Here is a 57,671-nt window from a genome sequence, read left to right as displayed (position 1 = left end):
GGCCCGGTGCCGAGCGGCACCGGCACGACCAGCAGCCGATCGAGGCCGCCGCCACCGCGGACGCCTGCGCCACGGCGGCCGCGGTCACCGGTGACGAACGCTGGGACGCGCCGCTGTTCCAGGCGATCGGGTGGTTCCTCGGCGACAACGACATCGGATCGGTGATGTACGACCCCGAGACTTGCGGTTGTTATGACGGATTGAAGGCTGATGGTCCTAATCTGAACCAAGGAGCCGAATCCACCCTCGCGCTGGTCTCCACGCTGCAGCATGCCCGCACGCTGGCGAACCGGAGCGCGACCCGACCGTCAGGCGGCCTAGCGTGACCGCAACCGTGAATACGCAAGACATCACCCGTCACAACATCACCATGGCGCCGGACGGCCGTCGCGTGGTGATCAAGCTGTTCGTTCCGGGCGAGGACGCGCACATCACCCACAACCGCGCCTCCTGCCTGATCGAACGTGTCCTCCAGCTCGACGAGTCGGACATCGGCACGCTGCTGGAGGACGTGCTGAGCCGCTTCGCCGGCCGGCATCACGACATCCTCGGCGTCTTCCAGCACCACTACGAGGTGGTGCAGCACCGGGTGCCGTCCGAGATCGAGCTGTCACCGGCGGCGCGGACCCTGATCGGGGCGTACTTCAGCCACGAGTTCTCGGTGGAGGCCGCGGCACTCTGCAACCCGTCGATCGTGCCGCACCCGGACCAGAGCGATCTGGCACCGGGCGAGCTGCGGGCCGCACTCAGCCTGCGGCAGATCGGCGAGGGGCACATCTCGTCGATCGGATTCTGCAGCGTGGTGCTCGGCCCGGGCGCGGCGATCCGGCTGGAGGAGCGGGACGGGCCACTCGGAATCGGCCAGCGGGTCGGCGCCAAACACATGAAACACCAGCTCTTCGCGGCACTCGGCGACGAGAACATCGACAACGAGGCTTCGGCGTACGTGCTGGGTGCTCTGCCGGAGCGCTACGACGACCAGGTGTTCGAGGACATCCTCGGCCATCTGCCGCCGGAGATCCTGGCCCGGCCCACCACCCCGATGACCCTCGAGTTGATCCGGCGGATCGTCGGCGACGACTACGCGGTGACCTATCCGCCCACCATGCCGCTGCACCAGCGGGTGATGTGGCCGGCCACCCCGTCGGAGAGCCGGGGCATGGAGGACGCCCGGTTCGTGCACGTGATCGACCCGGACGGGCGGCCGGCGTACCAGGCGACCTACACCGCCTACGACGGGTTCAACATCGCCGGGCGGGTCATCTACACCCGGGACCTGCGGCACTTCGAGGTGACCGCGCTGCACGGCCCGGCCGCCCGGAACAAGGGCATGGCGCTGTTCCCGCGCTACGTCAACGGGAAGAAGATGGCGCTCTGCCGCTCCGACGGCGAGACGCTCGGCCTGGCCGTCCGCGACGAACAGCACCGCTGGCAGCCGGCCGGCCCGCTGCTGGTCCCGCACCGCGGCTGGGACCTGATCCAGGTCGGCAACTGCGGCTCACCGATCGAGACCGAGGCCGGGTGGCTGGTGCTCACCCACGGCGTCGGCCCGATGCGCCGGTACGCGATCGGCGCCATGCTGCTCGACCTGGAGAATCCGGAGCGGGTCATCGCCGACCTGCCGGCCGGGCTCATCGACCCGGACGAGATCGAACGCGAGGGGTACGTGCCGAACGTGCTCTACTCCTGCGGTGGGCTCGTGCACGACGGGCGGTTCTGGTTGCCGTACGCCTCCAGTGACGTGCGGATCAGCTTTGCCAGCATGCCGCTGGACCGGCTCCTGCACCGGATGGTGCCGAGCACCTGACCGTTACCGGGCTTCTTTCCACGGCACCGCTTCCGGCTTTCCCGCCGGGTGCGGTGCCGCCTGGTTTCCACCGGTCACTGGACGACGCCGGCGACCACCCAGATGGTGAGCACGGCGAGGAACGTGCCGCTGGCACCGGCCGCCTCGACGCTGGCGAGCCACTCGTCGCGCAGGCCCGGCGGGGTCGCCCACGCCTCTTCCGGCACCCGCGGATTGACCATCGGCAGCACCACCGCGGCCGAGCCGGGAGTGTCGAAGAAACAGGTCACCGGCATCGCCTCGAGCCGATGGAGCCCCGCGGCGATCAGCCGGCGGCGCAGGGTCCGGCCCATGTCGAACTGCGGAGGCGTGAAGTTGCCGCGGGTGTGTGACACGACCATGTCGCCGAGGCCGGACGGCATCCCGTCGAAGGCGAGCGATGCCCAGTCGGTGTCGATCAGGCAGATCCGCCCGCCGGGGCGGGTCACCCGGACCAGCTCGGAGATCGCCTGGTCGGCGTCCTCGACGTGCTGCAGGACCCGCTCGCACCAGATCCCGTCCACCGAGTCGTCCGCCAGGTCGAGGCCGCAGACGTCGCCCGTCACGTAACGCACGCTGCTGCCGTCGTGCCGCCCGATCGCCGCCGCGGTGATCGCCGCGGAATGGTCGAGCGCGATCACCTCACCCCGCGGCCCCACCTCGGCGGCGAGCAGCCGGGCCACCTCACCGCCACCGGAACCCGCATCCATCAGGCGCTCGCCCGGCGCCGGTTGGAGCATGCCGAACGCGGCACCACGCACCCTCTGGATCTCCGGATGACGACTCATCTCGGTCAGCGCGTCCACCACGATCTCGGACATCTGCGCCGTCAGACCGTCGATGTCGGCAAACGGGGTCCGTTCCTTCTGTGCGGGCTCCATCGCTCGATTGTTCATCCACCGAACGTTTCCCGCCCGTCGACGTCATCCATCCGACATGCACACCCGCCGATCGCCCTATACACGTTGAGTAGTGGGGCGTGCATCACATGTAACGGTGAGGATCGTGTGCAACAGGACGGCAACCGATGTGAAAAACTTCCGGACATGATCGAGCGGGTTAGGTTCGGGCTGGTCGGCTACGGCACCGGCGGACGGGTGTTCCACGCGCCGCTGATCGCGTCGGCGGAGAACATCGATTTCGCCGGCGTGGTCACCACGTCGGAAGAGCGCCGTGCCCAGGTGACGGCACAGTTGCCAGGGGTCTCGACCTACGACTCGATCGCCGCGCTCGCCGCCGACGGCGTCCAGGCCGTGACGATCTCCACGCCGGCCGCGACCCACGCCACCCTGGCACGCGAGGCGCTCGCCCTCGGCCTGGCCGTGGTCGTCGACAAGCCGTTCGCGCTGGAGGCCGAGACAGCACGCCAGGTGGTCACCGAGGCCGAGGCGGCGGGCGTGCCGCTCACCGTCTACCAGAACCGGCGCTGGGACTCCGACCTGCTCACCATCCGCAACCTGATGGACAAGGGCTCGCTCGGTGAGATCCGGCGCTTCGAGTCCCGGATGGAACGCTGGGCGCCCGACCGCACCCCGAAGGCCGCCGGCGGTGGCACCCTGCTCGACTTCGGCTCCCACCTGGTGGACCAGGCACTCCAGCTACACGGCCCGGCCACCCGGGTCTACGCGGAGATGCGCGGCGAGCCCCTCGACGACGACTTCTTCGTCGCCCTGCACCACGCCAACGGCGTCGAGTCGCACCTGTGGGGCAGCTGGCGCCAGGCCGGCCCCGGCCCCCGCTTCCGGGTGACCGGCTCGGCGGGCACGTTCATCTCCCCCGAGCTGGACTTCCAGGAAACCCTCCTGAAGAACGGCAAGTCGCCGGCCTCACTCGGTGACCGGTGGGGTGTGGAGCCGGAGCACCGGTGGGGCCACCTCTTCCGCGGCTCGACCGGCGCCCGCGTGGAAAGCTGCCGCGGCCGCTGGGACTCCTTCTACCCGGCGTTCGCCGCGGCAGTCCTGGGCGACGGCCCCCTGCCGGTCGACCCCTGGGACTCGGTACGCGCCATGCAGGTCCTCGACGCCGCCCGCCGCAGCGCCACAACCGGCACCGCCCTCCCCCTCTAACCCCCGCCCCGCTCCCACCCGCCCGACGCCCCGCCCGCACTCCGCTCTAGCGGGGTGGCCAGCTGGCACTCAGCGGTGCCCCGCGCCCGTTTCGCACCCGCCCAGCGCCAGCCGGATCAGCCCGCCCGGCCCGGCTGGCACTCAGCGGTGCCCCGCGCCCGTTCCGCGCCCGCCCAGCGCCAGCCGCCCGGCCCAGCTGGCACTCAGCGGTGCCCCGCGCCCGTTTTGCGCCCGCCCAGCGCCAGCCGCCCGGCCCAGCTGGCACTCAGCGGTGCCCCGCGCCCGTTTCGCACCCGCTCAGCGCCAGCCGGATCAGCCCGGCTGGCCCAGCTGGCACTCAGCGGTGCCCCGCACCCGTTTTGCGCCCGCTCAGTGCCAGCCGGATCGGCGGCGCGGTGATAGGTGCGCACGTCGGGGCGGCGGGGTCGCAGTGGTTAGGGGTGGCGGGGGTTTACTGCGTCGTCGACTACTCGGGCGGTGGCCAGGAGGTCGGCGAAGGGGGCGGGGGTGAGGTCGAGGCCGCTCGGGAGCCAGCAGATCTCGGAGCTATCGGTTTCGGTCATGGCGGTGAGGATCTGGGTGGGGTCGAGGCCGGCTGACTGGAGTGCCCGGATCTCGCGGGGGTTGACGGCGGGTGGGAGGGGGCCGTTGCCGAGGTCGGTGCCGTAGCGGACAGTTCCGCCGTACTCGAGAAAGCGCCGCAGGTTGCCGACGGCGATCTCGTGGGCGGGGGTCGGATCTCCCCAGCCGTGGATGTCGAGGGTGCTGAGCCAGGTCATGCGGGCGGCGCAGGCGCGCAGCAACGCGTCATCGAGTGGCTCTGTCCAGGGGGTATGGGCCAGTATGTCGGCTCCGGCGGTGTAGGCCGCGGCCACCGTTCCGGGGCCCTCGGCGTGCACGACGACGGGGAGTCCGGCCGTGTGCGCGGCGTCGACGAGGGCGCGCATCGTGGGCTCGGGCAGTTGCGGGCCGGCGGCGTTCGCGGTGACTTTGATGAGGGTGGCACCGGCGGATCGGGCTTCGGTCACGGCGGCACCGGCGTCGGCCGGGGAAACGATCTCGCGCCAGCTTCCGGCGGGCGCCCAGGGCCGGTCGCTGGGATAGCCGCCGGGGGCGATCAGGAATGGACCGGCATAACGGAGGCGGGGAAGTTTCGAGCCGTACCGCCGGGATCGTGCCGCGAGATCTTCGAGCGCTGAGGGTACGCCGCCGAGGTCCCACACGGCCGCGATCCCGCCCGCGCGCACGGTGCCGAGATCAACGAGCGCGGAGTGCACGTGGGCGTCGACGAGTCCGGGAAGCAGAGTTCCCGGAAAGTGACGGCTGTCCCCGGCGGGTGCGATCTCGGCCGGTACCGGTTTGACCGCACCATCGTGACCGACACGCAGCGCGACTCCGCTCCGGAGTCGCCCGCCCCACCACACCGAGTCACCGATAAGCCAGTCGATACGCGCCGTAGCGGTCCCCCGAGCCCCCGAACCCGACGACAACACCCCACACGACCGCGATCCCGCCAGCCCACACCCGGCCGACGACCCACCACAGCACCCACCAACCGGCCGCGCCCCGCCCGCGGGAACGCCTCCGGGAGCCGCATCGGACCCAGGAGCAGCATCGGACTCAGGAATGGGAGAACCCGCGCTCACCGGTGCTTCTCGACCAGGTCACGCAGAACTGACAGCCCCTGATAGACCTCGGCAAAGCTGGTGCTCAACGGCGCCGGCCCGATCCGCAACCCGTCCGGTCGCCGATAGTCCGGAATCACCCCGCTGTCCCACAACGGCTCCAAAAACTGCTCGAACCCGGCCCGCCGCAACGTCACATGCCCACCCCGCCGCTCAGCCTCCCGCGGGCTCACCACCTCGACACCGTGCGGCGCCAGCCACGCGTCAGCGATCTCGAGCACGTACCCGGTCAGCAGCAGGGACTTCGCTCGCACCGCCTCGATTCCCGCCTCGGCGAGCATGTCCAGGTTGGCGTGCAGCGGAACCATCGCGAGGATCGGAGGCGTCCCGCTGAGCATCCCGCGGATTCCGCTCGCCGCCTCGTACCCATGACCCATCTCGAAGGAAGCCCGGTGCCCCATCCATCCTTGAATGGGCTGGCGCACCGAATCCTGCAGCTCCCGCCGCAGGTAGGCGAAGGCCGGCGCCCCCGGCCCACCGTTGAGGTATTTGTAGGTGCAGCCGACCGCGAGGTCGACGCCCCAATCGTCGAGGGAGATCGGCACCGAGCCGGCCGAGTGGCACAGGTCCCACATGGTCAGCGCGCCGGCCTCGTGCGCGATCCGGTTGATTTCGGCGACGTCGGCCAGCCAGCCGGAGCGGTAGGCGACGTGCGAGAAGAGGACGAGCGCGGTGTCCTCGTCGATCACGTCGGCGACCTGTGACGGCTGGATGCCGGTCCCGGGGTCGGTGGAGATCCAGGTCAGGGTGAGGTCGTGCGAGGCGGCGATGCCTTCGAGCACGTAGCGGTCGGTGGGGAAGTTGTCGGTGTCCAGCACGACCTTGCGGCGGCCGGGGCGGGCGTCGACGGCGGCCCGGGCCAGCTTGTAGATCAGGACCGTGGTGGAGTCGGCGATCACGGTCTGGCCGGCGGCCGCGCCGAGGGCCACGGCACCGAGCCGGTCGCCGAGGGTGAGTGGCCATTCGAGCCAGCCGTCGGTCCAGCCGCGGATCAGCCGGCCGCCCCACTGGTCGCGGATGAACTCGTCCATCAGGCGGGCGGTCGCCTCCAGCGGACGGCCGAGCGAGTTGCCGTCCAGGTAGGAGAGCAGGTCGCTGCCTTCGGGGGTGATGAATCGGTCCCGGTGCTGCGCGAGGGGGTCGGCCGCGTCGAGGGCGGCGGCGCGCGCGAGCAGAAGGTCGCTCAACGGGGCACTCCAATTTCGGTACGGACGGCGTAGAGCTCGGGGAAGAATGTCAGATCGAGGGCCGCCCTGAGGAAGGAGACCCCGCTCGATCCGCCGGTGCCGCGCTTGAAGCCGATGGTGCGTTCCACCGTCTTGAGGTGGCGGAAACGCCAGAGCTGGAAGTTCTCCTCCAGGTCGACGAGTTCCTCGCACGCCTCGTAGAGGTCCCAGTTCTGCTCGGCGTTCTCGTAGATCTCCTGGAAGACCGGCACCAGGTCGGCCTGGTACTCGTACGGCTGGGTGACGTCACGCTGGAGGATCTCGATCGGCACCTGGTGACCGCGCCGGGCCAGGAAGTGCAGGAACTCGTCGTAGACGCTGGGTGCGCCGAGCGCGTCCTCGAGCAGGGCACGGGCCGACGGGTGGTCGTCGAAGATCTTCAGCATCCGGCGGTCCTTGTTGCCGAGCAGGAATTCGACCACCCGGTATTGATAGGACTGGAAGCCGGAGGACGTGCCGAGGAAGCTGCGGAACTCCGCGTACTCACTGGGAGTGAGGGTGGCCAGCACGGACCACTGCTCGGTGAGGGTGCGCTGGATGTGCTTGACCCGGGCCAGTCCCTTGAGCGCCGGGCGCAGCTCGTCCTTGGACAGGTGCTCCTGCACCGCCCGCAGCTCATGGATGATCAGTTTCAGCCAGAGCTCCGACGTCTGATGCTGGAGGATGAACAGCAGCTCGTCGTGGTGCTCCGGCACGCTCACCGGGTGCTGGGCGTTCAGGATCTCGTCGAGGTGCAGATAGTCACCGTACGAGAGATTGACCTTGAAGTCGGAGACGATGCCGTCCTCGAGGGGCCGTTGTGCAGACATGGCTACTTCCTCACCGCTGGGGACCCCAATACACCCATTGACCGTCATGGCGGACGAACCGGCTGTTCTCCTCCATGATCCCTGGAGTGCCGCCGTCACGGTAATGTGCCCGGAACTCGACCGTACCCTCGGCTTCGAAGAGTCCGCCGCCGCTTGTCCCCAGCACTTCCAGCCGGGTCCAGCGCAGGCCGGGGTCGTTCGCGACGGACTCCGGGCGGGTCTGCGGGTGCCAGGTGCGCAGCACGTGGTCGGCGCGGTCGAGGGCGAACGCGCTGAAGCGCGATCGCATCAGGGCTTCCGGGTCCGCCGCCGGCTTTCCGTCGTGGATCGGGCCACAACATTGGGCGTACGCCTGGAGCCCACAAGGGCAGACGGGAGAAACGTTCCGGGGTCCCCGCTTACGAGCCATGTGCCCCAGTCTTCCTCAGCAGCCGATCGCTCGGCACCGAGCCGGCCGGCTGACAGCCGCGGGAGAACTCAGCCGGCCTGCTGCTCCACGACGATCCCGCTGATCACCTTCTGGCAGCGGTCCAGTTCCTCGATCAGGCCCTGCATCTCCTCGATCGCCGAGACCGCGTTCTGAGTGTCCGCCCGGATGCCGCCGACCTGCGTACCGATCTCGCTCGTCGCCGTCGCGGTCTCGTTCGCCAGGTCCTTGACCTCGCTGGCGACCACCGCGAAGCCGCGGCCCGCCTCACCAGCTCGCGCCGCCTCGATCGTCGCGTTCAGCGCCAGCAGGTTCGTCTGCTTCGCGATGGTGGCGATGAGCTGCACGACCTTGCCGATCTCGGTGCTGCTCGCCTCGAGCCGCTGGATCACCTGGACCGCCGTCTCGGCAGCGGTCACGGCCGCCTGCGTGGCGGTCGCCATGTCGTTGCTGACGTTGGCGAGCCGGTACGCCGAGTCCCGCCGGCGGTCCTGCGCCGACGAGTCACCCTGGCCGCCATCTCCGGCCGACCAGTCCTGCTGGTCCCCGGACGACCACTCGTTCTGCTCCCAGTCCGACATGTGGTGACGACCCCTTTCTCCCAGTCGTCTCAAAACATCCCATCCCGCCCGCACACCGGGGAGCGTTTTGCGTGATCCGCCGCCTGCAACCGCGGTGCAAGCCGTGCAGGACGGAAAGTTGCGGTGAGCGACGACTTAACCGCTTCACGGCGGCCTCCTCTCTACGCCGCGTGCACCACGCCGCCGACCTGAGGCCGGGGTCACGACGAGAGCCCGCAAGCGGGTGAAAGGGCAGACAAGAGATTCGATCACGTACGCACGCACCGGTTCAGTTCTTGCAAGGATCTGACGTAGGATTCCGTCGTGACCAAACGTCTTGCCGAGGTGGCGAAGAAGGCCGGGGTCAGTGAGGCGACCGTCAGCCGGGTCCTCAACGGGCGCAGCGGCGTCTCCGAGGCCACCCGCACCTCGGTCCTCACCGCCCTCGACGTCCTGGGCTATGAGCGCCCCACGAAGCTGCGCGGTGAGCGCGGCCGGCTGGTCGGCCTCGTGCTGCCCGAGCTGCAGAACCCGATCTTCCCGGCGCTGGCCGAGGTGGTGACCGCCTCGCTGGCGCAGCGCGGCTTCACCCCCGCGCTCTGCGCCCGCACGATCGGCGGTGTCCCCGAGCGCGACTACATCGAGATGCTCCTCGATCACCAGGTCAGCGGCGTGGTGTTCGCCGGCGGGGCCTATGCGCTGGCCAACGCCGAGCACGCGCACTACCGGGCGCTGACCGAGCGGGGCATGCCCGTCGTGATGGTGAACGCGGGTGTCGACGTCGGCTTCCCGCACATCTCCACCGACGACGCCGTCGCCGTCGAGCAGGCCTACGGGCACCTGCGCTCGCTGGGCCACGAGCGGATCGGCATGGTGATGGGCCCCGAGGACCACATGCCGTCGCGCCGCAAGCTGGAGGCGCTCGCCAAGTTCGCCGACGGCCAGTGGCTGGTGGAGCGGACCACGTTCTCGATGGAAAGCGCCCGGCTGGCCGCGAGCAAGCTGATCGAGCGCGGCGCGACCGGCCTGATCTGCGCGAGCGACGTGCTGGCGCTCGGTGCGATCCGGGCGGCCCGCCGGCTCGGGCTGGACGTGCCGGCCGACGTCTCGGTGGTGGGCTTCGACGACTCGGCGCTGATGACCTGCACCGATCCACCGCTGACCACGGTGCGCCAGCCGATAGAGACGATGGGGCAGGCCGCCGTCGACCTGCTGGTCAACCAGATCGAGGGCTCCGGTGCGGAGCCGGACGAGTTGCTCTTCGAGCCGGAGCTCGTGGTCCGCGGATCGACGGGACCGGCGCCGCAGAGGAGCTGAGCGGGAACAACTCACCGAGGGACGAGCCGTCTGGCTCGTCCCTTTTGCGTTTTCCGGGGCTGTCGCAATTTTTCTTGCTTCCGTTCTGTTCTTGCGCGACCCGCGCTTGTCTTTGTATCGTCACAGCCACGAAACATGCGAGAGCCAGATCACATCTGGCTCCATCCCATAGGCGCGCGTCTCATGGAAGGGCGTCCTCTCACCATGTTCGACACCAGAAAAGCGCTCGGCCTCCTGCTCGTTTCCGGGCTGGGGATCGGCCTCACCGCCTGCTCCACCAAGAGCGACGACAGCGGGACGGACGCCGGCGGCAAGGTCACCATCACCGTCGACTGCCAGCCGGTCGGCGCACAGAAGGAACTGCTCCAGAACTGGAACGAGGACGTCGCCGCGTTCCAGCAGGCGAACCCGGACATCATCATCAAGAGCGTCAGCGTCGGGGAGCAGTGCAACAACCCGCCGGACTTCACCGCCCGCCTGGCCGGCGGCACCGTGACCGACGTCTTCTACGGCTACATGACCGACCTCCAGCAGGTGCTGGACTCCGGTCAGGCGATGGACATCACCAGCCTCGTCAGCAAGGACACCATCCCGACCTGGGACAGCGTCGACCCGGCGCTCAAGGAGGTCTTCACCGACGGCGGCAAGCTCTACGCCGTACCGGTGAAGAACTACTCGATGGGCCTGGTCTACAACAAGACCCTCTTCGCGAAGGCCGGCCTGGACGCGAACAACCCGCCGAAGACCTGGCCCGAGGTGCGTACCGCGGCCAAGAAGATCGCCGGGCTCGGCGGCGGCATCGCCGGCTACTCGGAGTACAGCGCCGGCAACACCGGTGGCTGGCACTTCACCTCGCTGCTCTACTCGCAGGGCGGCCAGGTCCTCAGCGAGGACGGCAAGAAGGCCGACTTCAACAACGCACAGGGCAAGCAGGTTCTGCAGAACCTCAAGGACATGCGGTACGGCGACAACAGCATGGGCAGCCGCCAGCTGCTCCAGTGGGGTGACCTGCTGACCAACGCCGGCGCCGGCAAGGTGGGCATGTTCATCGGCGCACCGGACAGCACCCAGGCGATCGTCAGCCAGTTCCAGGGCAAGTACGAGGACTGGGCGATGGCTCCCCTGCCCGGCCAGGACGGCGCGGCCAAGGGCACGCTCGGCGGCGGCGAGGGCTACTTCTTCAAGAAGGACCTCTCCCCGGAGCAGGTCAAGGCCGGTCTGAAGTGGCTGGCGTACCAGAAACTGACCCCGGGCAAGGGCCAGTTCGACTACGCGCGGGCCAAGCCGCAGAACTATCCGGTGGGCCTGCCGCAGCCGTTGCTGTTCACCAACGGCAGCGACGCGCAGAAGCAGGAGCTCGACCTGCGCAAGGCGAACGCCAACGTGGACACCGCCAACTTCGCGCTCTTCGAGGCGACCCCGGTTCCGATCAAGGGTGAGCCGCGCAACGCGCAGGCGGTCTACGCGGTGCTCGACTCGGCGATGTCCGGGGTCCTGACCGACCCGAACGCGAACATCGACGCGCTGCTCAAGACGGCCGAGGAAAAGGTCAACCAGCTGCTGGCCGCCGGTAGCTGACCCGGTGGGTGCGGGGGCCGGGCGACCGGCCTCCGCACCGCGGAGAACAGGGAGTCATTCTCTTGGCGATCCTCACTGCCCCGGCACCGCCCCGGCAGACGCCCCCCGCAAGCCCGGCCGCGGCCCGGCGCGGCCGCAAGATCCGGGACAACCTCACCGGGCACACGTTCCTGATCGGTGCGGTCGTCTGCTTCGCCCTCTTCATGTGGTACCCGATGATCCGCGGCCTCGTGATGAGCTTCCAGCGCACCCGGCGCGGTGAGACCAGCTGGGTCGGCTGGGACAACTACATTCGGATCGTGGCCGATCCGAGCTTCTGGGTCGCCTGGCAGAACACCTTCTACTTCACCGCCCTGGCCCTGGTCCTCGGCTTCGCGGTGCCGTTCTTCGTGGCGATCCTGCTCAACGAGTTCCGGCACGCCAAGGGTTATCTGCGGATTCTGGTCTACCTGCCGGTGATGCTGCCGCCGGCGTCCGCGCTGTTCCTCTTCAAGTTCTACGCGTACGACCCGAGCGAGGCCGGCCTCTTCAACGCGCTGCTCACCGCGGTGGGGCTGCCGACCTCGGAGTGGATGCAGTCACCGGGCATGACGATTCCGGCCATGGTGCTCGCCTCGACCTGGATGAACATGGGCGGCGCGGTGCTGATCTACCTCGCCTCGCTGCAGAACATCCCGGGCGAGCTGTACGAGGCGGCCGAACTCGACGGAGCCGGCATCTGGAAGCGGATCCTGCACGTGACGATCCCGCAGACCCGGCTGATCCTCGCGCTGCTGGCGATGCTGCAGATCGTGGCCACCATGCAGCTCTTCATCGAGCCGCTGATCCTGGCCAACGGCGCCGGTACGCAGGACTCGGCCACCTCGGTCGCGTACCTCATCTACCAGCACGGCTTCTTCCAGAACGACCTCAACGGCGCCGCCGCGCTCGGCGTGATCATGCTCGTGGTGCTGGCCGCCTTCTCCGCCGTCTACGTACGCCTGACGACGAAACAGGACTGACGACATGACCCGCACCCTCATCTCCCACTCCCAGCTCAGCCGGGGCCGCGGCAAGGTCATCTACTGGACGCTGCTGGTTCTGGTCGTCACGGTGTTCACCCTGGTCTTCCTCGGACCGCTGTACTGGATGGTCACCGGCGCCCTCAAGTCGGGCCAGGAGATCGCGCAGACACCGCCCTCGCTGTTCCCGAGGGACCCGCAGTTCCAGAACTACATCGACGCGTGGAACAACCTGAACCTGTCCAAGCTGCTGTTCAACACGTTCTACTACGCGGCGGGCGCGGTGCTCTTCCAGCTCGTCCTGGACACCGCCGCGGCCTATTCGCTGTCGAAACTCCGTCCGGTCTTCGGCAACGTGATCCTCGGCCTGATGCTGGCGACGCTGATGATCCCGGCGATGGTGCTGATCGTCCCGCAGTACGTCACCGTGATCGACCTGCCGATCCTGCACATCAACCTGCTGGACTCGCCGTTCGCGATCTGGCTGCCGCTGGTCGCCAACGCGTTCAACATCTTCCTGCTCAAGCGGTTCTTCGACTCGATCCCCGAGGAGCTGATGGCCGCCGCGTTCGTGGACGGCGCGACGCCGCTGCGCACGCTCTGGTCGATCATCCTGCCGATGTCGCGCCCGATCCTCGGCGTGGTCTCGATCTTCGCGGTAACGGCGGTCTGGAAGGACTTCCTCTGGCCGAAGCTGGTCATGCCGTCACCGGAGACCCGCACGGTCAGCGTCGGCATCTACGCCTTCGCCGGCGGCACACCGCAGAACGTGGTGATCGCCGCCTCGGTCATCGCCGCGCTGCCGACCGTCGTCATCTTCCTGATCTTCCAGCGGAACATCATGTCCGGCCTGACCTCGGGCAGCCTCAAGGGCTGAGGTGCCCGTCCGGCACCAGGGCCCGTTCCACAGCGCCAACGTATCTACGTATCGACAGAAAGCAGGTGCTCGTGTCCACAGCAGACGCCAGTCCGTGGTGGCGAGACGCGGTGATCTACCAGGTGTACCCGCGGAGTTTCGCCGACGCCGACGGTGACGGTGTCGGGGACATCGACGGCATCCGCGCCCACCTGAGCCACCTGCGCGACCTCGGCGTCGACGCGATCTGGATGAGCCCCTGGTACCCGTCGCCGATGGCGGACGCCGGCTACGACGTGGCGGACTTCCGCGACATCGACCCGGTCTTCGGGTCCCTGGCCGGTGCGGAGGCGCTGATCGCCGAGGCGCACGCGGCCGGCATCCGGATGATCGTCGACATCGTCCCGAACCACATCTCCAGCGAGCACCCGTGGTTCAAGGCGGCGCTCGCCTCACCGGACGCGCCGGAACGGGAGTACTTCTGGTTCCGCCCCGGCCGGGGCGAGCGGATGCCGACCGACTGGACCGGTGAGTTCGGCGGCACCACGTGGACCCAGGCACCGGACGGCGACTGGTACCTGCACCTGTTCACCCCGGAGCAGCCGGACCTGAACTGGGAGCACCCGGTCGTGCAGGCCGAGTTCTCCGACATCCTGCGGTTCTGGTTCGACCGTGGCGTCGACGGCATCCGGATCGACTCGGCGGCGCTGCTGCACAAGGACGCGGCACTGCCCGAGGTCAGCGACGGCAGCCCGCACCCGTTCCACGACCTCGACCGGGTGCACGACGTCTACCGGTCGTGGCGGCGGATCGCCGACGAGTACCCGGATCGGGCGCTCATCGGCGAGGTGTGGATGCCCGAGGTCGACCGGTTCACCAACTACCTGCGCGCCGACGAGTTGCACGCCGCCTTCAACTTCGACTTCCTCGGGTGCGCGTGGGACCCGTACCTCATGAAGGCCTGCATCGACCGCACGCTGGAGGCGCACGCCGGAGTCGGCGCACCACCCACCTGGGTGCTCTCCAACCACGACGTCACCCGCCACGTCACCCGGTACGGCCGGGCCGACACCACCTTCAGCTTCGACAACAACCTCGACGGCACCCCTGTCGACCTGGAGCTCGGCACCCGCCGGGCCCGGGCCGCCGCGCTGCTCTCGCTCTCGCTGCCCGGCGCCGCCTACGTCTATCAGGGCGAGGAGCTCGGCCTCTGGGAGAACGAGAACATCCCGGTCGAGGAGATCCAGGACCCGATGTACGGCCGCCGCGGCCACACCCGCGACGGGTGCCGGGTGCCGCTGCCCTGGTCCGGCGACGAGCAGCCGTTCGGCTTCAGCACCGCCACGCCCTGGCTACCCCAGCCCGCGGAGTGGAAGGACCGGACCGTCCAGGCGCAGACCGGCGACCCCAACTCGATGCTCGAGCTCTACCGGTCGGCGATCCGGCTGCGCCACGACGAGCCCGGCCTGCACGGCGACGCCATGCAGTGGACCGACGGCGATCCGGGGGTGCTCTCCTACACCCGCGGACCGGACTTCGCCTGCGTCCTCAACCTCTCCGGCACATCGATCCCCCTGCCGGCGCACGAAACCGTTCTGCTCGCCAGCGGTCCGCTCGACGGTGACCTCATCCCCCAGGACACCGCCGTCTGGTTGCGTCTCTGAACGTCCGGGCGCCCCCTCGTGACGAGGGGGCGCCCGAAAAGAGCAGAAGGAAATCGGGGGCTGGCCTAAGACCAAGGAAGGGACCCATGGCCAACCGCACCGCCCCACTATCGGTATTGATCGGCGCGGCCGTCCTCGCGGCCACCGTCATCGCCACCGTGAGCCCGGCACAGGCCGCCGGCATCTCACCCTTCGACATCCCCGGGCGCGGCGCCACCGTGCCGTTCGCCGAGATCGAGGCCGAGAAGGCGGCACACAACGGCACCTCCACCGGCACCAGCCGGCTCTACGGCACGCTCTCCTCCGAGGCGTCCGGCCGGGAGGCGATCACCCTCGACGCGGCGGGTGAGTACGTCGAGTTCACCCTCACCAAGCCGGCGAACGCGGTGACGTTCCGGTACAGCATCCCGGACGGGCGGAACGCCACACTCGATCTGCGTACCGGCTCGACGCTGATCAAGACGGTGCCGGTGACCTCGAAGTACGCCTGGTACTACGGCTACTACCCGTTCACCAACAACCCCGGCGACGGGCGGCCGCACCACTTCTACGACGAGGCGCGGGCACTGTTCGGGACCACCTACCAGGCCGGTACGAAGATCCGCCTCCAGGTGAGCTCGACAGCGCAGTCACCCAGCTTCACCATCGACCTGGCCGACTTCGAGAACGTGCCGGGACCGGTCGGCAAACCGTCCGGCGCCATCGACGTGGTGGCCGACTACGGCGCGGACCCCTCCGGCGCCACCGACTCCACCGCCAGGTTCCAGGCCGCGGTGAACGCCGGCGCCTCGTCCGGCCGTGTCGTCTACGTGCCGCAGGGCAACTTCACGCTCTGGAGCCACGTGATCGTCGACCGGGTCACGCTGGCCGGCGCCGGCCCCTGGTACTCCGTGCTCGGCGGGCGGCACCCCACCCAGCGCAACCTGGCTGCCGGCCTCTACGGCAAGTACGTCAACGAGGGCGGCCCGAGCCAGAACGTCACGGTCCGCGACCTGGCGATCATCGGAGACATCCAGGAACGGGTCGACGAGCACCAGGTCAACGCGTTCGGCGGGGCCATGTCGAACTCGGTGATCGACAACGTCTGGATGCAGCACACCAAGGTCGGCGCGTGGATGGACGGGCCGATGGACCGGTTCACGATCCGCAACAGCCGGATCCTGGACCAGACCGCGGACGGCGTGAACTTCCACATCGGCGTCACCAACTCGGCGGTCACCAACACGTTCGTCCGCAACACCGGTGACGACGGCCTGGCGATGTGGGCGGAGAACGTGCCGAACGTCGGCAACTCGTTCACCCGCAACACGGTTGTCGCGCCGATCCTGGCGAACAACATCGTCAGCTACGGCGGGCGCGACATCACCATCAGCGACAACGTGGTGAGCGAGACGGTGACCAACGGCGGCGGTCTGCACGTGGGCAACCGCTATCCGGGTGTCACCGGGCCGACCGCGGTGGCCGGCACCTGGACGCTCGCCCGCAACACGCTGATCCGGGCGGGCAACTCCGACTACAACTGGAACTTCGGTGTCGGTGCGCTCTGGTTCTGGCCGGACCAGGGTGCGATCACCGGTGCGACGATCAACGTGACCGACACCGACATCCTGGACAGCTCGTACGCCGCGATTCAGTGGATCGGCAACCAGACGACCGGGCTGAACCTGACGAACGTGAACATCGTCGGTGCGGGGACGTTCGCGTTGCAGGCGCAGGCGCAGGCTTCGGCACGGTTCACCAACGTGCGGGCCAGCGGGATCGCGCAGAACCCGACGGTCTACAACTGCGCGGGCTCTGGGCTGGCGATCACCGACGGGGGCGGGAACTCGGGCTGGCAGACGGCGAACACGTATTGCGGGCCGTGGCCGGCGCCGCAGTGGGGAAATACGCCGACTACGCCGCCCACCACCACGCCGCCTACTACTACGCCGCCTCCCACCAGCGGGAACCTGGCCGCGGGCCGGCCGGTTACCGCGACCAGTCAGACCCAGTCCTACACCCCCGCGAACGTCACTGACGGCAACACGGGCACGTACTGGGAGAGCGCCAACAACGCCTTCCCGCAGTCGATCACCGTCGATCTGGGTCAGAGCCGTCAGGTCTCCCGGGTCGTGGTGAAGCTGCCGCCGGCGGCCGCCTGGGCCACCCGTACCCAAACTCTTTCTGTTCTGGGAAGCACTGACGGCTCCAGCTTCACCACCGTCAAGGCCGGCGCCGGTTACACGTTCAACCCGGCGTCGGGCAACACGGCCACCGCGAGCTTCACCGCGGCCAACGCCCGATTCCTCCGGCTCACCTTCACCGGCAACACCGGCTGGCCGGCGGGTCAGCTCTCCGAGTTCGAGGTCTACACCTCCTGATCCCCACGCGGGCCGCGTCCCACCGATCGCGGCCCGCGTGGTTCTGAAGAGTTCGACGAAAGGTGCGCTCCCACCATGTCCAAATTGAGGCGAAAAGTCCTAGCGGTGACCGCCGCTGCGGGCGTCATCGCCGCCCTCGTCCACGCCCCCGCCGCCCAGGCCGCCGGTCCCAACCTCGCCGTCGGCAAGACCTTCAGCGCCAGCAGCTTCACCGACGTCTACTCGGCCGGCAACGCCGGTGACGGCAACGCGAACACCTACTGGGAGAGCAACAACAACGCCTTCCCGCAGTGGCTCCAGGTCGACCTCGGCACCGCCACCCAGGTCAACCAGGCCGTCCTCAAGCTGCCGCCGGCCGCCGCCTGGGCCACCCGCACCGAGACGCTGACCGTCCAGGGCAGCACGAACGGCACGTCGTTCAGCACCCTCAAGGCGAGCGCCGGCTACACCTTCAACCCCGCCTCGGGCAACACGGTGACGGTCGACTTCACCGCGGCGAGCGCGCGTTTCGTCCGGCTCAACTTCACCGGCAACACCGGCTGGGGAGCGGGCCAGCTCTCCGAACTGGAGATCTACGGTCCGGTGTCCGGTGACAGCCAGGCGCCGAGCGCGCCCGGCAGCCTCGCCTACACCCAGCCGGCGAGCGGGCAGGTCCGCCTCACCTGGAACGCGTCGACCGACAACGTCGGTGTGACCGGTTATGACATCTTTGCCAACGGCCAGCTCCGCACCTCGGTCGCCGGGAACGTCCTGACGTACACCGACAACCAGCCTGACAGCGCGACTGTTGCCTACTACGTCCGCGCCAAGGACGCGGCCGGGAACGTGTCGGCGAACAGCAACACGGTGACCAGAAACGGCGCCTCTGGCGACACTCAGGCTCCGAGCACGCCGGGGACGCTGTCCTACACTCAGCCGGCATCCGGGCAGATCCGCCTCGCCTGGGGAGCGTCCACCGACAACGTGGGGGTGACCGGCTACAACGTCTACGCCAACGGGTCCCTGAAGACCACTGTCACCGGGCTGACCTACACCGACAGCCAGCCGGACAGCGCCACCGTTGCCTACTACGTCAAGGCGCGCGACGCGGCCGGCAACGAGTCGGCGGCCACCAACACGGTCACCCGGACCGGCAACCCCGGCACCGGGACGAACATCGCGGTCGGCAAGCCGATCGAGGCGTCGTCGACCATTCACACGTTCGTAGCCACCAACGCGAACGACAACGACACCGCCACCTACTGGGAGGGGAGCGCATATCCGGCGAACCTGACCGTCAAGCTGGGCGCCAACGCCAGCGTGTCGTCCGTGGTGGTCAAGCTCAACCCGGCCTCCGACTGGGGCACCCGCCAGCAGACCTTCGCGATCCTCGGACGTGAGCAGTCGGCCTCCGGCTTCTCCACGATCGTGGGCTCCACGTCGTACACCTTCAACCCGGCCTCGGGCAACACGGTGACCGTCCCGGTGAGCGCGACCGCCGCGGACCTGCGCCTGTCCTTCACCGCCAACAGCGGCGCGCCGAGCGGTCAGGTCGCCGAGTTCCAGATCATCGGCACTCCGGCGCCGAACCCGGACCTCACGGTCACCGCCATGTCCTTCGCTCCGGCTTCGCCGGTCGAGACCGACGCGATCACGGTGTCGGCCACGGTGCGCAACGCGGGCACAGCCGCATCACCGGCCTCCAACGTCAACATCTACTTGGGTACGGTCAAAGCCGGCACCGCCACGGTCTCCGCCCTGGCCGCCGGCGCATCGACGACGGTCTCCGCTTCGATCGGCGCGCGGGATGCGGGCAGCTACCCGCTGTCGGCGAAGGTGGACGAGGCGAACACGGTCACCGAGACCAACGACGCCAACAACTCCTACGCCAACCCGTCGAACCTCGTCGTGGCACCGGTTAGCAGCTCGGACCTGGTCGCCTCGGCGGTCAGCTGGTCACCGGGCAATCCGGCGGCCGGCAACACGGTCACCTTCTCGGTCGTGCTGCGCAACCAGGGCTCGGCCGCCACGACCGGGGGCGCACACGGTGTGACTCTCACCCTGTTGTCCGGCACCACGGTGGTGCGGACCCTCACCGGCTCGTGGACCGGAACGCTCGCCGCCGGCGCGTCCTCGCCGGCGATCAACCTGGGCACCTGGACCGCGGCGAACGGCCGGTACACGGTCCGGACCGTGGTCGCGGTCGACGGCAACGAGCTGGCGGTCAAGCAGGCCAACAACACCAGCGAGAAGCCGTTCTACGTGGGTCGCGGCGCGAACATGCCGTACGACATGTACGAGGCCGAGGACGGTCAGACCGGCGGCGGTGCGGCGACGGTCGGCCCGAACCGGACGGTCGGCGATCTGGCCGGCGAGGCGTCCGGACGCCGGGCGGTCACGCTGAACCAGACCGGGTCGTACGTGCAGTGGACGACCCGGGCGGCGACGAACACCGTGGTGGCCCGCTTCTCCATCCCGGACGGCACCACCAGCTCGATCAACGTCTACGTCAACGGGTCGCTCAACAAGACCCTGCCGCTGACGTCTCGGTTCGCGTGGCTGTACGGCAACGAGACCGCACCGCAGAACTCGGGTACCGGTCCGCGCCACATCTACGACGAGGCGAACATCATGCTGACCGGGTCGTTCCCGGCGGGCAGCACGATCAAGCTCCAGAAGGACTCCGGTAACTCGGGCAACATCGCGATCGACTTCATCAACACCGAGCAAGTGTCTATTTTGAGTAATCCGGATCCCGCCCGTTATGTCGTTCCGACCGGATTCGACCAGCAGTCGGTGCAGAACGCGCTGGACACCGCTCGCCAGGACACCACCAAGATCGGTGTCTACCTGCCGGCCGGTGACTACCAGACGTCCAACAAGTTCCAGGTGTACGGCAAGGCCCTCCGGGTCGTCGGCGCCGGCCCCTGGTACACCCGGTTCCACACCCCGTCCACACAGACCGAGACGGACGCCGGCTTCCGGGCCGACGCCACCGCCAACGGGTCGACGTTCGCGAACTTCGCGTTCTTCGGCAACTACACGATCCGCATCGACGGCCCCGGCAAGGTCTTCGACTTCGCCAACGTCGCCGACGTCACGATCGACAACATCTGGGCCGAGCACACGGTGTGCCTCTTCTGGGGCGCCAACACCGACCGGATGAAGATCACCAACAACCGGATCCGGAACACGTTCGCCGACGGCGTCAACATGACCAACGGCAGCACCGACAACCTGGTCGACAACAACGACGCCCGGGCCACCGGTGACGACAGCTTCGCGCTGTTCTCCGCCATCGACGCCGGCGGCTCCGACGAGATCAACAACGTCTACTCCAACCTGACGTCGACGCTGACCTGGCGCGCCGCGGGCCTCGCGGTCTACGGCGGGTACGCCAACACCTTCAAGAACATCTACATCGCGGACACCCTGGTCTACTCGGGCATCACGATCAGCTCGCTCGACTTCGGCTACCCGATGAACGGTTTCGGCGCCAACCCGCCCACCGTGTTCGACAACATCTCGATCGTCCGGGCCGGCGGCCACTTCTGGGGCAGCCAGGTCTTCCCGGCGATCTGGGTGTTCAGCGCGTCGAAGGTCTTCCAGGGCATCCGGGTGTCGAACGTCGACATCGTCGACCCGACCTACTCGGGCATCATGTTCCAGACCAACTACGTGGGCAACCAGCCGCAGAACCCGATCAAGGACACCGTCTTCACCAACGTGACGATCAGCGGTGCCCGCAAGAGCGGGGACGCGTACGACGCCAAGTCCGGCTACGGCATCTGGGCCAACCCGATGCCGGAGACCGGCCAGGGCCCCGCCGTCGGTACGGCGACCTTCAACAACCTCCAGTTCAGCAACAACTTCCGCGACATCGAGAACCCGACAACCACCTTCACCATCGTCCGCAACTGACCGTTCTGGTCACCTGAGGGCCCGCGCTCGCTGCGCGGGCCCTCACCCATTGGCGTGCGCCGATTACTCTGACGCCATGTTGTGGGTGCTGTGCGTAGCTCTTCTGCTCGGTTCAGGCTTCATCCTCTACAAGGCTCTCGCCCCGTTCCGCCGCATCTGGAGCGGTGAGGCCGCGGCTGCCGCCGAACTGCCCAGCCAGTTCGGCCCCGTCCCGGCTCGCAACTACCTCGCCTATCTGCTCTGGGTGACACCCGCCGCTCTCGCCGGAACGCTGGTCAGCCTCGGCCTCCTCCTCAACCTGATCACCGGCTCGTGGACGGGCCTCGCCGTGATCCCCCGAACCGGCTTCGTCCTGTTCCTCGTCTCCCTGCCGCTGACCCTGCTCCACGTTCTGGTCAGCGCCACGAACCGCCCCAGCTTCCTGGTCCCTCCGCCCTACCGCGACCAGCCGGGCGCCATCACCGCAGCCCGCAACCGCCGCACCCCCGCCTCCCCGTCAAGCAGCTCCCAACCCAACCCCCAGCTGGCACTGAGCGGGGCCAAACAGCCACCAAGTCACCCCTGACGACCAGCCGACAAACCCAGCTGGCACTGAGCGGGGCCAAACCGCCACCAAGACACCCCTGACGACCAGCCGACAAACCCAGCTGGCACCGAGCGGGGCCAAACCGCCACCAAGACACCCCTGACGACCAGCCGACAAACCCAGCTGGCACTGAGCGGGCCGCCGGGCAGGCTGGACGGGCCGTCGCGGTCGGGGCGGGGCGGGCCGAAGGTGGGGACGGGCGGGGGTCAGGCGGCGGGTTGGGTGGATATGGGGTGGGAGGCGCCGTGGACGGGGTCGACGCTGTACATGCGGGCCTGGGCCAGGTCGAAGTACATGCCGGTGAGGTGGAGGCGGCCGGCGGACTCGGCCGCGCGCACCGCGGGATAGGTGCGCAGGTTGGTCAGCTGGCTGAGGACGTTGTCGGTGCAGCAGCGTTCCTCGTCGGAGGTGTCGGTGAACCGTACGCCGGAGAAGGCCAGCCAATCCCCCAGCGCCGAGCCGGGACGCGCGGCGCCGGTCATCAGGGCGCGGACCGCGCCGCAGCCGGAGTGGCCGCACACGGTGATCGTGGTGACGCCGAGGACGTCGACGGCGTATTCGACGGCGGCGCCGACTGAGGAGTCGCCCGCGGAGTGCGGCGGGACGATGTTGCCGACGTTGCGGACGCAGAAGAGGTCGCCGGGGCCGCTCGCGGTGATCAGGTTCGGGACCAGGCGGGAGTCCGCGCAGGTGATGAAGAGCTGCTGCGGATTCTGGCCGTCGCGGGCCAGGTCGGCGAGGTGGGGGCGGACCAGGGGCGCGACCGTACGCTCGAACTCGGCGATCCCGGCCGCCATCGCGTCACGCCGCTGCTGGTCCATGTTCTGCCAGCGTGACCAGGACCCGACCACCCGGGGCGTACGTTTGCCGCCGCCCAGCCGCCCGGACGTGGCCTGGTGGAACCAGGAGTCGTGCACCTCCCGGATCCGGACGCTGCCACCGGACCGCTCGTAGCCTTCCCGCCAGTCCCGGATCGTCTCGAAGGCGCCGTGGTCCAGGTAGTCCAGGTGCAGTTCGACGTCGACGTCGGCGCCCGCCGGCAGGGCTCCGAGCTCCCGTGTCAGCCGGGCGGATTCGACGAACGCGAGGGTGCCGTTGATGGTGACCTGCCACTGGCCGGGTGCCCGTTCCACCCGGCGGATCTCGCAGCGGGTGAGGCGCCACAGGATCAGCAGGGCGGCGCTGACCATGCCGAGCGCCACGCCGGTGAGCAGGTCGGTGAAGACGACGCCGAGCGCGGTGATCAGGTAGGTGGGCAGTTCCCGGTGCCGGGCGTACGTGCGCATCTGGGCCAGGCTGACCAGGCGCAACCCGACCACGATGAGCACGCCGGCCAGGACCGCCATCGGGATGGTCTCCAGCAGGCCGGCCCAGAGCAGGACGAACACCGCGATCCAGAGGCCGTGCAGGATGGCTGAGGCACGGGTACGCGCACCGGCCGCCACGTTCGTGGAGCTGCGCACGATCACCCCGGTCACTGGCAGGCCACCGAGCAGGCCGGAGGCGGTGTTCGCCGCGCCCTGTGCGACGAGTTCCCGGTTCAGGTTGGCCCGGGGACCTTCGTGGAGCCGGTCCACGGCCACCGCCGACAGCAGCGACTCCACGCTCGCCACCAGCGCGATCGTCAGGGCGGCCACGGCGATCTCGCGCAGCGGGGCGTCCGGCCAGGCGGGACGGATCAGCCCGGCGAGCGGCTCGTCGGGCAGTTGGACGCGTGTCACGTCGGCGCCGAGGAACGAGGCGAGCGCCGTCACCGCGACGACGGCGACCAGGGCGGCGGGGAGCAGGGAGATGCGGACGAGGCGTGGCCAGATCAGCAGGATGGCGACGGTGAGCGCGCCGAGCAGGGCGGCCACGCCGTGGTGGGTGGCGATCTGTGCGGGCAGGTCGCGCAGGTTGTGCCAGGCGGAGCTCCGGGCTGTGCCGCCGAGCATCACGTGCACCTGGCTGAGCGCGATGACCAGGCCGATGCCGGCGAGCATGCCGTGCACGACGGCGGGTGAGAGGGCCAGGGCGGCGCGGCCGAGACGGGAGGCGCCGAGGACGATCTGGATCAGGCCGGCGACGGCGACGACGGCTGCGGTTCCGGCGAAGCCGAAGTCGGCGACCGCTCCGGCCACGATCACGGTCAGGCCGGCGGCGGGGCCGCTGACCTGGAGCGGGGCGCCGCCGAGGGCACCGGCGACGATGCCGCCGACGACCGCGGCGACCAGCCCGGCGAGCAGTGGGGCACCGGAGGCTGCGGCGATGCCGAGGGACAAGGGGATGGCGATCAGGAACACGACGATGGACGCCGGCAAGTCCCGGCGCAAAAGCTGCGTCAAGTCGGACATTTCATAAAAATACGGGACTTCGGTTACCGAAGCATTACGCGACGTGGCACTGAGCGGCAAGACACAGCAACTTGCCAGTGAGACCCCGGACAGCAGGAAGGCCGTGCGACCGGAGGGTCACGCGGCCTCACCGACCGGAAAGGTCAGGCCTTCCAGATGTCCTTGTTCGACTCGTAGATCTCCCGCAGGATCGCCGGCACGTCGTACGTCAGCTTCCAGTCCGGGTAGTGCTCCTCGAACCGCGCGGTGCTGCTGATCCACCACTGGTGGTCACCGGCCCGGTTCTCCTCGACATACTCGGTGCGCGCCTCCAGCCCGGTGATCTCCGACGCGATGCTGAAGGCCTCGATGTGGCTGCAGTTGGAGAACCGGCCACCACCGATGTTGTAGATCTCAGCGACGCGCGGCGCGCGGTGGAACGCCTCGAACGCCGAGACCAGGTCGTGCGAGTGGATGGCGTCGCGGACCATCTTCCCCTTGTAGCCGAAGATCCGGTAAAGGCGCTGTTCCATGACACACCGCATGACGTACGCCAAAAAGCCGTGCAACTCAGCGGCAGAGTGCCCGGGCCCGGTCAGAGTCCCACCCCGGAACACCGCCGTAGGCATACCGAAGTAGCGCCCGTACTCCTGCACCATCACGTCGGCGGCGACCTTGCTGGCCCCGAAGATCGAGTGCATGCTGCTGTCGATCGTCATGGTCTCGTCGATGCCGCCGTACCACTGGTGGTCCTCGGGCAGCTCCCAGCGGGTCTCCTGCTCGACGAGCGGCAGCGAGTTGGGCGTGTCGCCGTAGACCTTGTTGGTCGACGTGAAGATGAACGGCGCCTCGACAGCATGCCGGCGGGTCGCCTCGAGCATGTTGATCGTGCCGACCGCGTTGACGTCGAAGTCGGTGAACGGCTCACGGGCGGCCCAGTCATGGCTCGGCTGCGCCGCACAGTGAATCACCAGCCCGACGTTGCCGCCCAGGCCGGCGAAGAGCCGGTCCAGACCGTCCCGGTCGCGGATGTCGATGCTGTGGTGGGTGTAGCGCTCGCCGACCTCCTTGGTCAGCCGCTGCAGGTTCCACTGGGTGGAGCCGTCGGCACCGAAGAAGTAGCCGCGCATGTCGTTGTCGACCCCGACCACGTCCATGCCGAGCGCGGCGAAGTGCCGCACCGCCTCGGAGCCGATCAGGCCGGCCGAGCCGGTGATTACGACGACGCTGCTCATCACGACCTCCGCGGGGTGTCGGTCACCACGGGGCGAGACTACCGGTGGGCCGCACCTCGTCCGTGTCCCGGGCCGGGGTGTCGCGATCGTCATGCTTGACGAGCGTCTGAAACGGGCACGACACAGGTTCGCTACATCAGATGGGAAGGCTCCGCCGGGTACGGACCTTTGCCGAACGGATTTGCGAAGGCGGTCGCGATGACGGAGTCACTGCAAGCCCCCAATCCCCATGTCCCCGATCAGGCCGCACTCACCCTCGGCGTCGAGGAGGAGTTGCATGTCGTCGATCTGGCGACGCGCGAACTCGTACCCCGTGCTCCAGAGATCTTGGATCGCCTCGACAGCGCGCACTTCTCCGCCGAGCTGCACCGATCGGTGGTCGAGACCAACACACCGGTGAGCGCGACCCTCGACGACCTGCGCGAAGGTGTCGCGGAGCGGCGCCGGACAGCGATCGGTGTCGCCGAGTCCCTGGGTCTCGGCCTGGTCGCCGCCGGGACCGTGCCCCTCGTCGACCTGGACTCGCTGCCGGTCACGCCCACCTCGCGCTACCAGCGGATGCTGCACGAGTACCAGATGCTGGTTCGCGAGCAGCTGATCTGCGGCGCCCAGGTGCACGTCGGCGTGCCGGACCGCGACGAGGCGGTGGCGATCGCCCAGCGCGTCGCGCCGGTCCTGCCGGCGCTGCTCGCCCTCTCCACCAGTTCGCCCTACTGGCTGGGTGAGGACTCCGGGTACGCCAGCGCCCGCTCCCTGGTCTGGATGCGCTGGCCGACAGCCGGCGACAGCGGCCCGCTCGGCTCCGCCGCCGAGCACGAGGCGCTGGTGAACGACCTGATCGCCTCCGGCACCATCAGCGACCCGAAGATGGTCTATTTCGACGTGCGGCCCTCCGCCCACGTGCCGACCGTGGAGCTGCGGGTCACCGACTCCAGCCCGGACGTCGAGACGGTCATCCTGCTGGCCGGGGTCTTCCGCGCTCTGGTGCTGCGGGCCCGCGAGGAGCACCGGGCCGGCCTGCCGATGCCCCTCGCCCGGCCGCCGCTGCACCGGGCCGCGATGTGGCGGGCGGCCCGGTCCGGCCTGGAGGGCGACCTGCTCGACCTGCCGCGCTCCCCCGTCCCGATTCCGGCGCCGCTCGCCGTCGAGCGGCTGATCGGCGAGCTGCGCCCACAGCTCGAACAGCTGGGCGACTGGGACCAGGTCTACGACCTCTCGCTGCGGGCGCTGAGCCAGGGCAGTTCGTCGGCACGCCAGCGCCGGGTGCTCGCCCGCCGCGGCCGGCTCTCCGACGTGGTCGACATGCTGGTCACGGACACCCGGGGCGGGGTCACCGCGGCCGGACCGGCCGGTACGCCGGCGCCGGCCCTGATCGAGGCCTACGTCACCGAGGGCGACGAGGCCTTCCCCGGCGGCCGGGTGTCGCCCGCCTACGCCGGGATCCTGCCGGTGCTGACCTCGCTCGGTGCCACCGGGCTCCGCCACCGCGAGGACGCGCGGGACGACGAGCAGCGGGCCCGGGGCATCACGTTCAGCGTCGCCGGCGAGGCGGCCACCCGGCTGTTCCCGTTCGACCTGGTGCCCCGGATCGTGCCGACCACGGACTGGACCCACCTGCGCGAGGGACTCACCCAGCGGGTCAAGGCCCTCGACGCGTTCCTCAACGACGTCTACACCGAGCGGCAGATCGTGGCCGACGGGAAGATCCCGGAATGGGTGATCAACGGGTCGCCGGAGTTGCGGGCCAGCGGTGCGCTGATCCGCCGCCGCGCCGTACGGGCCCAGGTCGCGGGCGTGGACCTGGTCCGTGACGGCGAGGGCCACTGGTGCGTGCTCGAGGACAACCTGCGGGTGCCCTCCGGTATCGCGTACGCCATTCAGAACCGCCGCCTGACCTGGAGCGTGCTGCCCGAGCTGCCCCGGCCTGGCGCCCTGCTGTCGGTGGAGGACACCCCGAAGCTGCTCAAGCAGGCACTGCTGGAGGCGGCCGGACCGGCGGCCGGCGACGAACCGGCGATCGTCGTGCTCAGCCAGGGGCCGGACGACTCGGCGTGGTTCGAGCACAGGATGCTGGCGGAGGCGATGGGCGTACCGGTGGTGCGCAGCACGGAGCTGTTCGTCGACGAGGGCCGGGTGTGGCGGCTCAGCGGCGGGCACCGGAGCCCGGTCGACGTGATCTACCTGCGGATGGGCGAGGACAGCCTGGTGCACTCGCCGGGCGCGGACGGCATGCCGCTGGGACCGAGCCTGGTCTCCGCGTTGCACGCGGACAGCGTCGTGCTGGCGAACGCTCTGGGCAACGGTATCGGTGACGACAAGGCGGTGTACGCCTACGTGCCCCGCATGATCGAGTACTACCTCGGCGAGAAACCGCTGCTCGCCGACGTGCCCACCTACCTGTGCGGCATCCCGGACCAGCGGGTCGAGGTGCTCTCCCGCCTCGACGAACTGGTCTGCAAGCCGGTGGACGGTTACGGCGGCGACCGGATCGTGATCGGCCCCCACGCCACCGCCGACGAGCTCGACGCGCTCCGGCGGCAGATCCAGACCGCACCGCATCGCTGGGTGGCCCAGGAGCTGGTCAACCTCTCCACCCACCCGGTCTTCGACGGCCACCGGCTCGCGCCGCGGCACGTGGACCTGCGGGCGTTCGTGTTCACCGGAAGCAACTCGGTTGTCGCGCCGGCGGCGCTGACCCGGGTCGCACCCGCCGGGAGCATGATCGTCAACTCTTCGCGGGGCGGCGGATCGAAGGACACCTGGTTGCTCGGCTGAGGAGGTTGCAATGTGTGGAATCGCCGGTGAACTGCGGTACGGCGATCGGCCCGCGGACACCGAGGCGGTCCGGCGGATGCTGCCCTGCATGGAGTCACGGGGGCCGGACGGCGACGGGCTGTGGGATCACGGCCGGATCGCCTTCGGGCACCGGCGGCTGAAGATCATCGACCTGTCGGAGAACGGCCGGCAGCCGATGACCGACGAGCAGCTCGGGCTGACAGTGGTGTTCAACGGGTGTATCTACAACTACCAGCAGCTGCGGGACGAGCTTCGCGGGTACGGGTACACCTTCTTCTCCACGTCGGACACCGAGGTGATCCTGAAGGCGTACCACCGGTGGGGTGCCGACTGTGTCACGCACTTCCTCGGCATGTTCGCCTTCGCGATCGCGGAGCACGCGACCGGCACCGTCACGCTGGCCCGGGACCGGCTCGGGATCAAGCCGCTCTACCTGGCCGAGTCGCCGGGCCGGCTGCGCTTCGCGTCGACCCTGCCGGCCCTGCTGGCGGCGGGCGGCGTGGACACCACCATCGACGCGGTGGCGCTCCAGCACTACATGACGTTCCACTCGGTGGTGCCGGCACCGCGCACCATCCTCTCCGGTGTCCGCAAGCTCCCGCCGGCCACCGTGCGGATCGTCCAGGCGGACGGGACGTCGACCGAGCGGGTCTACTGGGAGGCGTCGTTCACCCGGACCCGGGACCTGAGCCGGGGCGAGTGGGCCGAGGCGGTCAGGGACACGCTGCGGATCGCTGTGGAACGGCGGATGGTCGCGGACGTGCCGGTGGGTGTGCTGCTCTCCGGCGGGCTGGACTCCAGCTTCATCGTGGCGCTGCTCGCCGAGCAGGGGCAGCACGGTCTCACCACGTTCAGCATCGGGTTCGAGTCGGGCGGCGGGGAGAGCGGCGACGAGTTCGAGTACTCGGACCTGATCGCCAAGCAGTTCGACACCGAGCACCACCAGATCCGGATCGGACACGACCGGTTCCTGCCGGCGGTGGAGCGGACGGTGGCGGCGATGAGCGAGCCGATGGTGAGCCACGACTGCATCGCGTTCAACCTCCTCAGCGAAGATGTTGCGAAGCAGGTCAAGGTCGTGCAATCTGGGCAGGGAGCGGACGAGATCCTCGCCGGTTACAGCTGGTACCCACCCCTCGCCGGAGTGCCCCGGGAGCACGCCGTCGACGCGTACGCGAAGGAGTTCTTCGACCGGCCGCACGCCGAACTGGCCCGGCAGCTGAACCCGCAATGGCTGCTCGAGGCCGACGTCAGCCGTGATTTCGTCGCCGCGAGCTTCGGGCGTCCCGGAGCCACCGAAGCCGTCGACGCGGCCCTGCGCCTGGACTCTCAGGTGATGCTCGTCGACGACCCGGTCAAACGGGTCGACAACATGACTATGGCGTGGGGGCTGGAAGCCCGCGTACCGTTCCTGGATCACGAGCTTGTGGAGCTCGCGGCGGCCTGCCCGCCCGAGTACAAACTGGCTCAGGACGGTAAGGGAGTTCTCAAGGACGCGGCCCGCGGCCTCGTTCCCGACGCGGTCATCGACCGGCCGAAAGGCTACTTCCCGGTGCCCGGCATCCGGCACCTGGAAGGCCCGATGCTGGAGAAGGTGCGCGACGCGCTGCACGCATCGGCAGCCAGGGACCGGGCGCTGTTCCGGCCGGAGTATGTCGAGGCGCTCCTCGCCGACCCGAACACCCCGCGCACCACGCTCGGGGCGAATCAGTTGTGGCAGCTCGCGCTGCTGGAGATGTGGTTGCAGGACAAGGGGGTCTAGATAGATGGAAGGTCAGCTCCATCGCATCGACGTGACCGTGCTGCCGGCCGGCTGGCGGTCCGTCCCGTCGGAGGTGGCGGGCACGTGGTCGCCCACCCTCTCGCCGGACGGACGGCACATGGCCTACGTCTCCGACCGCGGCGGCGTACCCGGGGTCTGGGTGCAGCCGGTCGGCAGCGAGCTGGCCTTCCGCGTCGACACCGGCCCCGAGCCGGTCTCCGCCGTGCGGTGGTCGTCCGGCGGAGGCTGGCTCGCCTGCCAGACCGCCCCCGGCGGTGCGCCCCGGCAGGAGATCTGGCTGATCCGCCCGGACGGGTCCGACCTGCACCAGGTCGCCGGCTACGGCACCGACACCGCGGACAACATGCGCTGGCTGCCCGGCCGCCCGCTGCTCGCGCTCACCGAGAACCTGACCACCGCCGTCATCGTCGACGTCGTGGCGGGCGAACGGCGGGTGGTCGCGCAGGGCGACCTTCTCTCGCTCCTCGACGTGGATCCGGGTGGGCGCTTCGCGCTTCTTCGGTACGGGCCACGCGGCGCCCGCTACATCATGCTTCGTGATCTCTCCACCGGCACCGAGAAGCCGATCACCAGCGGCGAACAGGCGATCTTCAGCCCGGGTGGCGGGTGTGTCTACGCGCTCAGCCAGGACGGCGAGTTCCCGTCCCTGGTCCGAATCGCCGGCGACGCCACCGAAATCCTGGCCGCCTCCCCCACGACCGTCGCCCTCACGACCGCCTCCCCCACCGCCGTTGCTCCCGCTTCGCCCGCGGCCGTGTTCGGGACTGCGGGCGCGACCACCGACCCGGGCGGCGGCGCCCTGTCGGCCTCGGCCACCGCGCAGGCCGTAGCAGCGACGGGTGGAGAGGTGGAGGACTTCGCAGTGACGGCCGACGGCCGTACCGCTGCAGTTCTGTGGAATGTGCGCGGCGGAGAGTCGGAGGTCGCGCTGCTCGACCTCGACCACGACGGAGACCGCGTCCCGGCGGCCATCTCGCCATTGCCCGGCCCGGTGGTCGGCGGACTGACGTGGAGCTTCGACGGATCGACACTGGGTTTCACGGCCGAGGGACCGGGACAGCCGCACGGAGTCTGGGTGTGGTCGCAGGGTGATGTGCAGGCCGTTTCCGCCCATCCCGCGGCACCGGACGCGGTCCGGCCGACGCTGGAGAGCTTCCCCGCCCACGACGGCCTGGCCCTGACCGGGTGGCTCTTCGCACCCTCGGCGCCGGGGCCGCACCCGACAGTATTGTGGCTGCACGGCGGACCGGAAGCTCAGGAACGACCCGGGCACGGACCGCTGTTCCAGGCGCTGGTGCAGCGGGGCATCGCGGTGTTCGCGGCGAACGTGCGCGGATCGTCGGGATTCGGCCGATCATTTGTGGACGCGGACAACGTCGGCCTGCGGTACGCGGCGATTGAAGACGTCAGGTCCTGCGTCACGCATCTGCGGGAGCGCGGGATCACCGGGCGCGTCGGCGTGATGGGGCGGTCCTACGGCGGATATCTCACGCTGGCGGCCCTGACCACGTTCCCCGACCTGTTCGACGTCGGCATCGACGTGTGCGGCATGTCCAACTTCGCCACGTTCTATCAGCACACCGAGCCGTGGATCGCCGCTGCCGCGGTGAGCAAATACGGACATCCGGTACGCGACGCCGACCTGCTCCGGGACCTGTCACCGATCACCCGGATCGACCGGCTGCGCGCCCCTCTGATGGTGGTGCACGGCGAGAACGACAGCAACGTACCGGTCATCGAGGCGGAGCAGGTGGTAGCGGCCCTCGCCGCGCGCGGCGCGCCACACCGCTACCTGCTGTTCCCCGGCGAGGGCCACGAGCTGCTGCACCGCTCCTCCCGCGCCGAATACCTGAAGGCGACAATCGAGTGGCTGGAGCAGCACCTCCTCAACTCACCGGCACGTATGAGTTCGCCCGCGTGACCCAGGTGGCGGTCTGCGGGCCGGCTACCTGCTCACCGGAAGAGGCGACGTGGGCGCATCAGGTCGGTGCGCTGCTCGCCGAGCGGGGTGTCGTCGTGCTCTGCGGCGGTGGCACCGGGGTGATGGCCGCCGCCGCGTCCGGAGCCCGCTCCGCCGGCGGCGTGGTGATCGGTGTCCTGCCGGACGACGGCCCTCCCCTCGCCGACGTGACGGCCTACCTCGCCACCGGAATGGGTGAGGGGCGCAACGCCGTCCTGGTGCGCAGCGCCGACGCGGTGATCGCGATCGGCGGCTCCTGGGGAACGCTCAGCGAGATCGCGCTGGCTCTCCGCCGAGCCACCATCCCGGTGATCGTCCTCGGCGGATGGCAACTGCCCGCCTCCTCCCCTCACCTGTTCCCCGCCACCTCCCCCGCCCAAGCCGTCTCCCTGGCCCTCCCCTAACCAGCCCCCACACCAGCTGGCTCCCAGCGGCCCCTCCAAGCCCAAAAACCCCCACTCACGCCCAGCCGACCCACCCAGCTGGCCGTCAGCGGGGCCTCCAAGCCCGAAAACCCCCGCTGAGCGCCAGCCGACCCACCCAGCTGGCCGCCAGCGGGCCCTCCGAGCCCGAAAACCCCCACTGAGCGCCAGCCGACCCACCCAGCTGGCCGTCAGCGGGCCCTCCGAGCCCGAAAACCACCGCTGAGCGCCAGCCGGAACAGCAAGGGGCGGGAACAGGGACCGGGTCACCCGCACGAGGAGGGTGAGGAGACGCACGTTGCAGGTAGGAGGCCTGCGAGAAAGGGTTGAAGCATGCCCATGCCCTTACCTGCCCGAGCCCGGGCGTGGGCGGTCTGGTCCGCCGGTCTCGCCGCGTACGTCATAGCCGTCCTCCACCGCACCTCCCTGGGTGTAGCCGGTCTGGACGCCCAGGAGCGGTTCGGTATCGGTGCCAGCGCCCTGGCCACCTTCGCCGTGTTGCAGCTCCTCGTCTACGCCGGCCTCCAGATCCCGGTCGGCCTGCTGCTCGACCGTTTCGGATCACTGCGGCTGGTGCTGACCGGCGCGCTGCTGATGGTGGCCGGCCAGACGCTGATGGCGGTCGCCGACGACATGAGCGGGGCGATCACCGCCCGGATCCTGGTGGGCGCCGGTGACGCGATGACGTTCATCAGCGTGTTGCGCCTGGTGCCACAATGGTTCCCGGCGAAGCGGGTGCCGGTGCTGAGCCAGTTGACCGGCATCGCGGGCCAGTTGGGGCAGGTGCTGTCGGCCGTACCCCTGGCTGCACTGCTGGCCGGTCCTGGATGGACCACCGCTTTTCTCGGCGCCGCCGGTGCCGGTGTGTTCGTGTCGCTCGTGGCGGTGGCCGCGCTGCGTGACACGCCGGAGGCGAAGGTCAGCAGCGGCCGGACGCTCTCCTGGCAGCAGCTCGGCACCGATCTGGGTGGCGCGTGGCGGCATCCGGGCACGCGGCTGGGGCTGTGGACGCATTTCACGACCCAGTTCACCGGTACGGTCTTCGCGCTCATGTGGGGCATCCCTTTCCTGATCGCCGGTGAGGGCCTGAGCCGGGGTGCCGCGAGCTCGCTGCTGCTGCTGTTCGTGGTGACCGGCATGGCGTCCGGGCCGGTGCTGGGGATGCTCACCCAGCGGCACCCGTTGCGCCGCTCCTGGCTGGTGCTGGGCATCGTGAGCGCGAACATGCTCGCCTGGGCGGTCGTCATCGCCTGGCCGGGCCGGGCGCCGATGGCACTGCTGACCGTCCTGGTGATCGCTCTCGGACTCGGCGGGCCGGGTTCGATGATCGGGTTCGACTACGCCCGTACCTTCAACCCGCCCAGCCGCCTGGGCACCGCGACCGGTGTGGTGAACGTGGGCGGCTTCGTGGCGTCGCTGCTGACCATCGAGCTGATCGGGTTGATCCTGGACGCCCGGACCGGCGGCAGTGCCGACTATCACATCTCCGATTTCCGGCTGGCGATGTCGGTGCAGTTCCTGGTGGCCGCGGTCGGCCTGGCTGGCATTCTGCGGACCCGGCGGCTCACCCGGCGCCGGATCACCGAGGAGGAGGGGATCGTGTTCCGTCCCCTTCGCGACGTGGTGGCCGGTTTAGCAAACGGCCGAACGGTAAAAGCCAAAAGCTGGCGCTAATGAGAGGGGGCACATGAGTGACCACGCGCAAACCCGGTTCTGGTCCGGCATCGACGTCCCGAAGATGCTCGCCGGCACGCTCGCCGCGGTCTCGGCCGCGGTGGTCGGCTCGTTTCTGGGGGTCGCCGGCACGCTGATCGGTGCGGCCGTGGCGAGTGTGATCAGTTCGATCGGCACCGAGGTCTACCACCGGTCCATCAACCGGGGCGCGAAGACTTTGCAGTCCGCGTTCGTGACGGCACCGGCCGCTGTCGGTACGCCGGACGTGGCAGCCACGCACGAGCCGCCGTCCGAAGTGCCGGAGGTTCCGGAGGACACCGAGAAGAAGCGGCTCCACTGGAAGCGCATCAGCCTGGTGGCGGCGGCACTGTTCGTCATCGCCCTGGGCAGCCTGACCGCCGTCGAGCTGATGGCGGGCAAGACCGCGGCCGACGCGGTGAGCGGCCGCGACGGCGGCAGCCCGACTCTCCTCAACTTCTCCGACAAGTCGGACAACGAGGAGGAGACCCCGGCGACGGAGCAGAGCGCTCCCGCAACCGAGGCACCCCAGGACGGCGATACCGACGCGACGACCGGGCCGAGCACCGCACCGGAGACGGCCGAGCCGACCGCAACGGCACCGGCGGGCGAGCCCACCGGCGAGCCGGCCCCGACGCCGGCAACGGGCGGCGACACCGGCGGCGACACGGGCGAGGAGCCTCCGGCCGGCGACAAGTCCGGGCAGGATGAGGGCGGCACGCAGGAGCTGCAACAGGAGGGCACCGACAGTGGACGCTAAGGGCATCCTCGAAGACGCGTACGGCCGGCTTCCCGAGCTCATCGAGTCCGCCGTCGACGGCCTGACCCCGGAACAGCTCCGCCGCGCACCCAAGGCCGGCACGAACTCGATCGGCTGGCTGGTCTGGCACCTCACCCGGGTCCAGGACAGCCACATCGCCGACCTGACGGGCGAGGACCAGATCTACGTCACCGGCGACTGGGCACCGCGCTTCGGCCTGAAGCCCGACCCGTCGGACACCGGTTACGGCCACACCGCCGAGCAGGTCGCGTCGGTCGCTCCGGAGAGCGCACAGGCCCTGCTCGACTACTACCGCGCCGTGCACGACCGCAGCCTGGGCTATCTCCGCGGCCTCTCCGCCGCAGACCTCGACCGGGTGGTCGACGACGCCTGGGACCCACCGGTCACGCTCGGCGTCCGCCTGGTCAGCGTCTACGACGACGACGCCCAGCACGCTGGTCAGGCAGCCTACGTCCGCGGCCTGCTCTGAGCGCGTTTTTCCTTGGGTACGCACGAAGCCCGGTCCTCCACCGCCGAGGGCCGGGCCGCGTCGTACTCAGGACGAGGGTGGCTCGCTGAGGGGTAGGCGTACCAGGAACCTGGTGTCCCCCGGTTGCGACTCCACGCTGATGTCACCACCGTGACCGTTGACCACGATCCGGTACGAGATGTCCAGCCCCAGCCCGGTGCCCTCACCGACCGCCTTGGTGGTGAAGAACGGCTCGAAGACCCGTTTGCGCACCTCGGGCGGCATCCCGGGGCCGTCGTCCGCGATCGACACCACCAGCCGGTCGTCCTCGGCGTAGGTGTGGATCGTCAGCGTCCCCCGCCCGCCCATCGCCTGGACCGCGTTGTCGATCAGGTTGGTCCAGACCTGGTTGAGCTCGGCCGGGTGCGCCGGTACCTGCGGGAGCGAACGGTCGTACTGCTTGACCACCCGGACGTTGTCGCCGATCTTGTGGGTGAGCATCACCAGGGTGCTGTCCAGGCCGCTGTGGATGTCGATCCACTGGTGTGCGGCCCGGTCCAGGTGCGAGTACTGCTTGGCGGCGTTCACCAGGTTCGACACCCGGCCGGTGGCGTCCTCGATGTCGCTCATCAGCTGCTCGGTCTCCAGCGCGTACCCGATCCAGTGGAGCGCCTGGTCGAGCAGCTCGGGTGAGTCGAGCCGGGACTGGAGGTCGGCGAGGCAGCTGGTGTCGATGCCGCCCTGCGCGAAGACCGGTGCGACGTCCCAGCCGTTGGTGATGTCGTGCTCGTCCATCCAGTCGCCGAGTTCGTCCTCCAGGTCGGCGGTCTGCATCGCGGTCAGCACCGGTGCCTTCGCGGCCCGCTCGATCACCTCCTCCTGGAGTTCGAGGAGGGCGACGAGCCGGTCCGGGGCGACCTTGCCGGCGGCGAGCTTGCCGAGTTTCATCCGCATCGCGGCGACCCGCTCACGCAGCGCGCCGGTGGCCCGGGAGGCGGCGGCGGCCGGGTTGTTCAGCTCGTGCATCAGGCCGGCCGACAGCGCGCCGAGGGCGGCGAGCCGCTGCCGCTCGCCGATCGCCGCCTGCATGCTGCGCTGCCCCAGGGTCAGCCCCTCCAGCAGGTGGATGGCCATCGGGAACCACTCGCGCATCAGCCGGCCGAAGTCGGTGGCCGACAGCATGAAGAACTCGCTGTCGGAGAGGGCCCGCATCGACGCCATGTACTTGCGGGGGACGCCGTCGTCGCGCAGGTAGGCGTTCGTGGCGCCCATGTAGACGCCGCGCTGCTCGGTCCGGGTGGTGGTGACCTCGTCCTGGCCGACCCGGCGGGTCAGCGAGATCGTGCCGCTGAGCAGCACGAAGAACGACTCCGCCGGGTCACCCTCGCGCAGGACCAGGCCGCCGGCCGGCACCCGCATGGTGCAGCCGTGTTCGGCGATCCAGGCGAGCTGCTCGTCGGTCAGCTTCTCGAACAGGAACAGGCTCTTCAGCTCGGCTGCCGTCAGCGCGCCGGGCTCGCACGGTTCCAGCCGGATCTCTTCGGTGTCGGTCATGGCTTACTGCGCCTCCAGGTAGCGATGCACCAGCGTGACGGCCATCGCGCCCTCGCCGACCGCCGAGGCCACCCGTTTCACCGAGTTGGCCCGGACGTCGCCGGCGGCGAAGATGCCGGGAACACTGCACTCCAAGTAGAACGGATCGCGCTCCCGATCCCATCCCCGCGGGCGCTCCCCGTTCGCGAGCAGATCCGGGCCGGTCCTGATGAACCCCCGCCCGTCCCGGGTCACCGCGTCACCCAGCCAGTCGGTCCGCGGTTCCGCGCCGATGAAGACGAACAGGTAACCGCACTCCACGGTCATCTTCGTGCCGTCCTTGCTGTCACAGATCGTGATCGCCTGGAGGTGGCCCTCGCCGTGCGCGCCGATCACCTCGCACCGCGTCCGCACGGTGATGTTCGGGACCTGGGCGAGCTGCTGGATCAGGTAGTACGACATCGACGCCTCGAGCGAGGCGCCTCGGACCAGCAGGGTGACGCTTCGGGCGTACGCCGAGAAGAAGAGCGCTGCCTGCCCCGCGGAGTTCGCACCGCCGACGATGTAGACGTCGGTGCCGGCGCAGGCCGGCCCCTCGGTGGAGGCCGAGCCGTAGTAGACGCCCGAGCCGGTCAGGCTGTCGACGCCGTCGGCGGTGAGCGGCCGGTAGGAGACGCCGGTGGCGAGCACGATCGAGTGGGCGGAGACCTCTCCGCCGTCGGCGAAGGCGAGGGTACGGGCGGAGCCGTCCGCCCTGAGCCCGACCACCTCACGGGTGTTCAGGGTCTCGGCGGAGAACTTGCCGGCCTGGCGCCGGGCCCGGTCGGTCAGCTGCGCACCGGAGATGCCGTCCGGAAAGCCGAGGTAGTTCTCGATGCGCGAGCTCTGCCCGGCCTGCCCGCCGACCGCCTGCCGCTCGACGAGCAACGTCTTGAGGCCCTCGGAGGCGCCGTAGACAGCGGCTCCGAGACCGGCCGGGCCGCCGCCCACGATGATCAGGTCGTAGAAGTCGCGGTCGGGTGCGGTGGAGAGGCCCGCCGCCTCGGCGACGTCCTGCACGCTCGGCCGCGGCAGCGCCCGCCCGTCGGCGGTCACCACCAGCGGGACCGCCTCCGGCCCGGCGTCGGCCGCCTCCAGCAGGCGGCGGCCCTCCGGCTCGTCGGCGCCGAAGTATTTGTACGGCACGAGGTTGCGGGCCAGGAAGTCGCGGATCTGGAAGGACGGCTCGCTCCACCGGTGACCGACCACCCGGAGGTCGGGCAGCTCCGTGTCACCGGTCGCCTGCCACGCGTCGAGCAGCGCGTCCAGTACCGGATAGAGCTTCTCCTCCGGCGGGTCCCAGGGCTTGAGCAGGTAGTGGTCGACGTCGACCACGTTGATCGCCTGGATGGCGGCGTCGGTGTCCGCGTACGCGGTGAGCAGCGCCCGCCGTGCGTGCGGGAACAGGTCCATCGCCTGCTCCAGGAACTCGATGCCGTTCATCTGCGGCATCCGGTAGTCGGCGAGGATCACGGCGACCCGGCCGCCGCGCAGCTTCAGCTCGCGCAGCGCTTCGAGGGCCTCGGCGGCCGACGAGGCGCGAACGATCCGGTACTTGTCGCCGTAGTGGCGTCGCAGGTCGCGCGCGATGGCGCGGGAGACCGAGGGGTCGTCGTCGACCGTGAGGATGGCGGCTTGGCCCATGTGTCGTTGTCCTCAGCTCTCGTTTTCGGGGTGCCGTTCGAGGTATCCGGCGACGAAGGGGCAGGTGGCGACGACCGGGGTGGATCGGGACCGGGCGTCGGTCAGTGCCGCGGCGGCGAGCCGGCCGGCCAGTCCGCGCCCGGAGAAGGCCTGGTCGACCTCGGTGTGCAGCAGTTCGATGCGGTCGGCGTGGCGGCGGTAGTGCAGCATGCCGGCGACCTCACCGCCCAGCACCACTTCGTAGCGCTGATGCTCGAAGCTGTCCACCACGATCGCGTCGGCGGCGTTCGCGTTGCCGGCCTGGGCGCTGCCCTCGACCCGCAGCTTGCGGCGGGCCCGCTCGTAGAACGAGGTGCGGCCGAAACGGATCACCTGGGCGGCGTCCGGCAGTGGCTCGACGTCCAGGCAGGCACCGGGCTCGGCGTAACCCTCGATGATGCCGTCCACCTCGATCGCCAGCCGCCCACTCGTCGGCAGCACCTCCAGGGCGACACGCTCGGAGGTGTCCAGCACCAGCGACCGGTTGAACGAGGAGTGCGCGGCGGCGGCGCTCACGATCAGCCCCCGCACGTTCGGCGAGACGATCGGGCCGCCCGCCGAGAAGCTGTACGCCGTCGAGCCGGTCGGCGTGGCGACGATCACCGCGTCGGCCGCGTAGTTGACGAAGTTGCTGCCCTCCACCCGGATACCGACTGCTGCCAGGCCGTGACCCGGTACCCGTACCAGAGCGATGTCGTTGAACGCGGTCACCTGGCGGCCGTCGGGCAGCGTGGTGCGCACCGCCGTCCGGGGCTCGACGGTGTACCGATGGTCGTCGATCGCGGAGAGCGACTCACCCAGATCCGGCAGGTCCACTTCGGCCAGGAACCCGAGGCGGCCGACGTTGACACCGAGAACCGGCGTCTTGCGCCCCTCCACCAGCCGCATCGTGCGCAGCATCGTGCCGTCACCGCCGAGGCTGACCAGCAGCCCGGCCCGCTCCACCATCTCCTCCACCGGAACCGGCACCGCGCTGCACGCGATCCGGGTGATCTCGTCGGGCAGGCCGAGCACGGTGACACCCCGCTCGGCGGCCCAGTTGACGATCGCGTCGACCGCCGAACCGCAGTCCCGCCGCGGATGCAGCACCAGACCGACGACCTTCACCATGCCCATGGCCGCTTCCCCGCTCTCCCTGGCAAACCCTATGCAGCCTTGCACGCCCGGACCCGGATCGGCGAACACGCCGGTTTCCGCCGCGTTACCGCTGGGGTCGCTGCTGGTTCTGCCGTCAGGTGCGGTCGGCGAGGGCCAGGAAGCGCTCGGGGACGTCCTCGTAACCGCGCAGCCGCCACCCCGACCCGGCCAGCAGCGGCCCCAGCCGTTCCTCGCTCAGCGGCTCGTTCTCGCGCAGCGTCCGGCCGTGCCGGGCGGCCAGCTGCGCCCGCCCGGTCGGGTGGAAGATCGCCAGCACCCCGCCCGGACGTGTCACCCGGGCCAGCTCCACCAGGCCGGCAACCGGGTCCGGCAGGTGATGGACCAGCCCCGCCGCGAAGATCACGTCCGCCGCGGCGTCGGCCACCGGCAGGCGGCGGGCGTCGGCCAGGACCAGCGCCGCGCAGTCACCACGGCCGGCCTTCCTCGCCTCGGTGAGCATGTCCGGGGTGAAGTCGAGCCCGACCACCCGGCCGGCCAGCCCGACGGCGGCGGACAGGGCCGGCAGTGCGCGGCCGGTGCCGCAGCCGACGTCGAGGACGACCTGACCGGGACGCACACCGGCGAGCCGGACGGCCTCGGTGTAGCGCGGGATGTCGTCGCCGAACTTGCTGTCCCAGTCGGCGGCCCGGGCGGCGAAGAAGGCCCGGCTCTCCGACAGGTACCACCGGTCGGGGTCGGCCAGGTCCGGGTGGATCTGGCGGATCACCGGCCACTCGGGGTCGCGGTGGTCGATCACGACCTGGGCGCGGCGCTCACCGTCGCCCTCGGCGAAGCGGTGCCGGGGACCGCCGCGCAGGAAGACCAGGATGCGGTCGGTGGCCGGCTCCAGCACGTTGAGCGCCGAGTCGGAGACGCTCCCGCCGGGACCGGTCAGGCCGAGGACGGCGTCGACGCTCCAGGCCCGGGAGGCGGACGGGAAGGCGGCGGCGAGGCGAGCGGCGAACGTGGCCGCGGCGCCGGGATCGCCGCCGTCGACGATCACGGTGAGCGGGGCACGCGGCGCCAGCACCTCGGCGAGCAGGGCGGTGACTTCGGCGATGCGTTCCGGCACGCCACCAGCATGACGGGGTGGGTGTGACACGCGCAACGCCCCCCAGGCTGAGCAGTTTGCGACACTTTGTCATCCAGGGGTGTGACCGGCCGATGTCAGCTGACACAGTGACACCCATGAGGAGAGCCCTGCTGGCCGCCGCGGCCGCACTCACGCTCGCGGGATGCGGCGCTCCGGCCACGAGCAACGACGGCACCGGCGGCACCGGGACCGGCGCCTCCCAGGAGGGCCCCGGCTCGACGGGTGTCCAGCAGATCCGGGTGCTGGCCGACGAGTCGCTGCGGAAGGCGTTCGACCAGGTGGAGACCAGCTTCGAGCAGCGCAATCCGCAGGCGGAAGTCGTCCTCACGTACGGTGAGGGTATTGATCTGGCTCGTCAGATCACCGACGGCCAACCGGCCGAGGTGTTCGTCACCGAGGACCCGTCAGCGATGGCGACGGTGACCGGGTTCGGCAAGGCAGCCGGCGAGGCCGAGACGTTCGCCGGCGGCCTGCTGCGGATCGTCGCGGTCAGCGACGCCGGTGCGTCCTTTGTCACGTTCGTGCGCGAGGGTGACGGCCTCCGCGTGCTCACCGACACCGGTGTCCTGCGCCCCTGACCGGCCGGTGATCGCTAGCGTTACCGGTCATGGAGGCACTTGAACTCGCCGATTTCCGTGCGGCCGTGGCCCGGATGTACCTCGATGTCACACCGCTGGCCGACTTCCGCGGGCAACGCGACGAGCTGTTCGCCACCCACCCGCAGTCGCCCATCCCCACCGCCGACCGGCCGGGCTTCACCGGCCTGCGGTACTTCCCGGAGAACACCGCGGCGGTCGTCGAGGTGCGGTTGCGACCGGAGCCCGGCTCGCTCGAGGTGGACACCGGCGGACCGGACGGGGTGATCAGTTACCGCCGGGCGGGTGTCCTGGAGACGCCCTTCGGCGAGCTCTCGCTCTGGTGGATCGAAGCCTACGGCGGCGGGCTCTTCCTGCCCGTCCGCGACGCCACCTGCGGCGGCGCGAGTTACGGCGGCGGGCGCTATCTCACCGACACCGTGAAGGGTACGCACGGACGCGGCCTCACCCGGCTGGACGGCGACCGGGTCCGGCTCGACTTCAACTACCTCTACAACCCGAGCTGCGCCTACGACCCCGCGTGGGCCTGCCCGCTCGCACCGCCGGAGAACCGGGTGACCGCGCCGATCGAAGCCGGCGAACTCACCTACCCCTGAGGTCACGCCCCTCCGGCGACACGATCCGACCAGGAGCGGCGGGTGGCGAGGTTGACCGCACCGCCCTCGAGGACGGCCCGATGGACGGCGCGGGCCAGCGGTGCGCCCCAGCGCGAGCGCGGGCCGCCGTAGGCCGCGACCGGTCCGTCCATCGGGCACAGGACGCAGATCGCGTCGGTGGCCGTCCCGGTGGCGGTGAGGCCGAGTTCGGCGAGGGCCTGGGCCTTCGCCTCGGTGGCCGTCGCGACCGCGTTGATCAGGGCGCCGTCGCCGAGCCGCTGCGGTGTCCAGGCCACGATGTTGACGGTGCCCGGCTGATGACCGAACCCGATCGCTGACGGGTCGGCCGCGAGGATCGGCGCGCCCAGGCCGACGGTGGCGTAGACCTGCACCCCGTCGTCGTCGGCGGCCACCACGTCGGCCACGTCGACCCCGGTGAGCAGGCCGACGCCGGTGCCGGTGAGGCCGAGGTGCGCCGCCAGTTCGGCCAGGTGGGCGTCCGGGTCAGGGCGGGCGTACGACATGGCGACGCTCGCGTTGACCAGCCACTCCCGGGGGCCGACCCCGCCGCCGAGGACCGCGCTGGAGACGGCCAGCAACGGCTCCGGGAAACGCCAGAGCAGCAGCGGTACGTCGTGGCCGCCCTCCCTGCGATGGGTCAGCGACGGTTCGGCGAACATCGCGGTGTTACGTCCATTCCGGTGCCAGGACGGCCCAGATCTCAGTGTCCCGGCGGATGCCCTGCCACGGGTACGACTGCCGTTTCTGTCCCTCCCGGGTCATCCCGAGCCGGCGGGCGACGTTCGAGCTGGCCACGTTGTTGGGGTCGCAGAGCCACTCGACCCGGTGCATGCCACGGGTACGGAACGCCCAGCCGATCAGCTCCCGGACAGCCTTGGTGATCAGGCCGCGGCCGGTCGCGGACGGCTCCAGCCAGCAGCCGACCTCGCAGTTGCCGCCGGCGGCGTCGAACGCCACGAACATCGTGCCGCCCACCAGCGTCCCGTCGAGCCAGATGCCGAACAGGCGCCCGGTGTCGGCGGCGGCCCGGTCCGCGTACCTCTGGAGGGTTGCGGTGGCACTCGCCAGGTCGGTGCTGATGCTGGCCCAGGGAATCCACGGATCCACGGTGGCGCGGGCCCGGTCCATGTGCGCCAGGAACTCTTCGGCCTGCCACGGTTCGAGGGGCCGGAGCTGCGCCCCGTCGCCCAAATCAATCGAGAACACCGAGGCAGCGTAACGAGGGTAGGGTCTTTGGTCCGTACCCGGGACCCGGCAATTCGGGCACCATGGGGGTATGAGCGAAGACGACGTCACGCGAGCACTGGTGCAGGCGGCCGACGCCGCCCGTTTCGCCCCGTCGATCCACAACACTCAGCCCTGGCGCTGGGTGGTCCGGGGCGGCCGTCTGGAGCTGTTCGGGGTCGCCGAGCGGCAGCTGCACGAGCAGGACCCGGCCGGGCACATGCTGTTGCTGAGCTGCGGCACCGCCCTGCACCACGCGCAGGTCGCGCTGACCGCGGAGGGCTGGCGCTACGAGGTGGAGCGGCCGTCCGCAGAGCCCCTCGCCACGCTGCGGCCGATCGAGCGGGAGGCGATCCACCCGGAGGCGACCCGGCACCTCCAGATGCTGCAGGTGCGGCGGACCGACCGGCGGACGGTGACCGACGAGGCCGTGCCCGAGGACACCCTGCGGCACCTGGTCAAGCAGACCGAGGAGGGCGGGGCCCGGCTGCACGTGCTCGGCCGTGACCAGGTGATCGAGCTGGCCGTGGCGGTGGAGCACGCGCAGAAGGCGGCGGACACCGACGAGCGCCTGCGCGCCGAGACGGCGAAGTGGGCAGGCGGCGAGCGCACCGACGGCACCGGCATCCCGGCCTCGGCCCTGCCCGAGGAGGTTCCGCTGACCACCGTCGCGGAACGCGACTTCCAGACCCGGGGCACCCTGGCCGCGGGAAGCGGTCACGACCAGGCCGCGACCTACGCGGTCCTCTACGGTACGGGCGACGCCGCGACCGACTGGCTCCGAGCGGGCGAGGCCCTGAGCCGCCTGTGGCTGGCCGCCGCCGAGCAGGCGGTGAGCCTGCTGCCCCTGAGCGGCCCGGTCGAGATCCCCTCCACCCGGCACACCCTGCGCCGCATGCTCGGCGGAACCGGCCACCCCTTCCTCGCCGTACGCCTCGGCACGCTGGACCCGGCACACTCGGCCCCGCCCAAAACCCCCCGCCTCCCCGCCGGCCAGGTCATCGAGGTCGTCCCCGGCTAATGCGGGTCGCCTTCGGGGCCGTAAGCGGCGAAGAAGCGGTCCCGGAAGGTGTCCATCCGCCAGTTCGGCGCGTCGGTGGCGGGCTTCAGGCCGGCGGTCCAGCCCCACGGGGCGATCCGCTCGAAGACCTTCGGGTCCTTGGCCACGATGGTGATCGGCACGTCGCGGGTGGCGTTCTGACCGACCACGACCGGTGCCGGCTGGTGGTCGCCGAGGAACACCATGACCAGGTCGTCGTCGGCGTACTTCTCGACGTAGGAGAGCAGGCTGTCGATCGAGTAGGCGACGGACCGGCCGTACTCGTTCCGGATCTTCTTGTCGTCCTTCCACACGGTCTGCGGTGACTCCGCGGCCGCCTCCATCGGGCCGTAGACGCTGCCGTCGCCGAGCGCCTCCCAGTCGAGCATGGTCGGCACCGGCGCCCACGGGGTGTGGCTGGAGGTCAGCGTGATCTCGGCGAGCAGCGAGCCACGGTCCTTCTTCGCGTACTCCAGCTTCTGGAAGGCCGACATCACGAACTGGTCGGGCATCGTGGACCAGCTGAACGCGGGTCCGTGATAGCCCAGCATGTGCGCGTCGTAGATGTGGTCGTACCCGTAGAACCGCCCCTCCGGCCAGGCGAAGGTGATGCCCGGTTGGACGCCGACCGTACGGTGCCCTGCCTTGCCGAAGGCGCTGGTGAGGGTCAGCCGATCGGTCGCGACGAGGCTGCGGTAACGCTGCTCGTTGTCGATCCAGAGGCCGGACAGGAAGGTGGCGTGCGCCAGCCAGCTGCCGCCGCCCGCGGTGGACGAGGTGAGCCACCCGCTGCGGGACGCGAACCCGGCCTTGGCCAGTTTGTCGCCGTTCGTGGCGAGCGTCTGCTGGACCGCGCCGTTGAACTCCGGGTTCTCCAGGGCGTCCCGTCCGTAGCTCTCCACGAACGAGATGATCACGTCCTTGTCCTTCAGCGCGGTGAGCATCTGATCGCCCGGCCGGTCCCGGTACGCGTCGACCGTCACCTCCTGGGCGAACTGCTTGCGGTCGCGCAGGTCGTTCGGCAGCGCCAGGGCGGTGTGCGCGGCGAGGTCGGCCGCGGTGTGCGAGGCGACCGGGATACCGCCGATCAGCTGGAAGCCGATCGCGGCCAGGGCCGCCCAGGCGACACCCACCGTGCCCAGGCCCCGCCAGGCCCAGGCACGGTGGGCGATCAGGATGCCGCTCAGCCGCAGGACCGCCCAGGTCATCCCGGCGATCAGGGCGGCGGCGAGGGCGAGCGCGCCGACGGCGATGCCGATGGCGGCGGGCCGTCCCAGTGAGTCGCTCATGAAGTTGAAGCCGTCGTCGAAGAGCGCCCAGTCCAGAACCGGGTCGAAGCGGCGAGCCAGCACGGCGAAGAAGCCGATGTCCACGAACTTCACCACGGTCAGCACGCCGAGCAGCACGCCGAGCCCCGCGGCGATCGGCCGCCGCGCCCGGCCGAGACGCCCCCGTTCCGGCAGCAGGAGCAGGAGTGCTCCGGCCACGAGCGCTTCGACCGGGATGCGCAGCAGCGCGGTGGAGACCGAGTTGCCGGGCGGCAGGCGGAAGATCTGATTCGGCACGATCAGTGCCAGGAACACCAGGATCGCGGCGAATGCCGTGGTCAGATGCCGCAGGACTCGGCGGTAGGACTTTGCTTGGCTCACGCTCTGTTCATACGCCGGGGCGCCGCGCGCGGTTCGACGGCCCCCACCCATGACAAAAGTCAGTGGATGAGTGAGCGCTCGCTCATTAGGGTGGGCCGCATGGAATCTCGACGCCGGCGCGTCCCGGCGATGGCACCGGACGAGCGGCGCGCCGCGCTCATCGCGGCGACCATCCCGCTGCTGCACGAGCACGGCCTGGATGTCAGCACCCGCCAGATCGCCCACGCGGCAGGCGTCGCCGAGGGGACGATCTTCGGGGTGTTCGACAGCAAGACCCAGCTGGTGGTCTGCTCGGTGGTCAAGGCACTCGATCCGCGGCCCACGCTCGACGCCCTGGCGGCCATCAACCCCGAGGCCGATCTGCGGATCCGGGTGGCCGACGCGGCCGAGCTGGTGCACGCCCGCTTCATCGAGCACGCGCACCTGATGAGCGAGGCCCGCAAGCTGATCTTCGACAGCACACCGAATCCCGAGGCGCAGGCCCAGATGGCCGCGGCCCGGGAGCAGTTGCACCTGGCGATAGTTCTCGTCTTCCTGCCGGACGCGGCCCGGCTGCGGGTCTCCGCCGACCGGGCCGCCCGGCTGTTGCTGCTGCACTGCGGCGCCAACGCGTTCGGGCCGTTCGGCGAGCCCGGCACGTTCAGCGGCGCCGAGCTGGCGACCCTGCTGCTAGACGGCATATTGACCGACAAAACCGAACGGGGGGATCAGCCGACATGCTGATCAAACTGCTTCGCGTCCATCTGCGGCCCTACCGGACGGCGATCACCCTGGTGGTCCTCTTCCAGTTCCTGCAGACGCTCGCGACGCTCTACCTGCCGGCGCTCAACGCCGACATCATCGACAACGGCGTGATCAAGGGCGACACGGGCTACGTGCTCCAGGTCGGCGCCGGCATGATCGGCATCACGGTGCTCCAGATCGCGGCACAGATCGTGGCGGTGTATTTCGGCGCCCGTACCGCGATGGCCGTCGGCCGTGACCTGCGCTCCTCGATCTTCGTCCGCGTGCAGACCTTCTCCGCGCGCGAGGTCGGGCAGTTCGGCGCACCGTCGTTGATCACCCGCACCACGAACGACGTCCAGCAGATCCAGATGTTGGTGCTGCTCACCTTCACCCTGATGGTGTCGGCGCCGATCATGTGCGTCGGCGGCATCGTGCTCGCCCTGCGCGAGGACGTGCCGCTCTCCTCGCTGCTGCTGGTCATCGTCCCGGTGCTGATCACCGTGATCGGCCTGATCATCTCCCGGATGCGGCCACTGTTCCGCACCATGCAGGTGCGCCTCGACCGGGTCAACCAGGTGATGCGCGAGCAGATCACCGGCATCCGGGTGATCCGCGCCTTCGTCCGCGACGAGCACGAGCGCGAGCGGTACGGCGTGGCGAACGACGAGCTCACCGACGTGTCGCTGCGCATCGGCCGGGTCATGGCGTTCATGTTCCCGACGGTGATGCTGATCGTGAACATCTCCAGCGTCGCCGTGCTCTGGTTCGGCGGCCACCGGATCGACTCCGGCGGCATGCAGGTCGGCGCGCTCACCGCCTTCATCAGCTACCTCATGCAGATCCTCATGTCGATCATGATGGCCACCTTCATGTTCATGATGGTGCCGCGCGCCGAGGTCTGCGCCGAGCGCATCGAGGAGGTGCTGGACGCCGAGTCCAGCGTGGCGCCGCCGAAGACGCCGGTCACCACGCTGGCCCAGCACGGCGAACTCGAGCTGCGTGACGTCGGTTTCCGCTATCCGGGCGCCGAGGCCGCGGTGCTTTCCGGGGTACGGGTGACCGCGCACCCGGGTCAGATCACCGCGATCATCGGGAGCACGGGCAGCGGCAAGACCACGCTGCTCAACCTGATTCCCCGGCTCTTCGACGCCACCGAGGGCTCGGTGCTCGTCGACGGTGTCGAGGTGCGTGACCTGGACCCGGCTCTGCTGTCACGGACCATCGGTCTGGTGCCGCAGCGGCCGTACCTGTTCAGCGGGACGATCGCCTCCAACCTGCGGTACGGCAATCCGGACGCCACCGACGAGCAGCTCTGGGAAGCCCTGGAGATCGCCCAGGCCAGGGAGTTCGTCGAGCGGATGGACGGGCAGCTGGCGGCACCGATCGCGCAGGGCGGCACCAACGTCTCGGGTGGCCAGCGGCAGCGCCTGGCGATCGCGCGGACCCTGGTGCACCGGCCGGAGATCTACCTCTTCGACGACTCCTTCTCGGCCCTCGACTACGCCACCGACGCGGCGCTGCGTGCGGCCCTCACCGAGCACATCGCCGACGCGACAGTGGTGATCGTGGCGCAGCGGGTCAGCACGATCCGCGACGCCGACCGGATCGTCGTCCTCGACGACGGCAAGGTCGTCGGCACCGGCACTCATGACGACCTCATGGAGACGAACGAAACCTACCGGGAGATCGTCCTGTCCCAGCTCACCGCGGCGGAGGCAGCGGCATGACCAGTCACTGTGCTCTACCCGTACACCAAACGCTCCTGTCCGGAGGCAAACTATGACCGCGCCTGTTCGCCGGCCTGGACCGACGCCTGGTGGGCCGCCCGCGGCCCGGATGATGATGGCCGGCGGCCCGCCGGAGAAGCTCCAGGACTTCAAAGGCTCCACCAAGCGGCTGCTCGGCCTGCTCAAACCACAGCGGGTGACCGTCGGTTTCGTGCTGCTCTTCGGCGTCGGCAGCGTATTTCTATCAGTGCTCGGGCCCTATCTGCTCGGTCGTGCCACCGACGTGATCTTCTCCGGCGTGATCGGCAGGATGCTGCCGGCCGGCATCACCAAGGAGGAGGCGATCGCCGGGCTGCGGGCCCGCGGCGAGAACAGTCAGGCCGACCTGCTCTCCGGAGTGGACGTCATTCCTGGTCAGGGCGTCGACTTCGACCGGCTCGGTGACGTGCTCACCTGGGTGGCGCTGATCTACGTTGGCGCCTGGATCTTCGGCGTGCTGCAGGGCCGGCTCACCGCCAAGGCTGTGCAGTCCGCTGTCTTCGACCTGCGCGGTCAGGTCGAGGCCAAGCTCGCCCGGCTGCCGCTGTCCTATTTCGATCAGCAGCCGCGCGGTGAGGTGCTGAGCCGCGCCACCAACGACACGGACAACATCGCGCAGACCCTGCAGCAGACGTTCGCCCAGCTGGTCACCGCCCTGCTGATGATCGTCGGCGTGCTCGGTGTGATGTTCTGGATCTCCCCGCTGCTGGCGCTGATCGCGCTGTTCACCGTGCCGGTGTCGATCTGGCTGACCACGATGATCGGCAAGCGCTCCCAGCCGCAGTTCGTCGCGCAGTGGAAGACCACCGGCAAGCTGAACGGGCACATCGAGGAGATGTTCACCGGGCACGCGCTGGTGAAGGTCTTCGGCCGCCAGCACGAGGCCGCCACGGTCTTCCAGGAGCACAACGACGCCCTGTACGCGTCGAGCTTCCGGGCGCAGTTCATCTCCGGTCTGATCCAGCCGGCGATGATGTTCATCTCGAACCTCAACTACGTGCTGGTCGCCGTCGTCGGTGGCCTGCGGGTGGCTTCCGGGACGCTGTCGCTGGGCGAGGTGCAGGCGTTCATCCAGTACTCACGGCAGTTCAGCCAGCCGCTGACCCAGGTGGCGAGCATGGCGAACCTGGTGCAGTCCGGTGTGGCCTCGGCGGAGCGGGTGTTCGCCCTGCTCGACGCGCCGGAGCAGTCACCGGATCCGGCTCCGGTGTCGCTCGGTGCGGTGCGCGGGCGCATCTCCTTCGAGAACGTGTCGTTCCGGTACCTGCCGGAGAAGCCGCTCATCGAAAACCTGTCACTGACGGTGGAGCCGGGCCAGACGGTGGCGATTGTCGGTCCGACGGGGGCCGGCAAGACCACCCTCGTCAACCTGGTGATGCGGTTCTACGACGTGACGTCGGGGCGGATCCTCCTCGACGGCGTCGACATCGCCACCATGCCCCGGGAGCAGCTGCGCGAGCAGATCGGGATGGTTCTGCAGGACACCTGGCTGTTCGGCGGGACCATCGCGGAGAACCTCGCCTACGGGTCGGATGGTTTTGACGCCGCCTCGGTGCGGCGAGCCGCCGAGGCCGCACACGCTGACGGTTTCGTGCGGACGCTCCCTGACGGCTACGACACGAAACTCGACGAAGAGGGGTCGAATGTCAGCGCGGGGCAGAAGCAGCTGCTCACCATCGCGCGGGCGTTCCTGGCGGAGCCGAGCATCCTGATCCTGGACGAGGCGACCTCGTCGGTGGACACGCGGACCGAGGTGCTGATCCAGCGGGCGATGGGGAACCTGCGTACCGGGCGGACCAGCTTCGTCATCGCGCACCGGCTGTCGACCATCCGGGACGCGGACGTGATCCTCGTGATGGAGGAGGGCTCGATCGTGGAGCAGGGAACGCACGACGAGCTGATCGCGGCGGACGGTGCCTATGCGCGGCTCTACTCCGCGCAGTTCGCTCAGGCTGTCGTCGAGGTCGACTGAGTTTTCGCATACGGAACGGGGGCGGCCATCCGGCCGCCCCCGTTCTGTTACCGCTTGCGCTTACTTGATGGTGATGTTTTTCGAGGCCGAGTAGCCACCGTTCAGGCCCGCGGAGGTGTTACCCGCGACGAACGCCCGCAGCGTCAGCTTGGTCTTCGACTTCACCGAGTAGGTCTTCTTGAAGCCCGCGCCGGTGGTGGTCCCCTTGTAGGCGGTCGACCACTTGCCCTTGACCAGCTTCTGAACGACGACCGCCTGACCGGAGGCCTTCGGGTTGCCGGTGACGCTGACCGTCACCTTGCCCTTGGTGGAGCTCACCGAGAAGGCCGGGTTCTGCGTGACCTTGACGGCCCGCTCCGCCGAGTTCATCTCCTGCGACTGCACGGCGAACCGGTAGCCGGTGGCGATGGAGCGGCTGAACTTGTAGTTGCCGTTACCGTCGGCCTTGCCGTTGACGAGCCACTTCAGCTCACCGTTGCCGGCGATCGGAGCGCCCCACAGCTCAACCTGGGCGTTGGCGTCGACCTTGCCGGTGATGGTGGCGTAACCCGCACCCTTGGCCGGTCCGGCGACACTGATGGTCGGCGTGGCCGGGCTGTAGGTGTCGTCCGACTTGATCGTGACCGTGCCGGTGCCGCGCTTGACCGTCGCACCGCTCGGGCTGGTCGGGTTGCCCAGGACGACCCGGAAGGTCTCCTCGGCTTCCTTCATCTTGTCGTTCAGCACCTCGACGTTGATCTTCGCGGTGCTGGTGCCCGGCGTGACGACGAGCTCGCCGCGGGTCGACTTGAAGTCCTCGCCGGCCGTGGCAGTGCCGTCCTCGGTCCAGTACGGGATCCGGATCGTCTGCGTGGTCGACTTGGTGTTCTCGTCGAAGGCCAGGTCAACGTGGACGTCGACAGAACCTTCCCACTCACCGATCGACTCGTCGCGGATGGCGGCGGCCGGCGGGAGGTCCGCCGGATCGTCGGTGATCCGGAAGGTGCCGGTGGCCGTGGAGAAGCCCTGCGGCGACGCCGTGACCTCGGACACCGTGACGCCGAAGGTCTCGGTCGCCTCGTCGATGTCGTCCGGCAGGAGGTAGAACTCGGCCAGCCGGGAGTTGGCCTCGGACAGCGCTGTGTCGCCCTGAGCGACCGGGATCGTCCGGGTGGCGAGCGTCGTCGGGACCTCGTAGTCGGTGCCGGGCGTCGCCGCGTTGGTGCCGATGGCAGCGGTGGTGACACCGAGCGTGTAGTTGTACTGCGAGAGACCGACCAGCGTGCCGACCACCCGCATCGTCGTGCCCTCGCCGCCGGAGACCTCGGTGAGCTTCACGGTGGGCTTGGCATCGTCGTTGGTGATGTTGACGCGCGCGGTGTGCGACACGTCGGCGGTGAGGGTGCTGTTCACCGAGGTGCTGACCGTGGCCAGCGCGACGCTGAACGCCTCATCACGTTCGTAGACCGCATCCCCGTTGATCGGGATGTCGAGGTACCCGGACTTGTCACCCTTCTTGATGGTGACGGTACGGGTCGCCGGGATGTCGTAGTCGTTCGCACCGACTGTCGCACCCGAGTTGACGCCGGTTTCGGTGGCACTGGCCAGACCGGTGAAGTCCGTGGTGAACAGAACGTCGGCGCCGGCCGCGCCGCTCAGGTTGATCGGCACCCGGGCCATCGTCTGGCCCTCGTTGCCCTCGACCACCGAGACGTCCGAGGTCGTCCAGGTGGGCTGAGCGTCGTCCGCGCCCTCGACGACGTAGACGGTCTGGCTGCCGAGGCCGCCCACCGTCTTGTTCGCGCTGGCGAGAGTCACGGTGAACGACTCCGCCCGGCCGAGGCCGTAGGCCGTGCCCTCGTAGGTGGTGTCACCGACGATCTTCACCGGGATCTTGCCGGTCCAGGTGCCGGTAGCCGTGACCGGGATGGTCAGCGAGCCGGCGGTGCCTGTGTAGTCGACGCCGTTCGTGGCGGTGACGTCGGTGAACGTGTAGTCGAGCCGCAGCGGCGTCTCCCGTGCGGTGGCGCCGAGCGCGATCGACACAGCGATTTCCGCGTTGGTGGTGGTGTTCGATCCCTCGTCGAAGAAGACGTCGGTCGTCGGGGTCGGGATGTTGTTGGTCAGGTCCATGTCGGTGACCGCGACGCTGGGCGTGGTGTCACGATCATTGATCGTGGCAGTCGCCGTCAGCGGCGTGCCCAGCGTCAGCCCCGTGCTCGGGTTGGAGATCGAGCCGTTGAAGGTCTCGGTCCCCTCCAGGACGTCGTCGCCATAGGGCGGAGTCAGAACGTCCGCCCGTGTGGTGACCGACTGGTAGACGGTCTGCGTCATCGGCGGGATGGGCACCGACACCGGAGCCGTCACCGCGGTGAAGTCGCCGGTGGAGCTGGTGCCGCCGGTCGCACCGCGCGTCTTGTCGGTGTCGGACCCGTTCGAGGTCGTGAAGTCGACGGTGAGCGCGTTCTCCGAGAGGCCGGAGAGCCTGATCGGGAAGCTGGCGGCTGTCCCCTCGTTCACCGCGGCTGCATCGCCGATGCTCACCGTCGGCGCGGCGTCGTTGTCGGTGATCCCGATGTCCGCCGTCATGGTGCCGTTGGTCGTCACTCCGGTCGGCACGGTGGCACCGATCGTCACCCGGACATACTGGGTCTCCGGCTCGTCGACGTTGTCGTCGTTGATCGCCAGCGAAAGGGCCCCGGTCGTCGTGCCGGCCTGGATGGTGATCGCCGCGTCAGCGACCGGCGCCGTGAAGTCGCGGGTCACACCGCCGCTCGACAGCGCGGCTGTGCCCGCTCCGTTGTCCAGGGTTCCGGCCGCGGAGACCGGAATGGTGACATCGTGGTCCAGCGGACTGGCGATGCTGGCGACGATCGCGGCCGTTCCTGCACTCTCCGCCACGGTGGCCGGGGCCGAAACGTCCAGGCGCGGAGCCGACACCGGCAGGTCCCAGATCGTGCCGACCGCCTCCGTCGTGTTACCGCCTCCGGTGGCACTCAGCAGGAACGTCTGGTCGCCCTCGCCGGGAGCACCCGCGGTGGTGGTCGCGATGGTGACGGTGATCGAGTTCGTACCGCCCGCGGTGGTGCCGGGGAAGGTATAGGTCGCGTTGTCCGTCGGCGTCGCGGTGTAGTCCTCTGTGTCAACCGCGGACGGCGACGCATTGTCGACACCGGTGAAGGTGATGGCGGGCGAGGCCGCGGCGCCCGTGTAGGTGACCTTGAACGCAAGGTCACCACCCTCCCAGTTCGCTGCGGGAGTGATGGTCAGGTTCGGGATGACTGCCGCGTACGCAGGTGACGCGATGAAAGTTACGGGGACCAGGGCAACAGCCGAGGCGGCAACAGTCGCCAGGACCTGCCGGACCGGCTTCCGTCCCCAGAGCGTGAACGGCACCCGCTCTCGCGGCGCCGCTTGGATGGGTCGATGACGCATTCTCTTCCTAACTCCTTCGGCGGCTGGGCAACCTCCAGCGGGGAGGCCCCTGGCTTTGCGTCCCCGCCTCGCGACGGGTTTGCCTGTTCGGGTACCGCACCTAGGGGCGGTGGGGGCGCCGGCCGGAACCGGCCTTCAGCAGCGCAAACACAGATTCGAAAGTCCCTGTGAGGCGACGCCTTCCGTAATCTAACCGGCGTATCGGCCCGTTATCGGCGGATCACGTTTTTCGGTATAAAAACCTTCACATGACCTGTAACGACCGCCTCGGGACGCCCGTGAAACGGGTGAAGGGCGGCCCGAACGGACCGCCCTTCACCAGCCGCTCGGCTACCGAACTCGAACCTGCCGAGTCGGCGAAACACCGGCCAGGATGCCCTGAGACGGTGTAGCGCCCACCACCGCCCTGAACGAGTGGGAGCTGCCCGATCGCAGCCCGCGCTGGACCGTGACGAAGACGCCGCCGGAGTCGAGGCGCCCGGTGGCCACGGTCTGCCAGTTGCCGCTGACCTGCCGCTGCACCGTCACGGGCTGGCCCTGCCGGTCCGGGTCACCGGTGACCTTCACGGTCGCCGCGCCACGGGCGTTCGAGGCCGCCGCCATGGCCGGCTCCTGCCGAATCTGAAGCAGGCGCACCGGTGAGGTCAGCCCGGCGGAGCGGACCATGAGCCGGTAACCCATGGTGAAGTTCGGCCGGAACGTGAAGTCGCCGTTGTCGTCGGCCGTCGTGGTGTAGACGACCCGCCACGTCCCTCCGGACGGCCCGGGAGCGCTGAGCATCTCGACCTTCGCCCCGGCCCCGGCAGCGCCGGTGACAGCGACCCGCTGCGTGCCGGTGACCGAGGACGGGACGTTCAGGGTCGGAGCCTTGGGCTTGTCGTCGTCGGCAATGGTGACCGAGCCCTTCGCCTTCGTGACCGCCACGTCGGCGGGCTGCGCCTTACCCAGCTGCACGGCGAACTGCTGCTCGGCCTCATTGCGATTGTCCTTGAGCAGCGGCACCGAGATGGTTGTCGCGGTGACCGGCGGCGTGAACCGGACCGTGCCGCTCGATGCGGTGAAGTCCTGGCCCGCATCAGCGGTGCCGGCGACCGTACGCCAGGGCACCGCGATGGAACGCTCGGTGCCGGTGGTGTCACCGGTGAAGGTGAGCGACACGGTCAACTCGACGGCTTTGCCGCTCTCCCGGGTGTCCTCGTCGCTGATCGAGACGGTCGGCGCCACGTCGTCCGGGTCGTCGGTGATCCGGTACGCCACCCGCGAACCGCCGAGGCCGAACGGGATGGTCTCGGTGTTCTCGTCGACGGAGTCGTCACCCACGCGGATGGTGCCCAAATTCACCGCGCTGCCGGTCGGCGTTCCGGCGCGGAGCACGGTGTTCAGATTGGTGAGGTCGTAGTCGCCGGGCTCCGCGGGGTCGTTCGCCTCGTCCTCGGCCGCGGCCGTGGTGTCGTCGTCCAGGTCCAGATCGCGCTGGGCCGTTCCGGTGACGGTTCCGCGTACCTCGATGCTCTCACCCTCCGCGGCGGTGGCCGCGATGAGGTTGAGCGTGGGCTGCGGGTCATCGTCGGTGATGGTGACCGTGCTCGACTGCGCAGCGCCGCCGGCGTCTCGCTCACCGGCGGAGAGCGCCACGGTGATCCGAGCTTGCTCGTCGCCCTCGAAGACAGCGTCCTGCCGGACCGGGATCGTCACGATCGCGCTCCGGCTGCCCTTCGGAATCCGCAGTGTGGTGCCGGGCGCATCGTAGTCGTCGCCGCCCAGCCCGCTTGCGGCATCGGTGGCTGTGCCGTCAGTGGCCACCACGGTGAGGTCGACGTCGTTGGTGGCCGCGGCGTCGAGGGTCACCTCGACGGTGGCCGGACCGGAGCCCTCCACAGTCGACGCGCTGCTCGCGACAGAGAACGACGGCACACCGGTTCCCGGCCCGCTGTCGGGCGTCCCGCCGCCCGGGGTCCCGCCGCCCGGGGTGCCGCCGCCACCGTCGTTGCCACCTTCGTCGTTGTCGAAGACGGTGACGACGCTGGTAGCCGTACCCAAGGTGGCTCCGGAGGGGCTCACCTGGGTGGCCACCACCCGGAACGACTCGCTCTCCTCGCTGGTCCCGTCCTCGACGATCGGGACTCGGATCACGCTGCTTGCCGTACCGGCCGCGAGGACAAGCGGGTTCGGTGAGGCGGTCGGGCCGAAGTCGCCCAGACCGGCGGTTCCGGGATAGATCAGATAGTTGACCGAGACCGTCTGCTCGGTCGAGGTGGCCGCGTTGCCGCCGCCGTAGGCGAGGCTCACCGGCACGTCGGCGAGCCCCACCGCCTCGGAGATCGAGATCGAGCCGAGCGATACCGCCGGCGGCAGATCAGCCGGGTCGTCGGTGATGCGATAAGTCGAGGTGGCATTGGTGATGGCGGCCGTGTCATTGCGGGCCGTCAGCTTGATCGTCTCGATCGGCTCGTCGACGGCGTCGGGGTTCAGGGCCACGGTGCCGAACGGCACCGGTGTGCCGGCCTCGGTACCGCCGGGAACGGCGCCGGACACGGTGGCGGTGAAGTCACTGCTCTCGGCGGCGTTGGCCCCGCCGGTGGCATCGCCGGCAGTCGTGACCGTGTAGTTCATCGCCCGCTGGGCGAGGCCGTTCGGTGTGGCGGTGACGCCAACCGTATTGCCTTCGGCGTCCTCCACCGTGTTGAGCGTGATCGCCGGTACCGCATCGGTGTCGCTGATCGTCAGGGTGCCGTCGATCGGGCCGCCCGCCGCGTGGTCGTCGTTGTCGCGGGTGACCCGTACGAGGGCGCTCTCCGGGCCCTCGTAGGCGTTGTCGTTGAGGGTCGCCACCTGGACGGTCGCGGTCCTGGAACCCTTCTGTACGGTCAGCGGGGCCGTCGGGGTGGTGAAGTCGTCGCCGCCTTCAGCGACACCGCCCTGTGTGGCGGTCCCGTCCACGACGGAGACAGTGAACGGGATGTCGGCTGCCGCCGAGGTCGCCAGCTCCACCGTGACGGTCGCAGTTCCGCCCTCATTCACCGTCTCCGAGGAGACCGTGTAGGTCGGTAGAGGATCAGCGGTGTCCGTGATGGTGACGGCGGTGTCGGCGACCGGGATGTTCGCGTCGCCACTGGCCTGGGAGAGGCTGACGTCGAACTGCTCGGTCACCTCGTGCACCTGGTTGTTGACAATGGCGACAGGAACGTCCTCGGCGACGTCGCTCGGCTGGAAGGTCACGGTGCCGTTCGTGACGGCGGTGTAGTCGCCCGGCTCCTCCGCCGTGTCGTCTCCGGTGTCCACCCGCGCGGTGATTGTCTTCTCGGTGGAGGTGGCGACGTTGCCGGAGAGGCCCGTCCAGCTCAAACCCACTGGAACGTTCACCGTGCCGGCTTCCTCGGCCACCGTCGGCGCGGCCCCGAACACGATCTCGGGTGTCTTGTTGTTCGTGGCGTCGGCGATGGTGACCGTCGTGGTGACCGGGTCCTGACCGGCCAGGGTGATCGACACCTGCGCGGTCTGGTCGTCCTCGTCGATCGCGTCGGTGGCGAGGACCAGGCTGCCGAGGTCAAGGCTTGAGGCGCCCGAAGTAAGGCTGCCGCTCAGGGTCAGCCCGGTGCCGTCCACGTCCACGTCCTGCACCGCATTCGTCAAACCCGGTACCGCAGCCGTGCCGCCGACTCCGGTCACCGTCGCGGTCCAGGGGATCGACGCCTGCGACGAGCCGGCCACCGTCGCGCTGATCGCCGGGGTGTCGCCCTCAGTGCCGGTGATCGGCGCGAGCGTGAGAGCCGGAGCCGCGTCGTTGTCGGTGATGCTGATCGTGCTGACCACCGGGCCACCGGAGGCGTCGTCCTCACCACCAGCACGGGCGATCGTCAGCGTGGCCGTCTCAGCAGCCTCATCGTCGCCGTC

At 69.6% G+C, this 57,671-nt stretch carries 41 protein-coding genes and 1 riboswitch (1 of these 42 cut by a window edge); of the genes, 24 read left to right on the top strand and 17 right to left on the bottom strand.

What is annotated here, in order from left to right:
* Together ACFQV6_RS02185 and ACFQV6_RS02180 are read left to right on the top strand one after the other, a co-directional pair.
* Positions 1 to 326, top strand: partial view of a glycosyltransferase gene (locus ACFQV6_RS02185; RefSeq protein ID WP_378025563.1) — the 3' portion only. Its footprint begins 757 nt before the window's first position; the window shows 326 of its 1,083 coding nt (coding positions 758-1,083); its start codon lies off the left edge, out of view; it ends in the stop codon at positions 324 to 326.
* Between the two features lie 44 nt (positions 327 to 370).
* The gene (locus ACFQV6_RS02180; protein ID WP_378025768.1) at positions 371 to 1,807 is read left to right on the top strand and encodes a glycoside hydrolase family 130 protein; all 1,437 of its coding nucleotides are present in this window, start codon (positions 371 to 373) and stop codon (positions 1,805 to 1,807) included.
* 74 nt (positions 1,808 to 1,881) lie between these two features.
* Here ACFQV6_RS02180 and ACFQV6_RS02175 read toward each other — a convergent pair whose 3' ends face one another.
* A complete protein-coding gene (locus ACFQV6_RS02175) occupies positions 1,882 to 2,706 on the bottom strand; it encodes a methyltransferase domain-containing protein (RefSeq protein ID WP_378025562.1) in 825 nt (274 codons plus the stop codon).
* A gap of 165 nt (positions 2,707 to 2,871) precedes the next feature.
* On the opposite strand from ACFQV6_RS02175, the gene ACFQV6_RS02170 reads away from it, so the two are divergent.
* Positions 2,872 to 3,891, top strand: a complete 1,020-nt coding sequence (locus tag ACFQV6_RS02170) for a Gfo/Idh/MocA family oxidoreductase (RefSeq protein WP_378025561.1) — start codon at positions 2,872 to 2,874, stop codon at positions 3,889 to 3,891.
* Between the two features lie 434 nt (positions 3,892 to 4,325).
* Here the strand turns inward: ACFQV6_RS02170 and ACFQV6_RS02165 are convergent, their stop codons facing one another.
* From ACFQV6_RS02165 to ACFQV6_RS02145, 5 genes are all read right to left on the bottom strand, one after another.
* On the bottom strand, positions 4,326 to 5,315 hold the full coding sequence (locus tag ACFQV6_RS02165; protein ID WP_378025560.1) for an amidohydrolase: 990 nt from the start codon (positions 5,313 to 5,315) through the stop codon (positions 4,326 to 4,328).
* Between the two features lie 218 nt (positions 5,316 to 5,533).
* Entirely contained in the window at positions 5,534 to 6,763 is a 1,230-nt protein-coding gene (gene kynU / locus ACFQV6_RS02160; protein ID WP_378025559.1) for a kynureninase, read from the bottom strand.
* The gene (gene kynA / locus ACFQV6_RS02155; protein ID WP_378025558.1) at positions 6,760 to 7,611 is read right to left on the bottom strand and encodes a tryptophan 2,3-dioxygenase; all 852 of its coding nucleotides are present in this window, start codon (positions 7,609 to 7,611) and stop codon (positions 6,760 to 6,762) included. The genes kynU and kynA overlap by 4 nt, the downstream gene beginning before the upstream one ends.
* A gap of 10 nt (positions 7,612 to 7,621) precedes the next feature.
* On the bottom strand, positions 7,622 to 8,020 hold the full coding sequence (locus ACFQV6_RS02150) for a YchJ family protein (RefSeq protein ID WP_378025557.1): 399 nt from the start codon (positions 8,018 to 8,020) through the stop codon (positions 7,622 to 7,624).
* Between the two features lie 68 nt (positions 8,021 to 8,088).
* The gene (locus ACFQV6_RS02145; RefSeq protein ID WP_378025556.1) at positions 8,089 to 8,619 is read right to left on the bottom strand and encodes a methyl-accepting chemotaxis protein; all 531 of its coding nucleotides are present in this window, start codon (positions 8,617 to 8,619) and stop codon (positions 8,089 to 8,091) included.
* Between the two features lie 303 nt (positions 8,620 to 8,922).
* Here ACFQV6_RS02145 and ACFQV6_RS02140 point away from each other — a divergent pair, with 303 nt between their 5' ends.
* From ACFQV6_RS02140 to ACFQV6_RS02105, 8 genes are all read left to right on the top strand, one after another.
* On the top strand, positions 8,923 to 9,915 hold the full coding sequence (locus tag ACFQV6_RS02140) for a LacI family DNA-binding transcriptional regulator (protein WP_378025555.1): 993 nt from the start codon (positions 8,923 to 8,925) through the stop codon (positions 9,913 to 9,915).
* Positions 9,916 to 10,119: 204 nt separating this feature from the next.
* Positions 10,120 to 11,493: an ABC transporter substrate-binding protein gene (locus ACFQV6_RS02135; RefSeq protein WP_378025554.1), complete on the top strand. Its 1,374-nt coding sequence runs from the start codon at positions 10,120 to 10,122 to the stop codon at positions 11,491 to 11,493.
* A 62-nt stretch (positions 11,494 to 11,555) separates the two neighbouring features.
* A complete protein-coding gene (locus tag ACFQV6_RS02130) occupies positions 11,556 to 12,494 on the top strand; it encodes a carbohydrate ABC transporter permease (protein ID WP_378025553.1) in 939 nt (312 codons plus the stop codon).
* A 4-nt stretch (positions 12,495 to 12,498) separates the two neighbouring features.
* Positions 12,499 to 13,371: a carbohydrate ABC transporter permease gene (locus ACFQV6_RS02125; protein WP_378025552.1), complete on the top strand. Its 873-nt coding sequence runs from the start codon at positions 12,499 to 12,501 to the stop codon at positions 13,369 to 13,371.
* A 71-nt stretch (positions 13,372 to 13,442) separates the two neighbouring features.
* The gene (locus ACFQV6_RS02120; RefSeq protein ID WP_378025551.1) at positions 13,443 to 15,014 is read left to right on the top strand and encodes an alpha-amylase family glycosyl hydrolase; all 1,572 of its coding nucleotides are present in this window, start codon (positions 13,443 to 13,445) and stop codon (positions 15,012 to 15,014) included.
* A gap of 86 nt (positions 15,015 to 15,100) precedes the next feature.
* A complete protein-coding gene (locus ACFQV6_RS02115) occupies positions 15,101 to 17,374 on the top strand; it encodes a discoidin domain-containing protein (RefSeq protein WP_378025550.1) in 2,274 nt (757 codons plus the stop codon).
* Between the two features lie 75 nt (positions 17,375 to 17,449).
* On the top strand, positions 17,450 to 21,274 hold the full coding sequence (locus tag ACFQV6_RS02110; protein ID WP_378025549.1) for a discoidin domain-containing protein: 3,825 nt from the start codon (positions 17,450 to 17,452) through the stop codon (positions 21,272 to 21,274).
* Between the two features lie 76 nt (positions 21,275 to 21,350).
* Positions 21,351 to 21,839, top strand: coding sequence for a hypothetical protein (locus ACFQV6_RS02105; RefSeq protein WP_378025548.1), 489 nt, complete (start codon positions 21,351 to 21,353; stop codon positions 21,837 to 21,839).
* 227 nt (positions 21,840 to 22,066) lie between these two features.
* Here ACFQV6_RS02105 and ACFQV6_RS02100 read toward each other — a convergent pair whose 3' ends face one another.
* Positions 22,067 to 24,193 (bottom strand): bifunctional SulP family inorganic anion transporter/carbonic anhydrase, encoded by a 2,127-nt coding sequence (locus ACFQV6_RS02100; protein WP_378025547.1) that lies wholly within the window; start codon positions 24,191 to 24,193, stop codon positions 22,067 to 22,069.
* A gap of 143 nt (positions 24,194 to 24,336) precedes the next feature.
* On the bottom strand, positions 24,337 to 25,407 hold the full coding sequence (locus ACFQV6_RS02095) for an NAD-dependent epimerase/dehydratase family protein (RefSeq protein ID WP_378025546.1): 1,071 nt from the start codon (positions 25,405 to 25,407) through the stop codon (positions 24,337 to 24,339).
* Between the two features lie 198 nt (positions 25,408 to 25,605).
* Here ACFQV6_RS02095 and ACFQV6_RS02090 point away from each other — a divergent pair, with 198 nt between their 5' ends.
* The 7 genes from ACFQV6_RS02090 to ACFQV6_RS02060 all read left to right on the top strand — a co-directional run bounded on the left by ACFQV6_RS02090 (position 25,606) and on the right by ACFQV6_RS02060 (position 35,310).
* Positions 25,606 to 28,182: a glutamate--cysteine ligase gene (locus ACFQV6_RS02090; RefSeq protein WP_378025545.1), complete on the top strand. Its 2,577-nt coding sequence runs from the start codon at positions 25,606 to 25,608 to the stop codon at positions 28,180 to 28,182.
* Positions 28,183 to 28,192: 10 nt separating this feature from the next.
* Positions 28,193 to 29,965, top strand: a complete 1,773-nt coding sequence (locus tag ACFQV6_RS02085) for an N-acetylglutaminylglutamine amidotransferase (protein ID WP_378025544.1) — start codon at positions 28,193 to 28,195, stop codon at positions 29,963 to 29,965.
* A gap of 4 nt (positions 29,966 to 29,969) precedes the next feature.
* Positions 29,970 to 31,907: a S9 family peptidase gene (locus tag ACFQV6_RS02080; RefSeq protein ID WP_378025543.1), complete on the top strand. Its 1,938-nt coding sequence runs from the start codon at positions 29,970 to 29,972 to the stop codon at positions 31,905 to 31,907.
* The gene (locus ACFQV6_RS02075; RefSeq protein WP_378025542.1) at positions 31,904 to 32,350 is read left to right on the top strand and encodes a TIGR00725 family protein; all 447 of its coding nucleotides are present in this window, start codon (positions 31,904 to 31,906) and stop codon (positions 32,348 to 32,350) included. Before ACFQV6_RS02080 ends, ACFQV6_RS02075 begins: the two co-directional genes overlap by 4 nt.
* Before the next feature lie 351 nt (positions 32,351 to 32,701).
* Positions 32,702 to 34,042 carry a nitrate/nitrite transporter gene (locus ACFQV6_RS02070; protein WP_378025541.1) on the top strand — a complete coding sequence of 447 codons (1,341 nt, stop codon included), beginning with the start codon at positions 32,702 to 32,704 and terminating at the stop codon, positions 34,040 to 34,042.
* Between the two features lie 13 nt (positions 34,043 to 34,055).
* A complete protein-coding gene (locus tag ACFQV6_RS02065) occupies positions 34,056 to 34,820 on the top strand; it encodes a hypothetical protein (protein WP_378025540.1) in 765 nt (254 codons plus the stop codon).
* Positions 34,810 to 35,310, top strand: coding sequence for a DinB family protein (locus ACFQV6_RS02060; protein ID WP_378025539.1), 501 nt, complete (start codon positions 34,810 to 34,812; stop codon positions 35,308 to 35,310). Before ACFQV6_RS02065 ends, ACFQV6_RS02060 begins: the two co-directional genes overlap by 11 nt.
* Positions 35,311 to 35,376: 66 nt before the next feature.
* Here ACFQV6_RS02060 and ACFQV6_RS02055 read toward each other — a convergent pair whose 3' ends face one another.
* The 4 genes from ACFQV6_RS02055 to ACFQV6_RS02040 form a co-directional block, all read right to left on the bottom strand.
* Positions 35,377 to 36,843: an ATP-binding protein gene (locus ACFQV6_RS02055; protein WP_378025538.1), complete on the bottom strand. Its 1,467-nt coding sequence runs from the start codon at positions 36,841 to 36,843 to the stop codon at positions 35,377 to 35,379.
* 3 nt (positions 36,844 to 36,846) lie between these two features.
* Positions 36,847 to 38,505: an FAD-dependent oxidoreductase gene (locus ACFQV6_RS02050; protein WP_378025537.1), complete on the bottom strand. Its 1,659-nt coding sequence runs from the start codon at positions 38,503 to 38,505 to the stop codon at positions 36,847 to 36,849.
* Between the two features lie 12 nt (positions 38,506 to 38,517).
* Positions 38,518 to 39,660, bottom strand: coding sequence for an NAD(+)/NADH kinase (locus ACFQV6_RS02045; protein ID WP_378025536.1), 1,143 nt, complete (start codon positions 39,658 to 39,660; stop codon positions 38,518 to 38,520).
* A 115-nt stretch (positions 39,661 to 39,775) separates the two neighbouring features.
* Positions 39,776 to 40,753 carry a class I SAM-dependent methyltransferase gene (locus tag ACFQV6_RS02040; RefSeq protein WP_378025535.1) on the bottom strand — a complete coding sequence of 326 codons (978 nt, stop codon included), beginning with the start codon at positions 40,751 to 40,753 and terminating at the stop codon, positions 39,776 to 39,778.
* A 116-nt stretch (positions 40,754 to 40,869) separates the two neighbouring features.
* On the opposite strand from ACFQV6_RS02040, the gene ACFQV6_RS02035 reads away from it, so the two are divergent.
* Positions 40,870 to 41,352, top strand: a complete 483-nt coding sequence (locus ACFQV6_RS02035; protein ID WP_378025534.1) for a molybdate ABC transporter substrate-binding protein — start codon at positions 40,870 to 40,872, stop codon at positions 41,350 to 41,352.
* 29 nt (positions 41,353 to 41,381) lie between these two features.
* Positions 41,382 to 41,966: a DUF1684 domain-containing protein gene (locus ACFQV6_RS02030; protein WP_378025533.1), complete on the top strand. Its 585-nt coding sequence runs from the start codon at positions 41,382 to 41,384 to the stop codon at positions 41,964 to 41,966.
* Positions 41,967 to 41,968: 2 nt separating this feature from the next.
* On the opposite strand, the gene ACFQV6_RS02025 is transcribed toward ACFQV6_RS02030, so the two are convergent.
* Together ACFQV6_RS02025 and ACFQV6_RS02020 are read right to left on the bottom strand one after the other, a co-directional pair.
* Positions 41,969 to 42,646, bottom strand: coding sequence for an adenosylcobinamide amidohydrolase (locus tag ACFQV6_RS02025; RefSeq protein WP_378025532.1), 678 nt, complete (start codon positions 42,644 to 42,646; stop codon positions 41,969 to 41,971).
* Positions 42,647 to 42,653: 7 nt separating this feature from the next.
* The gene (locus tag ACFQV6_RS02020; RefSeq protein WP_378025531.1) at positions 42,654 to 43,193 is read right to left on the bottom strand and encodes a GNAT family N-acetyltransferase; all 540 of its coding nucleotides are present in this window, start codon (positions 43,191 to 43,193) and stop codon (positions 42,654 to 42,656) included.
* A 70-nt stretch (positions 43,194 to 43,263) separates the two neighbouring features.
* On the opposite strand from ACFQV6_RS02020, the gene ACFQV6_RS02015 reads away from it, so the two are divergent.
* Positions 43,264 to 44,232: an Acg family FMN-binding oxidoreductase gene (locus tag ACFQV6_RS02015; protein ID WP_378025530.1), complete on the top strand. Its 969-nt coding sequence runs from the start codon at positions 43,264 to 43,266 to the stop codon at positions 44,230 to 44,232.
* Here ACFQV6_RS02015 and ACFQV6_RS02010 read toward each other — a convergent pair.
* Positions 44,229 to 45,899: a sulfatase gene (locus ACFQV6_RS02010; RefSeq protein WP_378025529.1), complete on the bottom strand. Its 1,671-nt coding sequence runs from the start codon at positions 45,897 to 45,899 to the stop codon at positions 44,229 to 44,231. The genes ACFQV6_RS02015 and ACFQV6_RS02010 overlap by 4 nt on opposite strands.
* A gap of 99 nt (positions 45,900 to 45,998) precedes the next feature.
* Here ACFQV6_RS02010 and ACFQV6_RS02005 point away from each other — a divergent pair, with 99 nt between their 5' ends.
* Genes ACFQV6_RS02005 through ACFQV6_RS01995 form a run of 3 tightly spaced genes read left to right on the top strand, consistent with a single transcriptional unit; the run spans position 45,999 to position 50,363 of the window.
* Positions 45,999 to 46,622, top strand: coding sequence for a TetR/AcrR family transcriptional regulator (locus ACFQV6_RS02005; RefSeq protein WP_378025528.1), 624 nt, complete (start codon positions 45,999 to 46,001; stop codon positions 46,620 to 46,622).
* Positions 46,616 to 48,352: an ABC transporter ATP-binding protein gene (locus ACFQV6_RS02000; protein ID WP_378025527.1), complete on the top strand. Its 1,737-nt coding sequence runs from the start codon at positions 46,616 to 46,618 to the stop codon at positions 48,350 to 48,352. The genes ACFQV6_RS02005 and ACFQV6_RS02000 overlap by 7 nt, the downstream gene beginning before the upstream one ends.
* A gap of 52 nt (positions 48,353 to 48,404) precedes the next feature.
* Positions 48,405 to 50,363, top strand: coding sequence for an ABC transporter ATP-binding protein (locus ACFQV6_RS01995; protein ID WP_378025526.1), 1,959 nt, complete (start codon positions 48,405 to 48,407; stop codon positions 50,361 to 50,363).
* Positions 50,364 to 50,423: 60 nt separating this feature from the next.
* On the opposite strand, the gene ACFQV6_RS01990 is transcribed toward ACFQV6_RS01995, so the two are convergent.
* Both ACFQV6_RS01990 and ACFQV6_RS01985 read right to left on the bottom strand, forming a co-directional pair.
* Positions 50,424 to 53,777, bottom strand: a complete 3,354-nt coding sequence (locus ACFQV6_RS01990; protein WP_378025525.1) for a Calx-beta domain-containing protein — start codon at positions 53,775 to 53,777, stop codon at positions 50,424 to 50,426.
* A gap of 15 nt (positions 53,778 to 53,792) precedes the next feature.
* Positions 53,793 to 53,871: riboswitch (cyclic di-GMP riboswitch) on the bottom strand.
* Positions 53,872 to 54,107: 236 nt separating this feature from the next.
* Positions 54,108 to 57,671: beta strand repeat-containing protein (locus ACFQV6_RS01985; RefSeq protein WP_378025524.1), on the bottom strand; the 3,564-nt coding region annotated here is incomplete at its 5' end.

It is taken from the genome of Actinoplanes sp. GCM10030250 (assembly GCF_042666575.1).
Classification (GTDB): Bacteria; Actinomycetota; Actinomycetes; order Mycobacteriales; family Micromonosporaceae; genus Actinoplanes.
The sequence above is the reverse complement of the archived record's forward strand: the minus strand, read 5'-3'. Positions and strand labels throughout refer to the sequence as shown.

What these genes read in the sequence shown, in the direction of transcription:
- ACFQV6_RS02180 (WP_378025768.1), top strand. Translation starts at nt 371, where the DNA reads ATGGCGCCGGACGGCCGTCGCGTGGTGATCAAGCTGTTCGTTCCGGGC.
- ACFQV6_RS02175 (WP_378025562.1), bottom strand. Translation starts at nt 2,706, where the DNA reads ATGGAGCCCGCACAGAAGGAACGGACCCCGTTTGCCGACATCGACGGT.
- ACFQV6_RS02170 (WP_378025561.1), top strand. Translation starts at nt 2,872, where the DNA reads ATGATCGAGCGGGTTAGGTTCGGGCTGGTCGGCTACGGCACCGGCGGA.
- kynA (WP_378025558.1), bottom strand. Translation starts at nt 7,611, where the DNA reads ATGTCTGCACAACGGCCCCTCGAGGACGGCATCGTCTCCGACTTCAAG.
- ACFQV6_RS02150 (WP_378025557.1), bottom strand. Translation starts at nt 8,020, where the DNA reads ATGGCTCGTAAGCGGGGACCCCGGAACGTTTCTCCCGTCTGCCCTTGT.
- ACFQV6_RS02145 (WP_378025556.1), bottom strand. Translation starts at nt 8,619, where the DNA reads ATGTCGGACTGGGAGCAGAACGAGTGGTCGTCCGGGGACCAGCAGGAC.
- ACFQV6_RS02135 (WP_378025554.1), top strand. Translation starts at nt 10,120, where the DNA reads ATGTTCGACACCAGAAAAGCGCTCGGCCTCCTGCTCGTTTCCGGGCTG.
- ACFQV6_RS02125 (WP_378025552.1), top strand. Translation starts at nt 12,499, where the DNA reads ATGACCCGCACCCTCATCTCCCACTCCCAGCTCAGCCGGGGCCGCGGC.
- ACFQV6_RS02115 (WP_378025550.1), top strand. Translation starts at nt 15,101, where the DNA reads ATGGCCAACCGCACCGCCCCACTATCGGTATTGATCGGCGCGGCCGTC.
- ACFQV6_RS02110 (WP_378025549.1), top strand. Translation starts at nt 17,450, where the DNA reads ATGTCCAAATTGAGGCGAAAAGTCCTAGCGGTGACCGCCGCTGCGGGC.
- ACFQV6_RS02105 (WP_378025548.1), top strand. Translation starts at nt 21,351, where the DNA reads ATGTTGTGGGTGCTGTGCGTAGCTCTTCTGCTCGGTTCAGGCTTCATC.
- ACFQV6_RS02100 (WP_378025547.1), bottom strand. Translation starts at nt 24,193, where the DNA reads ATGTCCGACTTGACGCAGCTTTTGCGCCGGGACTTGCCGGCGTCCATC.
- ACFQV6_RS02095 (WP_378025546.1), bottom strand. Translation starts at nt 25,407, where the DNA reads ATGAGCAGCGTCGTCGTAATCACCGGCTCGGCCGGCCTGATCGGCTCC.
- ACFQV6_RS02090 (WP_378025545.1), top strand. Translation starts at nt 25,606, where the DNA reads ATGACGGAGTCACTGCAAGCCCCCAATCCCCATGTCCCCGATCAGGCC.
- ACFQV6_RS02085 (WP_378025544.1), top strand. Translation starts at nt 28,193, where the DNA reads ATGTGTGGAATCGCCGGTGAACTGCGGTACGGCGATCGGCCCGCGGAC.
- ACFQV6_RS02080 (WP_378025543.1), top strand. Translation starts at nt 29,970, where the DNA reads ATGGAAGGTCAGCTCCATCGCATCGACGTGACCGTGCTGCCGGCCGGC.
- ACFQV6_RS02070 (WP_378025541.1), top strand. Translation starts at nt 32,702, where the DNA reads ATGCCCATGCCCTTACCTGCCCGAGCCCGGGCGTGGGCGGTCTGGTCC.
- ACFQV6_RS02065 (WP_378025540.1), top strand. Translation starts at nt 34,056, where the DNA reads ATGAGTGACCACGCGCAAACCCGGTTCTGGTCCGGCATCGACGTCCCG.
- ACFQV6_RS02055 (WP_378025538.1), bottom strand. Translation starts at nt 36,843, where the DNA reads ATGACCGACACCGAAGAGATCCGGCTGGAACCGTGCGAGCCCGGCGCG.
- ACFQV6_RS02050 (WP_378025537.1), bottom strand. Translation starts at nt 38,505, where the DNA reads ATGGGCCAAGCCGCCATCCTCACGGTCGACGACGACCCCTCGGTCTCC.
- ACFQV6_RS02045 (WP_378025536.1), bottom strand. Translation starts at nt 39,660, where the DNA reads ATGGGCATGGTGAAGGTCGTCGGTCTGGTGCTGCATCCGCGGCGGGAC.
- ACFQV6_RS02035 (WP_378025534.1), top strand. Translation starts at nt 40,870, where the DNA reads ATGAGGAGAGCCCTGCTGGCCGCCGCGGCCGCACTCACGCTCGCGGGA.
- ACFQV6_RS02030 (WP_378025533.1), top strand. Translation starts at nt 41,382, where the DNA reads ATGGAGGCACTTGAACTCGCCGATTTCCGTGCGGCCGTGGCCCGGATG.
- ACFQV6_RS02025 (WP_378025532.1), bottom strand. Translation starts at nt 42,646, where the DNA reads ATGTTCGCCGAACCGTCGCTGACCCATCGCAGGGAGGGCGGCCACGAC.
- ACFQV6_RS02015 (WP_378025530.1), top strand. Translation starts at nt 43,264, where the DNA reads ATGAGCGAAGACGACGTCACGCGAGCACTGGTGCAGGCGGCCGACGCC.
- ACFQV6_RS02005 (WP_378025528.1), top strand. Translation starts at nt 45,999, where the DNA reads ATGGAATCTCGACGCCGGCGCGTCCCGGCGATGGCACCGGACGAGCGG.
- ACFQV6_RS02000 (WP_378025527.1), top strand. Translation starts at nt 46,616, where the DNA reads ATGCTGATCAAACTGCTTCGCGTCCATCTGCGGCCCTACCGGACGGCG.
- ACFQV6_RS01995 (WP_378025526.1), top strand. Translation starts at nt 48,405, where the DNA reads ATGACCGCGCCTGTTCGCCGGCCTGGACCGACGCCTGGTGGGCCGCCC.
- ACFQV6_RS01990 (WP_378025525.1), bottom strand. Translation starts at nt 53,777, where the DNA reads ATGCGTCATCGACCCATCCAAGCGGCGCCGCGAGAGCGGGTGCCGTTC.